Raw genomic sequence first — 57,671 nt, 5'->3', positions numbered from 1 at the left:
AGCAGGTCTGGATGCCGATGGTACCGAAGTCGGTCTTGAAGACGGGCGGGTCGAGCGGGCCGGGCGAAATGCCCTTGTCCATCTCGCCGGTGGTGGGTCGGATCTTGTGGTACTTGCCAACGACCTGTCCCTGGCGGTCGATGACAAAGGCGGAATTGTAGTAGCGGCCGTTTTCCAGGGCGTAGACGCTGCAGATGACGTAGCAGCGGTGCTGTTTGGCAAATGCCTGGAAAGGACCGATGACCTTGCCGCTGCCATCTTCGGCGGTTTGGGTGATGGAGGGCCGTCCGCCCTTGACGCCCGCCACGTGAAACACCTCCGGCAGGCAGATGATGTCGGGCCGGAAGGGCAGGGCGTTTTCCATTTGTTTCAGCGCCGCCTGGATCACCTGCTCGCAGGAAGTACCTTCCATGTTGTGCTGGGTGAGGGTAGCTACCCACACCTGGCGGGCCGGATGAGGTACCTGGGGCTTTGGAAGTACCTCCGCCTGGGCCGAAAGTCCAGTCAAACCCAGCGTGGATACGCCCAGCGTGGTGGCTCCCAGCGTGGATACGCCCAGCGTGGATTTTTTCAGAAAGTCGCGTCGTGAATTTTGTGCCATGTTCAAGAATGCATTAACGTACAGGTACTTAATTGTAAATGACCCACCAGCGCGGTTCCACTTATTTGCCTTCAAGGTACCTCCTCAGTTCAGAAATAAAGGCCCATCATGTCCGGCTTTTTGCCCGAATCCAGCCAGAGCAGGCTCAGCGCCAGAATGCCCGTGCCGTCTACGGCGTCGTAGCGGTCTTCGCCGGGGTGGCTCCGGAACATATCCTGCGCCCAAAGTACCCGCACGGCTTCGTCGGCCACTTGCGTAGCCAGCGCTTTATACGAAGTACCCCCCAACTGCTCGTGGCAGCTCAGCAGAAAGTGGATCACGCGGCCGTACTGCTCGGCGTAGGCACCTTTGCCCTGGCGGGCGGGCATCTCCTCCCGAATCGTCGTCACCCAGCGGTCCACGGCCTGGCGGTACTGCTCTTTTTTGGTGTGTTTGTAAAGCATCAGGCAGCTTTCGGCCAGCGAAATGGGGTAGTTGTGGGTGGGGAACAGCGGCTCCCACACGTCGGCGTAGTTTTGGGGCTTGTAGGGGTAGTTGTCGGTGCGCCACACGGGTTTGCCGTCGGCCAGGTTCAACATGCCGTAGTAGCGTTGTTTCTTTTCGTCGAAGCTGTACTTGAGCCAGGCGGTCATGGCTTCGTCGGCCATACCTACCCACTTGGCGGCGTGGGCTTTGTCGGCCCATTCGGCGGATTTCAGTACGCAGGACGCCCAGAGGCCCGCTTCGGTGGTGGTGACGTCGCGGTCCCAGCGGTTGTGCATGGGGCTGATCGGAATGAGGCCCGTGGTGCGGTCGCGTTTATCAAAACTAAACACCGCGATGCGGTCGGCGGTCTGCTGGTACTTGGGGTCTTTGGTTTTGTCGTACAGCCAAGCCATGGTGTACACCAGAATACCCCCGGCCTCGATGAAGGCGTGGTCGCTTTTGCGGTCGGCGTGGCGGTTAAATTCGCCCGTTTCGGGATCGACGAGGTGGTTTTCGGTACTGACGATGAGCTGCTTTTTGATTACGTCCGGCGAAAGCTTCCAGAACACATCCCAGGCCGGTATGATGGGCCGCGCTTCGTGCAGATTTCCGCTTTCGGTCTTTAGATTAACGGCCACGGGCGTCGAGCCAAACTTCATGGTGCTGTCGCGGTAGGCGTCGTAGTAGTAGTGGTTGCCCCAGAGAAAAGTACCGTTGTCAGCTACGCAATGTTGGATGAATGCGTTGAGGTAGTTGGTGGCGGATTTTCGGTAAAAATCATCCTTCGTCAAGGCCGAGAGGTTCATGGCTGCCACGATGGAGGGCATGTCCCAGTAGAGCGTGGCTCCCTTGGGCGCGTCGACGTAGCGGTCCAGGTAGGCGCGCTGCGGGATGTGCTCCGGGCGGGTGGGGGCGGCGGGGTACTTGCCCGTTTTGGTGTCGAGGCTGGCCATCCAGAAGGCTGTCTTTTTGGGACCGTACTCGTCCAGGCCCTGGGTCAGTTGTTTTTTGTAATGCGCCACAACCTTGTCGGTATAGGTACCTGGCTTGGGAGCTGGAGTAGCGGTGCTGTCGGGATGGGCAGCCAGGGTACCAAAGGTACCCAGCGCCACCAGCAAAAGGGTGGATATAGGTCGGAGAAAGGAGGTACTTAAAAAGCAGTTGGGAAAAAGTAGCATAGCACGAAAGTTAACAACGATGAATTAGGTACCCCTATTTATAGATAGGAGTACCTAAGTGACAAAATCTACCCTACCTAAAATCACCAGCCGGGATTCTGCGGACCAAAGGACGGATTGGAGTTTAACTCGTTGGCCGATACCGGGAAGAGTAAAAACTTGGGGTTCCAGGCGGGCATGGTGGTGGGGTCCATCTGGCCGCCTTCCCACACGTTCAGCAGGGCGTTGTATTTGGGCAAGCCGGGAGGTATGGTTTTCACAAATTCGCCGAGCTGGTACTCCATCATGGTGCGTTTGTTGTCTTTGTAGCGCATCCGCACCAGGTCAAACCAGCGGTGACCTTCACCCACCAGCTCCAGGCCGCGCTCGTGGAAAATCTTCAGCCGGAATTCCTCCTTCGTCAGGCCCGTTTCCAGGTTGCGGGGTACTTGCCGCATCGTACCTTTAGCGTTGCGGGCTCTTTCCCGCAGCTTATTGAACGCCTCGTAGGCCGCGGCCGTGGGGCCATTCAGTTCGTTTTCGGCTTCGGCTTTGATCAGGTAGATCTCGGCCAGGCGCATGAAGAAGAAATCGTTCTCGTGGTTGCGGCTATCGAAGCCCTTGGGGTCGCGGTACTTATACAGGTACGGCTGTGCTTCAACCGACTCGGGAGCATCAATAGCCGATTTGACCAACGGGTACGCCAGCCGGTACACGCCCACCTGGTTTTGGTAGGGCCAGCGGGTCAGGAACGATACCTCGCCCCGGAAGTCGCCGGCAAAATCACCGGAGGTGTAGAAGTTGTAAAACCAGGGCTGCATCCGGTAGTTGGAGGCACCCCCACCCGCCGCGCCGGAGCCGGTCTGGCCGAAGAGCGTTTGAGGCAGCGCGAGGTTGGTAATTTCGGAGCCCTTGGAGCTGGCTCCGGCGGTGAGCGGGTCGCGGGTGAACCGCACACTCCAGATCACTTCCTGGTAGGCGGCGGTTTCTTTTTCTACGTCCCAGAGGTCGGCGTAGTTCGGGATGAGGCTGTACTCGCCCGACTGGATCACGCGGTTGGCCCAGCTGAGTGCTTGCGTGTAGTGCTCACGGGCTTTGGCGTTGTCGCCGCGCAGATCCAGCTGGTTGCCGTAGGTGAGGTGCGCCAGGGCCAGCAGGGCCTGGGCGGCACCTTTGGTCGCGTGGCCGCGCTCCATGGCCGGCATTTGGCTGTACGGAATACACAACTCTTCGGCCTTGGTGAAGTCGGCGAAAATCTGGGCGTACACTTCGTCGACGGTGTTGCGGGGAGCGTTGAAGACGGTGGTACCGCCGTTGGAGCCTTCCAGCCGCAGAGGTACTCCGCCGTGCAGCCGCACCAGCTCAAAGTACATCGCACCGCGCAGGAAAAGCAGCTCGCCCGTGACGCGCGCCTTGTAGGCTTCGTTCATGGGTACGGGCTCCATGTCTTCACGCAGCTTGTTGGCGTTGTTGATGACCTGGAAAAAGCCCGTCCAGGAGCTTACGAAGTTGCTGGTCGAGGACGAATACACCTTTTGCGAAAAAGCCGAGGAGGTAGTACCCGTGCCTACGATGTCGTCGGCTCCGGTGATGTAGAGGTTATTGACGGCGTTTTTGAACAAATTGGTACTGGACAAAAGGCTGTAGGTACCATTGAGTACATAGGGGACGTCTTCCTGGCTCTTGACGAAGGTCTCCGACATGGCCGTGTCGTAGATATTTTCCGTCAAGTCGCAGCTCGACAAAGAAGACAACAGGAGCGCTGCGGTGAGTATTTTAGAGGTTCTTTTCATGATTGCGCGTTAGGTTCTTTTTCGTGACTTAAAATCCTACGTTAAAGCCGGCAGAGTACACTTTCATTTGGGGAATGCTGCCGTAATCTACGCCAGGGGTCATGGCGTTGCCACCCTTGCCACTGATCTCGGGGTCGTAGCCTTTGTAGTTGGTGAACGTGAGCAGGTTGGTACCCGTGGCAAACACCCGGAACGAGCGGACGAACTTGAGCTTCTGCACCGGAATGTTGTAGCCAATGGTGATGTTTTTCAACCGAACGAACGAGCCGTCCTCCACGATAAAATCGGTGAAACGGCCCTGGAAGGGGTACCCGAAGGTGGTGGGCTTGGCGTAGGTATTGCTGGTGCCGGGGCCGGTCCAGCGGTTGTCCCAGGCTTCCTGCCGCACGTTGTTGGACGATACCCGATTCATGGCGTCGAGCTGGTGGCGGTTGAGGTTGATGATGTCCTGCCCCACACTACCCTGGAATAGTACCGAGAGCGTCAGGTTTTTCCAGGAGAAATTGTTGGTTAACCCAAAGATGTAGTCGGGATAAGGATTCCCGATGACGGTGCGGTCGTCGGCCGTAATCTGTCCGTCAGGTACCCCGTTGGGGCCGCCCAGGTCGGCGTACTTGTAGTCGCCGGGGGTAGGACGAGCCGGATCCGAAGGGCCCGCGGTGATCTCCTCCTGGGTTTGGTACACGCCGATGATCCGGTAGCCAAAGTAGGAACCGATGGGGTAGCCGGGCAGGGCAATGTGCAGCGGCTGCGACAGGTTATTAACGCCAAAGGTAGAGCCCGTCATGCGGGGTAGTTCGCCCAGGTGAATGACCTTGTTGCGGTTGAAGGAAATATTACCGGATGCGTCCCAGCGGAACAGACCGCGGAAGATGCGTCCCTCCAGCTCAAACTCCAAACCTTTGTTTTCGATCTCACCCACGTTGGTGGCGTAGGTCGTGAAGCCCGTCGAAGGCGGGATCTGCAGGTTCAGCAGCAGGTCGGTCGTGCGTTTTTTGTAGTAATCAAAACCCAGCCGGAGGCGGTGATCAAAAAGGGAGATGTCGGCCCCGAGGTTGGATTGGGCAGTACGCTCCCAGCCCAGGCTGTTGTTGGCCATGCTGGCCTGCGTATAGCCTACCACGATGCTTTGATCGGCCACGGCCGAAACCGTGTTGAGACGGGCGTTGGTAGAACCTACCCCAATGGATTGGTTGCCGGACATCCCGTAGCTGGCCCGAATCTTGAACTCCGAGATCTGGGTCAGCCCCTTCATGAAGTTTTCGTTGTGGATATTCCAGCCCACCGCTACAGAAGGGAAGAAGCTCCACTTGCTACCGGGAGCCAGGCGCGTCGAGCCGTCGGTCCGGCCGGTGAAGGTGACCAGGTACTTGTTGTCGAAGCTGTAGTTAACCCGGCCCAGCCACGAGGCCAGCGCCCACTGCTGGGTGTTGGTAGCGGGTTTTTCGATGGTGTTGCCGCTCTGGAGGTCGTGGTAGGTGAGGTTATCGTTGGGGAACTGCCGCACCGTGATCCCCAGCCCGCGAGCGGTCCACTCCTGCCAGGTAAAGCCCCCCACGGCGTTGACGCGGTGGCGGTCGGTGATGTCTTTGTTGTAGCTTAGGGTGTACTCGGTCAGGTAATTAAAAGCGCCCGACACGCCCTGGTAGGCCTGGCCACCGTTTTGAGTACCGTAGTAAGTACCCCGCGGGGAGTAGGTTTGGCGCAGGGTCTGGCGGTCGTTGACTCCCGTGTTGAGCCGGAATTTGAGCCCATCCGCGATTTCGTATTCGGCGTACAGGTTGAGCAGCACGGTGCGGTCGCGGTTGTCGTCTTCCGAGAGCGTAATGAGCGTAGCCGGGTTGCCGATCAGCGCCAGGTCCAGCTCTTCGTCGTCGGTGTAGGGCTTGTCGAGCGGACGGCTAAAAATCGCCCCTGCTACCACCGAGCCGGAGATATTTCCGTTGCTGGTCGACTGCGGCACGGAGGTTGTTTTGCTCATGGCCCCGTTGAAGTTGAGCCCTACTTTTAGGCGTTTGTTGACCTGGCGGTCCAGGTTGGCCCGGACCGTTCCGCGGTTGAAGCCCGAATTGGTGATAATGCCTTCCTGCGACAGGTAGTTGGCCGCAATCATGTACCGCAGCCGCTCGTCCCCGCCCGACACCGACACCTGGTGCATCTGGGTTTTGGAAGTACGGTAAATGACATCCTGCCAGTTGAAGTTATCGCCGCGGCTGTTGGCCAGCGCCAGGTAGTTGAAGACCGAGTCGCGGCCGCTGTTGAGGTAGGCCTCGTTGGAGTAGGCCATGTAGTCTTCGGTATTCAGGACGCCGATCTTGCGGGGGAGCTGCGACAGGTCGTAGCGGAAGTTGTACTCAATGCGCTCCTTGCCGGCTTGGCCGCGCTTGGTCGTGATCAGTACCACGCCGTTGGCACCGCGTGAGCCGTAAATGGCCGTGGCCGAGGCGTCCTTCAGGATCTCCACCGACTCGATGTCGTTGGGGTTGAGGTTGGCCAGGGCGTTGTTGCCGGGCGTATCCGAAAACCCGTCCCGGTTGCCCAGGTTAGGCCGGGTCGAGCCACTTTCGACGGGGTACCCGTCAATCACCACCAACGGCTCGTTGGAGCCCGTGACGGAGTTAGCACCCCGTACCAGAAAGGAAATCCCCCCGCCGGGCGCGCCGGTGTTCTGCGTGATCTGCACGCCTGATACCCGTCCTTGCAGCATTTGCTCTACGGACGTAACGGGTAGCTCGTTGGTGCCGTCCATTTTGAGCTGCGCCACCGAGCCGGTGAGGTCGCTTTTCCGCACCGAGCCGTAGCCTACCACCACGACCTCTTCCAGGGCGTTGTCGCTGGGGAGCAGCGAAATAGCCAGGGTTGTTTGGCTACCCACGGTCATCTCTTTGCTTTGGTAGCCCACAAAACTAAACACAAGTACCGAGCTCGAGCCGGGAACGCTCAACTCAAACTCCCCATCGGCGTTGGAGGTGGTGCCGCGCTGGGTACCTTTCACCACCACGCTCACACCCGGCAGGCTTGCTCCGGCTTCATCCGTGATCCGGCCCTTGACGGTTTGTTCCAGCACGGGTTGCGGCGACTCCCTCCGGAGCAAATTACCCAGCGAGTGGCTTTTTTCGGCTTCCTGCCGGGCAAAGTCGTCGGCCGGGCGGTTGCTCAGCGGTTGGGTGTCAATGCTGGAAATTTTCTTGGCTGGCTGGCTCTCAACGATCAGGTAGGTACCGTTTTTTACTTTTTTATACTCCAAGCCCGTGGCCTGAAGTACCCGGTCCAGATTTTTTTCCAGCTTCTCGCTAAAATCCAGCTGCTCGGGGGCTACGGTGATGCGCTCCACGGAGCCACCCTCAAAAAGAATGTCGACGCCGTAGCGGTTTTTCAGGGTCTTGAGCACATCCCGGAGCTGCTGCGGGGCGGTTGCAGCTTTGGCCTTTTCCTGCTGCCGCTGCACCATGGCGTAGGTCTGCGACCAGCAGGGCGGGGCCATCAGGGCCAGCCCCAAGCCCGACAATACCAGGACCGAAGTTTTAAGTAAGGTTTTTTTCATAGAGAAATAAAAAAAGTAGGTTTAGGAATTAAAGCGATGAATGGGTTTTGAGAAGCAGGGAATCTCCGCCCGGAGCGCCGTCGGGTACTACCTTTAAGTTGAATAATTCTGACACAATGGTGAGCAGCTCCTGGGCGTTGTCGGCCCGGAAGGAACCCACCAGGGTGCGGCGCGCCAGGGTTTCGTCTTCGATGCGTACGCGCAGGCCGTAGTTCTCGTAAAGTACCTGGGTGAATTCCTGCAGGCTGGTGTCGTCAAACTCGAAGCGGTGCTCTTTCCAGGCCGAGTGCTTTTGGGGCTGCTCGGTCACTTCCTGTTTGAGTTGGTGACGCTCGTCGATCGTCACCAGGTCGCCGGGTTTCATCATCACCTCCTTGCTGGTGGGGCCTTCCTGGTAGCGCAGTTGTACTTTTCCTTTGTTTAAAACAACCTTGGCTCCGCGCGGACGGGCAAATACCGTAAACTCCGTACCCAGCACCACCACGTCGAACTGCTTGTTGGTTTTGACAATAAACTTTTGGTTATCAGCTGTATGAGTTACTGAGAACTCCGCTTCGCCGTCCAGCACTACCTCCCGGGTACTTTTGCCGAAGCCGAAACGGGGTACGCGCAGCGAGGAGTTGGCGTTCAGTGTGACCCGGCTGCCGTCCGTGAGCTGGAAGCTCCGGGTTTCGCCGTAGGCGGTTTCGTAGGTTTGGTAGAGGAGCTTGGCTTGGTTATGCCAGCCAAAAATTCCCACGAAAACAACGATGGAGGCCGCTACTAACCAGGGTAACCAGCTCCGCCGGAGCTCTGGCACTTCCGGCTCGGTGGCCGGGGTGGAAGTGCCGGACTGCCCCCTCTGCATGTACTCCACGTACTTCTCCACCGGCTCATCCAGCTCGGGCAGGTACTGCGGGTACTGCTGCTCCCACTCGACCAGCCATTGGTAAAAGTGCTCCTGGTTGGTTTCATTCCGTAGCCATTCTTCGATGAGCCTTTTTTGCATCGGGGTACTTTGGCCTGAGAAATGGTTGAAAAGCATATGCTTGGTGACGCTTGGTTCCATGCGGGTAAGGGGTTGTTCTTGATTAGACAAAACAGCGGTATACCGGGCGGGGGTACTTAGAGAGAGAAAAGGATCAGTAATAGCCAGAGCCATTGGTCTTTAAGCCCCAGTTTAAGCACATTGAGCGCTTTCTGGACGTGGGTCTCTACCGTGCGCGGGGAGAGCTGTAGCTCCAGGGCGATGTCCTTGCACTTGCGGCCCTCAAACCGATTCATCAAAAAAACCTTTCGGCATTGCGGCGGCAGGGTTGCCACCAGCTCGTCGATTTTGTGGTAGAGCTCTTCCAGGCCCATCATCTGCTCGGGCGAGTCGGTAAGTGAGCCCTCCTGCTGGTGCGCAAACTCCAGAGGGTCAGCCTTTTTTAAGTCGTTGGCGAGGTAGTTGTACGCTCGGTTGCGGACCGAGCGAAAGAGGTAGGCGCGGTAGGAAGTATGTACGCCGAGGTAGGCCTGCGTATTCCAGAACGTATAGAAAAGGTCGCTCACCAGGTCTTCGGCCACTTCCCGCGAGTACACAAAGCGCACGGCGTGGGTACACATAGCCCGGTAGTACAGCCGGAAGAGGAGCTCGCAGCCTTTTTGGGCGTCGGCTTCAAAGGTTTTTCTTATAAAAAATTCGGGGTCCGTTTCGGAGGTACTTTGGGCTTGCTGGGGCTCGGTTCCGGGCTTTTGGGCCCGAAGTACCTGGGGCGGGAGGGGGGCACCTGGAGTATCCGACGGCTTTGTACTTATCATCCTGCTTCGATTTGGAATACTTGATCTTGAAACTATTCAACCCTTATATTCACCAGACAATTTTCAGGCAGCACCTACGTAGTGTCTTTGTAATTATTTTCAGAAAATTCATGAAAAATCGGCGCGGTGCGCCGTAAGGAGCTGGGCAGGTACTTGAAGGGTACTTGGGTGGGCGCAAAGGAAAGCCGCAAGTACCTGGGTAAAGTACCTGCTGGGCGCATAAAGTGGCCGATGAGAAGACGCCGGAATGGGAAAAGTACCCTGGTTATTTTTGTTCGGAGAAGAAATCATCCGCCGCCTTCCGGACGAAGGTACTTTGGCTCTTTTGTAGCTGACGAGCCGTCTGAAGTACCTGGTCGGACTGGGTAGGCGCGGCCTGAAGTACCTGGAGGATCTTCACGGCCAGCCACTCCTGTTGCGGGTCGAGGTCGTGGGCCAGGGCGCTGTACAGCGCGGGCTCGAAGCGCTGAATGGTTTTCAGGGCGGGAAGGATCTCTATTTTTTCGTTAATCACGGCCGCTTGGTAAATCGGCGCGAGCTGCGCCTGCAACCAGGCGTCGCTGAGGTCAGTGGCGGCCAGGGCTTTCAGGGCCGCGTGGCGGTAGGAAGGGTCGTCGCGGATGGTGAGGCCTTCCAGGATCAGCGCCTGGAGAGGGCGGGTTGGCTGGAGGGTACTTTGTCGGCTGGCATCCAGTAAGAAAGAACGGTACTTTTTTTGGTTACTTTGAATTAATTTATCCACTAAGTCCGACTCGTTGAGGTACTTGATGGTGAGCGGCACGAGCTGCTCCTTTTCGCCCACGTGTACCAGGTGCCAGAGCGTATGGGTGGTATACACGGCGTCGACGACGGCCTCAGCCGCAATTTCCTTTTTGGTCGCGCCCGAGACGCCGTCCACGCCCGCGGGTTTTTCGTCGGTAAGGTCGGCCAGGGCGTACTCCCGCAGGCTGGACCAGTCGTTGCTCAGCACGGCGATGAGCTTGTCGTAGTCTTGCGGGCCAAAGTTGCTGTGGTCGGTTTTGGTGAGGTGTTCGCGGTAGACTTCCAGGCCCAGGAAATCGCCGGTGCAGTACCAGTATAGGCCCACGTCCACGCGCTTGCACTCGCCGGTGAGGCATACCTCGGTGTCGACGCGCCGGTACCAGTACAGTATTCCCTGAGCGTCTTTGAGGGCTACCACGGGTACCTGCTCGTTTTCGTCGTCCCGGATGAAGTACTCGCCGGGCAGCGGCGTGAGCGAGAGGTTTTGCAGGGCATTACTCCGAAAAAAAACGGGGTCAGTACGCAAAAGAAGCGTACTGACAAGCCCGATCAATAGCCGCAGAAAATGGGAGTACATGGTGCAAACCCGCTTAGGGTACTTTCTTTATTCTATAAAATTAAACCTCCACCGCCTTGACGAGCTTCTGGGCCGGACGCGGGTAGGGTAGTTTGGCCACGTGCTTTTTCCAGGCCTCGGCGTCGTAGCCGTGGTTGGCCTGGGTCAGGGTACGTAGCTCGGCCGAAGCAAACTGTTTGAACGTATAATGAATATCGTTGAGGTAGTCGGCCAGCATGGCGTAGCCCGTTTTGGAGCCGCAGCGCGCCATAGCCGCCGCCAGAGCCAGCTCCAGATTGGCCCCGTAGACCCGCCAGCGTACCTGGTCGTAGTCCTGGGTGCGGTAGCCTTGGATGTTTTGGTCGGTCAGGAGCTTTTCAAAGGCCGGGATAAAAGCGGCATCAGGTACCCGCTCGGCGTAGAAGCAAAGGTTGAGGATGCGGTTGTAGAAGGGTACAAACTTGAGGTCGATGCGGCCGTTGTAGTAGTCGTTGGTGCGCTCGACAAACCCGCCGCCCGAGGCCGTATGCTCGATGATGTGCCGGATGGTAGCGTTGGGCTGGGCGCTACCCGCCATGGCCAGCAGCGCGATGTTCTGGTTGATGCGCCAGAAATGGCCCTCCAGCTGGTTTTTCTCCCGGCCCCGGATCGAGTCGTAGTCGTCGATGTAGCCACCGGGGTAGCCTTCGGCTTGCTCTTCGGCAAAAAGTTTGCGCAGCTCGTCCTCGATGAGCGTCACGCCGCGCGCGTCGCCAAACCAGGCCAGGGATTTAGCCAGCAGCAGCTTCCCAACGGGTTGGGTGGTTTTTTCAAATACCTCGGTCAATACCGGCAGGGCTTTTTCTTTCGGAATGCGGCTGCACTCGTAGAGGTACTCTTGCGCACCCTGGGCCAGCTGGTTCACCCGACGCCGGATTTCGGTAGCGTCACTGCGCAGATCACCCGCCTTCTTGTTGGCGTAGCTGGCGGGCAAGTACCCCTGCGCCACCCATTCTTTTTGCAGGCGAGATAAGTCGTACCGGCGGGGTTCGGTTTTGGTCCAGGCCAGGTCGGCGGCGATCTGGCCGGTCAGGTACCCCAGCACGATCAGGTCGGCGGTCATGCGCGTAAACTGCAGGGCGTTGTGGGTTTGGCTGTAGCCGCGGCCGGAGAGCAGCAGGCCGTCGAGGCGCTTGGGTACCAGGCAGCGGTAAGGTACCTCCACGGTGATGTCGTTGGAGTGGGGCAACAGAAAGCCACACTTGGTATACTCCGAACTACCGATGTTGTGCGGGTCGAAGTCGCTGCTGGCCAGGGCAATCACATCGGTGAAGTGGGTACCTTCGGCGCAGTCGATCAGGTCCAGCACGTGCATCCCTTCCACCCGCCGCGACTCCCGCACGGTCAGGAACGGGTGGAAGTCGTAGTGGTGGGCTTCGTAGTGCGAGAGGAACAGGCCCCGCTGCAGCTCGGTGATCTTGGTGATGTCGATGATGTCGTAGTCGCGGTTGGTGGCGGAGGGTAGTTTGCCCGGCGCACCCACGTCCCACTGGCTGTAGTTCTGGGTGTCGCCCAGGCGGGTACTTCCGATGCTGTACTCCGCCCCGGCAAAGGCCGCCACGTCGCCGTCGCCGGTGGCATCGATGGTCACGTGGCTCTGGATGAGCTCCAGCTGCCCGTGGCGACAGATCAGCACGCCGTTGACGCGGTTGCCATCCACGAGCGCGCCGCACAGAATGGCCCCCGCCCGAAACTGCCCGCCCGCCTCGCGCAAGCTCTGGAGGTGGTAGAGCTTCCGGCCGATCTTCTTGTTCATGTTGGCTTCAAACGCCACGCGTTCGGCCTCGTCGTTGTGCTTTTTGAAAAACAGGTTGTCCTTCACGCCGTGGTAGTAGCCCATCACGCCGCCCATGGTTTTGGTGCCGCCCAGGTTATTGAAATAATCCACCACGATGGTATTGGCTCCTTTTTCGGCCGCGCCCAGGGCCGCCATGGCCCCGGCCGTACCGCCACCGGCCACCAGTACCTGGCATTGCTCCTTGGCCTTAACTAGCTTCTCAAAGTCGAAAAGTACCCGCTGGAGCGGAACCGTGAGTCCCGGCTCGTCGAGGCCCGAAAGCTTCAGACTACTGACCGGGATGCTGGCACCGATGGTGAGTAAGGTTTTGGGCTTGGTACTTTTGGTGTATTGGAGCTTACCCACCAGTGCCTTGGCCGCTGCTTCCAGTTGTTGGAGGGCGTCGGGCGTAAGGGTACTTGTAACGCCGGGCAGTAGGTAATGTCCTTTCAGCTTCGTTTGGGGCAAAGATTCGTCGGCCAAGTACAGCGACGTTTCCAGCGCAAACTGGTTGATCTGGGCTTTGGCCAGGCTACGATCCACCTTTTTGAGCTCCCGACCCAGCCGGGCCGAAATCAGTTTGGCTTGGTGCTCGATCTCGTCCAGATTCTGAGACGGAACCGGGAATTCAAACTCCATGAACAGCTGGTCAGCCGAGCGCTTGCCCGGATGGAACAAGAGGCGGTTCTGGTGCAGCCCGAAGTCCTGGCCCACCTTTACCTCCCGCTGCTGCGGGTTGTCGGCCTTCATGACTTCCAGTACAAACCCCGCCCGCGCGATCTGGTAGGGCGCGCCCAGGAGCTGCCGACTAAACAGCAGGTTATCGGAGGCGTCGATGAAGCTGCGGCCCTTGATGCTGTACAAGCCGTGCTTACAAGCCACCAGTACGCCCTGCACGCTGTCGCTGTCGGTAAGGAGTCCGCAGACATCCGTCATGAGCAGCACATCTACTTGGTTGGTAAGTAGGTTGCGGAGCAATCCTTTGCGCACACTACCCGAAAAGAGAAGTACCTCGTCACCAAACTGGCTGGCCCCGTAGCCGCTGCCTCTGGCGTTTTGCAGCTCGGTTTTTTCCTCGGCGGGTAGAAGTACCTCCGCCAGTCCGGCGGGTAGTTTGGCCACGCCTTCGCCCTGCTTTCCGAGGCCCAACCACAGTTTTCCTTTACCGGCCAGGTCGTAGCCGGGGCTGGTGCGTTTATCAACGATAAGTACCTTTTTGCCCTGGCGCACGCCCTCGAGGGCCGCAAAGTACCCCGCCAGGCCCGCGCCGTTGATGATGAGGTCGTAGGTGTCGAAAGTACTTGGGCCCGAAAACTGCCGGTTGATGTCGCGCAGTGCCTGCGGGCTGATGAAGCCCGAGGCGGCCAACACGGCTCCGGTGGCGGGTATACTGAGGTTTAGGAATTCTCTTCGGTTCATGGGAATGTTGGATAGAGTAACTACTTACTAATTAAAATGACTTTGCGTGCTCAAACTACCCTTGGCAGAAAGCAATCGATTGAAGATTGTTCCTTTTATAAATAGCCAGGATTCTGCTCGAATTTCGCCCCCGTGTTGGCGTCTATGACTTTTTGAGGTATCGGCCAGAATCTGTTGAAATCCTGGATCGTACCGCCCGAAGAAGGTCCGTTGGGTACAGAAGGCAACGAGTTATATTTCTTTACCCGATCCACAAGTCTTCCCATCCGGATGAGCGTTCTTAACCGGGGCTCTTCTACAACCAGCTCTCTCGAACGCTCGTCGAGTATAAAGTCCTCCGTAACCTCTGCACTCGTAATTAATTTCGCCTTGGCCCGGCTTCTCACTACGTTGATGTCATCGGCCGCTTTGGCCAGATCTCCTTTTCTTAAATAGGCTTCGGCGCGATACAAATAGGTTTCGGCCACGCGCATCCGGCTGAAATCTTTAACACTGTTTCCGCTTAGAACATTATTGCCGACTGGAGTACCTTCGACTTTTCTGTAATACGGATAGTACATGCGCAGCGTGTCCAGTTCAAAATTGGTGAGGGTTCCGTCATTTCTAACCGTATACAGTTTACCATTAGCGGCTTTTCTGGCTATAATGGGCTTCCTAAAATATTCCGGATCAGCCGGGTTGTTATAATAAAATACCCGTTGAATGTTGTATTGAGAGTTGCGCATATCGTTTGGATCAATCTTCCAAATATCATATTTCAGGTAGTTGGTGGGTGAATTTACCCCGATCCCTCTTCCCAAGCTATCCGAAGGCAGGTTAAGCCTACCATTGGGAGACTGGGTCCGGTCATACTCAGGACCCCAGTACCGGATGCTATTGTTGGCCGATGAGGCCGAAAAGCTACCGCCGATGGTAAAGTTTTCGAACTGCCACGCCCACATTACTTCCTTATTTCCCTGTGACCAGTTGATCTGCCCTTCGGCAAAAATATCAGAAAATACATCGCCGGGTCTTGAAGCTGCCGGTCCAAAGCGTGCAGTCATGATCTGGTAGTCACCCGCTTCCTTGCTGATCACCTTCGTGGCGGCGGCAATGGATTTGTCATAAAAGCTGGGGTCTTTCTTCTCCATACCAAGCGAAATGTAAACCTCGCTCAATAAATGAAAAGCCGCAGCCCTGGGAATTCTGCCATCGGGTACCTGGGTTGGCAACAGTTGGCTCGCCATCTCCAGATCCCCCGCGGCGAAGGCCAGCACGTCGGCCCGGCTATCACGCACAAAATCAAACTTAGGTACCGTGATCCGCTCCTTTACCAGCGGTACGCCGCCATAAATATTGGCTAAAAAATTATAGGTATACCCTCTGAAAAATAAAGCCTGTCCCTTGATATTATTCCTTTCCGCCTCTGAGATCTCCAGCGCAGGACTATCGATATTTTCGAGAATCAGGTTGGCTTTTACGATCATTTCTTTAAACGCCCAGTCCCAGTAAATGATGGTCGCGTCCAGGCTGGAATTGAGCAGACGATAATCCTTGTTACCACGGGCATCGTTCCTTCCCCACTGGGTCTGGTCGGTGCCCACGGTCATGTATTCGAAATTGTTGGAGGCGATGATGTGTTCCCGACGGGCTCCCTCATACAGGGAAACGACCACGGCATCGTAACCGGCCGCACTGGTCAGCAGGTTTTCCGGACTAAACCGATCCAGAGGCACTTCATCAAGGTACGACTCACTACATGCCGACCCAATGAATAAAAGGGAAAGTATCAATAAACTACGGTTGAATATGTTTTTCATTTTTTTTGAAGTATTAGAATGAAATATTGAGACCGGCCACGTAGGTTTTGAGCAAGGGTCCATTGGTTCTCGGCGACCTTCCCCCCTCTCCAAACTCAGGATCCCAGCCCATCCATTTGGTCCAGGTGGCCAGGTTTTTACCACTCACATAGATCTGTACGCTACCCAACCGTGCTCTTCTTGTAATAGTCTCGGGGATGCTGTAAGCAAAGGATACATCCTGAAGTCGCACGAAACTTCTGCTTTGATAAAATCCGTAACCGAGGGGATTCCGGTAATTAATCCGGGCGTAGTCATTGATCGGATTTTCAGGCGTCCAGTAGGGAACATCCAAAAAGTTCATCTGATCGTAAAAATTACTACCTGGATTCAGCATCGAAACGGGGCTATATCCACCCTGTCTCGAGTTCAGGGCAATCGTTAAGCTGAATCCTTTGAAGGTGAGTATGTTGGTAATCCCCATATTGAAATTTGCTTGGTCATTGCTGACAACCGTCCGGTCGTCCGGAGATATTTTGCCATCGGGTACGCCATCGGGGCCGCTTATGTCTTTGAATTTGATGTCACCAGGTTGCGCTCCGGGTATCAGGCTCAGGTCATCTCCTTCCTGAAATATTCCGTCGAAAACATAATCAAAATTGGATCCCAAAGGATGCCCAATGAACCATCGGCTGGCGATATCGTCATCTTCTATCCCGTCATTATTCAAATCCCTGCCGGTAAGCTTCACAATTTTGTTTCGATTGAATGAAAACGCAACCCTGGTATTCCATTCGAAATCACCTCTACGGATATTTACCGTTTTCAGATCTATCTCAAGACCATGGTTTTTCGTTTCACCAATGTTGCGTAGGAATCTTTCAAAACCATTGGTATTGGGAATGATCTGTTGCAGCAGAAGATCAAAGGTATTGCTCTGGTAGAAGTTGATCGATGCTCCGATGCGACTGGAAAACGCCTCTATATCGGTACCAATATTAAAGCTTTCGGTGGTCTCCCAGCCCAGGTTCGGGTTGGCCAGTGTGCTTGGGCTTAGCCCAACCGAGGTCGGACTTCCGTCGCCGAAAACGTAGTTCCCCTGAGTAACCTGGCTTAAAGAGGAATACTCTTCTACGCCCCGGTTTCCATTCCTACCCCAGGAAGCCCGCAGTTTCATGAAGTTAATCTGTCGGATCTCCTTAAAGAAATCCTCGTCACTCATGTTCCAGCTCAATGCCGCCGCGGGAAACACGCCAAACTTATTCCCGGCTCCGAAGGCCGAATATCCATCGCGGCGTATGCTCAGGGTCACAAAATACTTTCCCTTTAAAGTATACCCCAGCCTCGCCATGCTTGAGATTTGCTTATTTTCAGCGGCACCTGCATCAATATTAAAGTTGTCTCCAATCTCCAGCGCATTGTATCCCAGGGCATCGTTGAAAATGTTCTGACTGGAAAGTTGTGAAAACTGATTCTTAAAGTCATACAAACCGTAGAGCATCGTCAGGTCCAGGCGATGATCCTGTCCGATATTCTGTTGGTACTTGACGATGTTTTCCAGGGTGAAATTCTGATTTTCCCCGTGCCTTTTCGAGCCGGAACCCAGTCGGTTCACCGGCTTGTAGGCAGGCGCGTACTGAAAGAGCTTGGAATCCGTCCGGGTATATCCGCCATTAATCTTGTATGAGAGTCCTTTCCAGATGACCATCTCGGCAAATATATTGGTGAAAAGAACATTCGTAATCGAGTGCCTTTTGTTCAATACATTGGACATGATCGGACTGGGCACTCCTCCGATATCCATGGGGAGCGGCTTGGGCGACACCCCATCTTCCAGGTACAACTGAGCGAAGGGACTCAATTGCGTTACAGCTCCCAGATCGACCCGATTACCCGAATCATCCCTTGATGAAAAACCACTGTTGACGCCCAGTTTCAACCAATCCGTTGCCTGTACGCTAAGATTCAGCCGACTGGATATCCGGCCGAAGTTATCCCCACGTACGGGTGATTTCGCAGTGGTGTAGGCTCCGGAGAAAAAGTAATTCAGACGATCGGTTTTGCCTGCCACACTCAGTTCATAATTGGACATCGGCGCGCTCTGCCTGATTTCCTCAAACGGGTTTATCGTACGATTAGCAGCAATATTTGCCAGTTCACTGGGCCAAAACGGAACGGGCCCACCATCCGCTATTTCGGCGTCTTTCCGGGCGGCCAGGTACTGCTCGGGAGTCAGTAAGTCGGGTAAAAAGGCATAGTCCGAAAAGCCCATGTAGGTATTGAGCGCAAATTTCGGCTTGCCCAACTTCCCCTTTTTGGTTGTGATTTCGATCACGCCGTTGGCCGCCAGGGAGCCATAGATGGCCGTTGAACTGGCGTCTTTTAATACATCGATGGACTCAATGTCATTGGGGTTGATATCCGCTAAACTACCTCCCGCGTAGATGATCCCATCCAACACGATCAGGGGAGAATTACTGGCAGATATTGAATTAATTCCCCTGATATTAATGGACCCATTCTGGCCTGGCCTTCCGTTGTCGGTCACCTGTACCCCTGCGGTTGTCCCCCTTAGCATTTGGGTAGCATTCGTATTCGGTTGGAGCCTGGTGTCTTCGATGTTGACACTCGCAACGGCCCCGGTCAGATCTTTCTTCCTTGCTGTCCCGTACCCCACCACTACCACTTCCTCAAGCGATTTGGTGTCGCCTTTTAGGGAAACCGTTAGGGTCGTTTGGTTAAGTACTTCTATTTCCTGCGAGAGGTACCCCACAAACGAGAAGACCAGGACCGCCGCCCCGTCCGGGACCGTGAGCTGGAAGTCGCCTTCGGCGTCGGTGGTGGTGCCGCGCTGGGTCCCTTTCTGGACTACGCTCACGCCGGGCAGGCCCGCGCCGGTTTCGTCGGTTACTTTTCCTCGCAGGGTACGGTCGGCTGTGCGAGTAGAGATAGAGGTAGAGCCAGGAGGAGAGACTTCCCCAATTTCTGATTGCTCAAGGTACCCCGTCGGACTACGATCCGTTTTGGAGGTACTTCTACCGGGTGAAAGGTCGGCTTCGGCGGTTTTTTTTGCCTTTTTTTCTCCCAATACCATGTACGAGCTACTGTTTACTTTTTTGTAGCGCAGCCCAAAAGGCGTCAATACTTTTTCCAGATTCCTTTCCAGGTTTAGGTTTTTGCTCACGGTGGTCGAAGGTACCGTCAGGCCTTCTACGGTTTTAAGCTCAAACAGGATATCCACCTGGTATTGGGTTTTGAGCTGGTTGAGCACATCCTTGAGTTGCAGGGCCGCCGGTTTGCTCGTGACGGGTTGCTCCTGGGGGAGGGCTCGGGCCATCACGATGGTCTGGGCGTAGCCGGGTTGCTTTCCCAAAAGCAAAAGCAGTAGCATGAACCCCAGCAGCGGGGCTTTGTGTAATGGTTTAAACATACAATAAGGGTTTTTAGAAAATGAAATTATTTATCAGCCATTTGAACACGATTCTCCTGCCGGACCACGCTGATATCCAGTAGCTCGGAGATGGTTAGTAATAGTTCATCGAGATTTCTGGCGCGGAAGGAGCCCATCAGGACCCGCTCGGAGAGGTTCTGACCCTTGATTTCCACCCGGAGGCCGTAGTTTTCCTGCAAGAGGTAGGCTACTTCTTCCAGCGAGGTTTCTTCAAACACAAAGCGTTGCTCCTCCCAGGCCGCGTAGCTAGGGGCCTGCTGTGTAGTGCGGAGCTGCACGTTGTTTTGCCGGTCGAAGGTCACCAGGTCGCCGGGCTTCATGGTGACTTCTTTCTGCGTGTTTTCTTCCTGGTAGCGTACCTGCACCTTGCCTTTGTTCAGCACCACCTTGGAGTTATGTTTGCGGGCGTACATCGTAAACTCCGTACCCAGCACCACTACGTCGAATCCCTTGGGCGTTTTGACAATAAAACGCTGGTTGGTGGGCGTGTGGGTGACGGAGAAGTTAGCCTCGCCCGTCAGGAACACCTCCCGGGTTTTGTCGCCGAAGCCCCAGCGAGGTACCCGCAGCGATGAGTTGGTGTTGAGCTTCACGGTACTGCCGTCGGCCAGTTGGAAGCGCTGGATTTCGCCGTAGGCGGTTTGGTAGGTTTTGTACCGGATGGTATCCCGCGAGATCCACCCGCCCAGGCCAAGTACCAGCAGGATGGAGGCCGCCACCAGCCACTGCATTCCCCCGATTCGGGCCGGGTTTCTGCTTTGCTCCCCCAGCGGAGCCTCCTCTGGTGTGCGGAGCGGCAACGGATTGGCTTCCAAAAAGGTAGCATAGCTTTCCAGCGCTACCTCGGTGGGAGCCACGTACTGAAGGTGGGCGTGTTCCCACTCTTCCAGCCAGGCGTAGTACTGCTCCTCGTTGCTTTCCAGCTGAAGCCACTCCTCGATCCGCTTCCGTTGCAGCGGGGAGGTTTTGCGGGCAAAGTGGTCGAATATCAAGGCTTTGGATATATCTGTTTTCATGCGAAAGATCAAGGCTGGTTATTAACTAAGACACAAGTTTTGGAAAACCCCCTTAGTGTACAGATAAGAAAATTCCTTTTAAGCAAAAAGTACCTTGGGTAGTAGATAGAAAAGCGTCAGCAAGGGAGCCATGCCCCAGATCCAGTGGTCTTTCAACCCTTTACGCAGGATCGCCAGCGCCTTGCCGATATGTACCTCTACCGTCTTGATGGAGGTACCTGTTTCGTCGGCAATTTCCTGGTACTTTTTCCCCTCAAACCGGTTCATCAGAAAAATCTTACGGCACTGCGGAGGCAGCGACTCAATAAGTACCTCCACCTGCGCAAATACCTCTTCAAACTGGGTGATGTGGTCGGGCCGCTGGCTGCGCGACGACTCCTGCAGCTCGGCTACTTCCATGCTCTCGGTTTTTCGGAATTCCAGCCGCAGGTAGTTGTAGGCCTCGTTGCGGACGCAACGGAACAAGTAGAACCGGTAGGAAGACGTAATGCCTTCGTAGGCCTTGGTTTTCCAGAGCCGACAGAATACATCACTGACCAGGTCCTCGGCGATTTCTCTGGAATATACGAAGCGCACGGCGTGGCTGCACAAGACCTTGTGATACCGCCGGAAAAGTAGCTCGCAGCCCTGCCGGGGATTTTCTTCAAACGCCTTTCGAATGAATAGCTCCGAGTCATGAACGGGTACCTTCTTCTCCATAGGCTCGGCCGCCGATACCCTGGGGTTGAGTGGATGCCGGTCCGAAGCAGGCCTTTCGTGGGGAGAATCTGCGGGTAGGGGTACTTGCATAGCCTGAAATTGACCTATTTATTCATTGAACAATTCAATCGTACTACTTACAAGACAACTCCCAGAAATTTTCCCCTTACTCCGTTTTGACTATTTTTGGAATAAATAGAAAATAAAAAAGTACCTACCCAGTGAAGGTAGGTACTTGAAGAAGGTACCTTGGAAGCAGGCGGGCCTACTCCGGCGCTAACAGGGCGCTTTCGCGCACGTTTTTACCGGTTCGGTTGGTGAGGTCATCGCCCAGATCCTCGCGGGCGGCTTCGGCCAGTTTCTGAAGGTCGGCCACGATGTCGGGGTATAGCGCCTGCACGTCGTAGCGCTCGCTGGGGTCGCGGCGGAGGTCGTAGAGCGCCAGCGGGTAGGGGTGGTTTTCAGGGGCTTTGCCGGGATAGCCGTCGTTGCCGGGTACCTGGCCCTCGTAGCTACGCCCTTGGTGCGGAAGTACCAGCTTCCAGTTGTCGCGCCGAACGGCCTCGAGGTTGTTTTTGCGGTAGTAGTACAGAAACGTCTGGCGCGGTACGGCCTGCGCGTCGCCTTTGAGGAGCGGCAGGATATTGATGCCGTCGATCTTATGGGCGGGTAGTGGGGCCCCGGTGATAGCCGCGAAGGTAGGGAGCAGGTCGATGGTGGACGAGAGGCGGTTGCAGACGGTACCCGCGGGTGCTACGCCTTTCCAGCGCACCAGACAAGGTACCCGGTGGCCGCCTTCGGTACTCACGCCCTTGCCCTCACGGAAGCCCCCGGCCGAGCCGGCGTGGTTGCCGTAGTTGAGCCAGGGGCCGTTGTCGCTGGTAAAGATCACCAGGGTGTTATCGTCGAGGCCGTTGTCTTTAAGGGCCTTAAGTACCTCGCCCACCGACCAGTCGATCTCCATGATTACGTCGCCGTAGGTACCTTGCGGGCTTTTGCCCTTGAAGCGCGGCGAGGCCGCAATGGGTACGTGGGGCATCGAGTGCGGGATGTACAGGAAGAAGGGCTCTTTCCGGTGTTTTTTTATGAAGCGGATGGCCTTCTCGGTGTAGAGGCCGGTGAGTTCGGCCTGGTCGTCGAAGGTCTTGATGATCTTGATGGTATCGTTGCCGTTGAGCAGGGGCAGGGCGGGAAAGGCCGTCTTCCGCCGGTCGGAGTCGGCCACGGGCTGGCCGTCGTAGTCGACGGGCCACATGTCGTTGGAGTAGGGTAGGCCCACGTATTCATCGAAGCCGTGCGCCAGCGGCAGGTAGCCTGGCTGGTCGCCCAGGTGCCATTTGCCAAACATCCCCGTCTTGTAGCCTTTCCCTTTCAGAAGTTCGGCGATGGTCGTTTCGTTGGGGTGGAGGGCGCGGGTAGCGTTGGGGAAGAGCGCCCCCCAGATCCCGATGCGGTTGGGATAGCAGCCCGTCAGCAGCGCCGCCCGGGAAGCGCTGCACACGGCCTGGGCCGAGAGGAAGTTGGTAAACCGAATGCCCTCGCTGGCCATGCGGTCCAGGTGGGGCGTTTGGTACTGGCTGGCCCCGTAGCAGCTCAGGTCGCCATAGCCCATGTCGTCGACGAAGAAAACGACGATGTTGGGAGGGGATTTTTGGGGCATGGCCACCGGCCGGGCCAAGAAGGCGGTGAGCGCCACGGCTGGCAGTAAAAGCAGCAAATAATAAAATCTTTTTTTCATAGAAAATTAAAAAGTAAAACCAATACGTACCTAGGTACCTGAAGTAAAAAAGGGTACTTGTGGGTGAACATACTGCATTCAGGATTTTTCCGTATAAAGTTAGTAAACTGTTTTTATAGTCAGGAAAGCCTAATAAAAGCAGGGTACATTGAGAAAGCGTTTAGCTTCTCAAAGTACCCTGTTGGTTTATTTTAAATACGGATATTTACAAGTACCCTACCAGCCCGGATTTTGCTTGATGGCCGGATTTTGGGCCAGAACATTGAGCGGAATGGGCCACAGGTAATCTTTGGCTTCGTTAAACACCGGGTTGGCCCAGTCGGTACCTTTGTACACGTCGATGTACGTTTTGCCGGATACAGGGTCCACGCTGCTCTGCACCACGGCACCGGGGTAGCGGGCCTTGGCGGCATCGTCCCAGCGCATGCCCATGGTGGGGATCAGCAGCTTTTTGCCTTGCTTCCAGCGGCGCAGGTCAATGTACCGCTGGCCTTCCATAAACAGCTCGATCCGGCGCTCCCGGCGGATCTCCACGATGAGCGGCGACACGCCGTCACTGGTGTAGCGGGGATCTACCGGCACGGCCGAGAGGTTCAGGTGAGGCATGCCCACGCGGTCGCGCAGGAGGTTGATACTCACGTTGAGGTCGGCCTGGGTGAGGGTACCTAGCTCGGCTTTGGCCTCGGCGTAGTTGAGGAGGGCTTCGCCAAAGCGCAGGATAATGGCGGGCGACTCGGCCGTATCAAAGGCTTTCCCGATCATGTCGTCGGCGTTGTAGTGCTTGATGATATGGTAGCCCGTTTCGGATATGTAGCCACCGGCCATGCCCGTTACGCGGGGGTAGGCTCGGCCGTCGCCGAGGTGGTACTTGTACTTGGCGGCGTCGGCGGGGTGCAGCACGGTTTGCCGCAGCCGGGGGTCACGGTTTTCAAATACATCCTCAATCTTGCCGTCTCCTTTGTAAAGTGGGGAAATCGAAATGGGCAGCCCGTCGGTGCAGAGGTAGTCTTCCACCAGGCTTTTGGTAGCGCCGCCCGCGTACTCAAAGTACGACTGCACGTGGTTGGTAAAAACGCCCAGCTGGTACTTGCGCCAGTACATCACTTCCTTGTTGCCGGCCAGGTTAAGGATGCGGTGGTAGGAGTTGTAGTCGTTGTTGACGTCGCCGGTGCGGTGCAGGGAGTAGGGGCCTTTGTCCATGAGTTCCTTGGCGGCTTTGGCGGCTTCTTCCAGCCACAGGTTGGCGTCGGTGCCGCCGTGGTACTTGCGCCAGGTACCTTCGATCAGGCATACCCTTGACTTCACCAGCAGCGCACACCAGCGGTTGAGGCGGCCCGGCGCGTTGCCGTCGTTCCAGCTATCGGGTAGTTTTTCGCTGGCGAAGTTCAGGTCGTCCAGTACGTTTTTCATGGCTACTTCCCGGGCGGTACGCGGTGCAAAGAGCTCTTCGGAATCCACGTTCAATTCGCGGTCTACCCAGGGTACATCGCCGTACTTGCTTACCTTCTCGGCGTAGAACCAGCCCCGGAACAGCCGGGCTTCCCCGATGTAGCGGTCTTTGATGTTCTGGGCTACGTTGGCTTTGTTGTAGTTGGCCAGGCCCACGTTGATGGCCCGCACGAAGTTCCAGCCCTTGTAGCCAAACCAATCGGCGTTGGCCGGTACGTTGTACTTGCCCGAGCGTACCTGCTGAAAAAACGTGTGCCGCGCGTGCTTGGGAGCCATGTTGTCGGCGAGCTCGTCCAGAAACCACATGCTACCCCAGTGGCTTTCAAAGCCCTGGTAGTGCCCGTGCAGAATGGGCACGTTGTCGTCGTTGCGGGCCAGGTCGTAGAGGCTGTTGTTGTACACGCGGAGGTCATTCTCGGTGTTCCAGAAGGTATCGTTGGTAATTCTATCCAGCGGATAGCGTTCCAGAAAATCGTCATTGCAGCCATTGAGGACAAACATGGCAAACAAGAGCAACCCGTATTTTCTTAGTTTATTTTTCATCTTAAGATCTCTGTTTATAAGGTACTTAGAAGGATATATTGGCTCCTACACTCAGGATGCGCTGCATGGGGTACTCGATGGCCGCCGACTGGATGGTCTCCGGATCGAGGGGCTTCCGCATCTTGGTAAATTCCCAGAGGTTCATGCCGGTCGTGTAGAGTTGGGCGCGTCCTAAGCCTACTTTTTTGGTCAGACTTTGGGGAAGATCGTAGCTGAACATGATGTTCTTGGCGCGGATGTACCCGGCGTTTTGCAGGAAGCGCGATTGTACCTGGATGTTTTTCTTGTCGTTGGTCGAAATGTGCGGGGCGGCAAAGTAGGCATCGCGGTTGTCTTCGCTCCACGAATCCCGGATGTAGTATTTCTCCACGTGCCCGGCGTTGAAGGGGAAGAACCACGTCCAGTTGTCGGAAGTTGGCCAGTGGTCTTTTCGCCAGATACCCTGGAAGAATGCCGTAAGCCGGAAATTCTTGTAGCTCACGCCGGTGTTGATCCCGAAGCTGAGCTTGGGGGTGGTGTTGCCGATGATTTTCCGGTCGCCGGGGTTGCTGAGGGTGTTATTGCCCAGGCTAATGATTCCGTCGCCGTTAAGGTCTTTGTATTGGATGTCGCCGGGGCGCCAGTTGGCTCCAATGTTGTTTTGCCTGGGGGCGTTGGCTACGTCATCGGCGGTTTGGAAAATCCCCACCGTTTCAAATCCCCAGATCTCCCCGATCTTCTGCCCTTCGTAGAAGGTGTTGTTGATAGCGCCCGTCGGGTTGTTAAACTTCGTGATCGTGGCCGTCCAGTCCGACAGCGCCAGCGTAACGTCGTAGCTCCAGTCCCGCTTGATCTTGTCGCGCCAGGTCAGGGCCAGCTCCCAGCCTTTGGTACGCAGGTCGGCGGCGTTTTCTTTGGGAGCGGTGGTGCCCAGAATCACCGGGTACGTCACGTCCATCAGCATGTCTTTGGTGTCGCGGGTGTAGGCGTCAAACGACAGGTCCAGGCGGCCTTTGAGCATGGTTACGTCCAGGCCGATGTTCTGAGAAATCACCGTTTCCCAGGTAAGGGTGGGGCTCACGAGGCCCGCCGCCGATACAAAGGGAATCATACCCGACCCAAACATGTACGGCGACTGGCCGGTACCCATGGAAGCAATGTAGGGATAGAAAATGGGGTTACGGTTATTATCCAGCAGGATTTGATTCCCCAAGGTACCGTACGAAGCCCGAATCTTCAGGTTGTCCAGCCAGGCGTTGGTACTGGTCATGAAGTTTTCGTTGTTGATCCTCCACCCGGCCGACACCGACGGGAAGAACCCGAACCGACTATCCTGAGGAAAACGCGAAGTACCGTCGTAGCGACCGTTGAATTCAATCAGGTACTTTTCTTTGTAGTTATAATTCAGGCGGTAAAAGGCCCCACGCAGCGCCGTGTGCGACTTGCCCCCAAACGTTTGCTGCACGCCCGTGGTGGCATTGATGTCCGTAACGAGGGGCGTGATGAGCGCCCGGGCCTGCGCCCCGACGTACCTATTGAGGCCTCGCTCCTGGTTGAAACCCACCATGGCCGTCAGGTTGTGGTTTCGGAACTGGTGAAAGGTGTACTCGGCGTAGGCGTTAAAAACGTAGTACTGGTTGTAATTGTTTTCGTTCCTGATCCAGTCGTCACCGCTAAATCCGTTACTGATCAGGTTAGCAGCCAGTAGGTTGGCATCCACGATGTCCACCTTGCTCTGGACGTCCTGGTAGTTGCGGTGGAAGAGGTTGTAGGAGAAGTCAGAGCGGATCTTCAGGCCCCGAACCGGCGTGAGCGTCACACCCTGTGTAAACCAGATATCGTTGTTGGTGAAGGTAGTCCGGCCGCCGTCCAGCAGGTAGGGGAAGAAGTTAGTACCTCCAAAGTACTTCCCGATGTAGGGTGCGTACTTGTCCCGATCGCCGGGCGTGATGTAGTGGTCGAGGTCCGGAAACTGGATGGGCATGATCGGGTTCACCCGGGCCAGGGAGTTGATGTTTACGTCCCAGTTGTAGAAGTGGGGCTTGTCGCTATTCTGCGAATTAAAAATCACTTTTTCGTCCAGACTCAACCAGTCGTTCACCTTAAAATCGGCCTTCATCAGGATGTTGTACCGCTTAAATTTCTCGTTGTTGTAGCGTAGGTACCCGTCTTTGCTAAAATGCCCCAACGACACAAAGTACCTCGACTTGTCCGAGCCTCCCGAAATGGAGAGGTCGTGCTGGTGCGTAGGTGCGTAGTTGGTCATGATGTCTTTCTGGTAGTTGTTGAAGCCATAGTACCGCAACGCTCCGTTGACCACGCCCCACTGCGGAGCCGTGGCCGGGTTTTCGGAGTAGGCCTTGGTACCGGCTACCATGTCAGCGTCGTAGGAAGGTACCCCGCTGGTGCGCATGTTGGCAATGTTACGGGCCGTCACAAACTCGTAGGGGTCTGTCACCACGTCCATGTTGAAGATGGGCTTGGCCATGGATACCTGCGAGTTCAGCGATACGCTCACCTTTCCGCTCGATCCGCTCTTGGTCGTCACCAGCACTACCCCAAAGGCCGCCCGGGCACCGTACACGGCCGCCGCCGAGGCGTCTTTAAGCACGCTGATGCTCTCGATGTCATTGGGGTTGATCCGGTTCAAGTCCATGGGTACGTTATCCACCAGGATCAGCGGTGCCCCGCCGTTGATGGACTCGTAGCCCCGGATGTTGAAGGTAATGGCCGCCGACGGGTCCCCGTTGCGCACGTTGACGTTCAGGTTCGGGATCACGCCCTGCAAGCCCTCACCCGCCGAAGCGATGGGGCGGTTTTCGAGCCGCTTGCTATCGGCCACGCCCACGGCGCCGGTCAGGTTTACTTTTTCCTGGGTACCGTAGCCAATCACCACCACTTCCTGCAGCGCCTTGGTGTCGATCACCAGCGAAATATTCAGGCTGCTTCGGGTACCGATCACCACTTTCTGGGTTTCGTAGCCCACAAACGAAAACACCAGCGTGCTGTTGTCCGTCGGGACGTCCAGCTGGTAGTCGCCCTGGGAGTTGGTGGTGGTGCCGCGCTGGGTACCTTCCAGTACCACGCTCACGCCCGGCAGGCCCTGACCGCTTTCGTCGGTCACCTTACCGTTTACTTCCCGCTTGGGCGAGGTACCTGAGGCCTGCGCAGCCACCATAACCCCCAGTAAAACAAGTAGCTGTAAGGCCATGAGTCGCACAATCCGGCCGGATTGTGCGGAATGAAATACATGTTTTTTCATGAATAAAAAGTTGAGAATAAGAAACGACAGAGGCGCGCGGTAATCAGAAGCCGGGAAACAAAGCGGCTTTACGAAGGCAATAATAGAAGTACCTGAGACGGGTAGAAGAGTAGATGGGGAAGTAGCTATTTTAGCATAGGCAATGATGATTTTTCATACATGTTATCCGTTGAAACTTTATACTTAGTGCAACAAAAATTAGTACTTGCCGCACTAAGCGTTGAGCACCCAAAGTACCCTCATTGCGGTGGCTGATGACCTTGATTCAATCAATCAAATGACGGGGCCTTTTAACGAGAAAGACACCCTCAAGTGACAAATAATGATCCTTTCTGAAATATTTTTATGTTTTTTTGAAATATTTTGTTTTTACGAATTGTATATCACTGACATTGAGTAGGTTGTATAATAAAAGTTAAATGAAAATTTTTTATTTGCCTAAGCGCAAATACAGGCGGGACGGCTAGCCAGAAAAGCTATAAGTGGTACTTGTAACTGGCTGTAAACCAAAAAAGAATAGGAAAATGCTACCGGCTCAGCACCACAAACTCCACCCGGCGGTTTTGCGCCCGGTTTTCTTCGGAATCGTTGGGGGCTACGGGCCGGGTGGAGCCGTAGCCTTTGATCAGCAGGCGCTCGCTGGCGATGCCCTGGCTCCGGAGGTAGTTGGCAATGACCCGCGCGCGGTTTTCGGAAAGGGACTGGTTGAGCCGGGCGTCGCCGACGTTGTCGGTATGGCCCGCCAGCTCTATTTTCAGCGTAAGGTTTTGCTTCAGGGTACGGGCGAGCTGGTCGAGCTGGGGAAACGACTCGCGCCGCAGCTCGTAGCTGCTCTGGTTGAAATACACACGGTCGAGCCGAACTACCTCGCCCACCGCCAGGCCGCTAAATACTTCCTGGGTGGGTACCTGCGCCGGAGCGGCGGCGGTGGGGGCCGGACGCGCCGGTACCTTCCCGGCCGGATTGAGCAAAACGAATTTCTTCAGGTCGTCGGGCAGGGATGGTTTCTTAAAAAGTTGCGTTTGCTCAAAATCGTCATAGCCGGGTAGCGAGGCCCGGATCTCGTAGGGCTCGTCGGCGGGAAGCCGAACCAAAAAAACGCCCTGGCTCACCTGGCGCGCCGGCATAACCCTACCCGCGTGAACCACGCTGAAGGCCGGCTGAGGCAGCCGCTGCTGGCTATTGGCGTCCAGCACCAGAAACATGACCTCGTAGTGGAGCGGACTCATGAGCACCAGCTGCGGTAAGGTACCGGCGCTGAATTTTTCGAGCGTAAAAGTACCCTTGGTGGGCTGGTACCCGCTGGCCTGGGCCGCGACGGTATAAGGTTGGCGGAGCGAGAGCGTCACGGGTGCAGCCGTAGGTACCTTCGCCGTGGTAGCCAGCCGCAGCGAGTCGGCTCCCGGCCCGTGCACCACAAACGTAGCCGGAATGGGCTTGCGCGTAAAGTCATCCACGGCCACCAGCGAAACAGACTGCGTAGTGGTGGAGTCCAGGAAAGCCCAGTAGGTATGAAAGCGGTCGGTGGTGGCGTCAGCCACCACGCCGATGATCTCGCGCAGGGGCAGGTACCCCAAGGCCGTGGTGACGATCTCGAGGGAGTCGGAGCGGGTGAGGGTCAGGACAAACTCGGGCTCGGCGGCGGTAGTGGTACGCCGGGTGATACGACCCGACGCCCGTTCCCTTACTTCAAAGGAAGCGGGCAGGGTACGCTGGGTACTTTTGTCAAAAGCTTGGAGCGTGAGCAGTACCCGGACAGAGGTACTTGGACCGGCCGCAGGTACCTCTTGGTGAGCGTGGCCTGGGGCCGGAAGTACCCGGCTCAGTGCCCAAACGCTGAGAAACAGCAGGTGAAAAAGTCCGGACATGCGTTGCGTCGTCGGGGGTAGTTGGCTGAAAACGTCCTTCAAAGAAAGGCAATCGCGCCCTTAAAAGCACCAAAGGGGCCGTACAAAACTTCGCCAGGTACCTTTCTCCGCTTAGAGCGCCTGCACGCCCATCTTGCCAAAATGGGTACTTAAGGTAATGATGGTGCAGGCCACGATTACGCCCAGGCTAATGGCCAGGAAGGCTTCCCGCTTCCGGATCTTGAAGATGTAAGCAGCGATGGTACCCATGTAGGCACCGGTGAAGGGCAGGGGGATCATGACAAAAATCATCAACCCCCAAAAACCATATTTCTGAATGCTGGCTCCGGCCCCTTTCTGCGCCCGGCGTACCAGCTTGATCGACTGGATTTTGTAGGGACGGTACTTCCAGAGCCGGGCGTTGAAGGTATTGATCAGCAGCATCAGCAGCGGGTACACCAGCAGATTGGCCGCCAGACCTACCGACAGCGCCAACGCGGGATTTATATCGTTCAGAATGCCGTAGGGAATCCCTACGCGGCCCTCACCAAAGGGCGATATACTGAATAAAAACGTGTAAAGCAGGTGTATGTTCATGGCTTATGGCTAAACTATAGCTGCAAAGGTAACGAGACGCCCGTTGACTTATTGCAGCTATTTCCGGCTTTTGTTTGAAAGGAAAATGGAGACGCTGAACGGTAAGTACCCAACGCCTCCACCCACCCGTCAGTGCGCCTCGAGCCAGTTGGCCCCGACGCCGATGCCCGTTTCCATGTGTACCGCCAGCGGAATGGCGTTGCGCATGAGCTCATCGACCTTTTCCTTTAAAAAGTCCAATTCTTCGCGGTGCGCGTCGAACACAAGCTCATCGTGTACCTGCAGGATCATGCGGGAGCGGAGTTTTTCTTTTTGGATAAAATCGTGGATGTTGATCATGGCGAGCTTGATCATGTCGGCGGCCGAGCCCTGGATGGGCGCATTGATGGCGTTGCGCTCGGCAAAGCCACGGTTGGTCTGGTTGCGGGAGTTGATGTCGGCCAGGTACCGGCGGCGGCCCAGGATGGTCTCGACGTACTCGCGCTCCCGCGCTTCCTGGATCACCCGGTCCATGTAGGCTTTCACGGCCGGAAATTCTTCAAAGTAGGCCCGGATGATCTCCGACGCCTCGCCGCGCGGAATGCCCAGGCGCTGGCCCAGCCCGAAGGACGAGATGCCGTAGATGATCCCGAAGTTGACCATCTTGGCGCGGCGGCGCATTTCTGACGTCACTTCGTCCAGGGGTACTTTAAATACCTTGCTGGCGGTGGTGGCGTGGATGTCGCGGCCCTGGTTGAAGGCCCCGATCATGCTGTCGTCGCCGCTGAAGGCCGCCATGATGCGCAGCTCGATCTGGGAGTAGTCGGCGGAGAGGATCTGGAAGTCGTCGTTGTGCGGAATGAACGCCTTCCGGATCTCGCGACCCCGGACCGTCCGGATGGGGATATTCTGCAAGTTTGGGTTCGTGGAGCTCAGCCTTCCCGTGGCCGTAACGGCCTGGTTGAACGACGTATGGATGCGGCCCGTGCGCGGGTTGATCAGCGTGGGGAGCGCGTCTACGTAGGTCGATTTTAGTTTTTGTAACTCGCGGTAATCCAAGATCTTGCGCGCTATTTCGTGCTCATTTTCCAGGTCCGAAAGAATGTCTTCACCCGTGGCATACTGGCCGGTTTTGGTTTTTTTAGGATTCTTGACCAGCTGCATTTTGTCAAAAAGTACCTCGCCGAGCTGCTTGGGCGAGTTGAGGTTAAATTCCTGCCCCGCTATTTGGAATATGTTGGTTTCCAGAAGCTTGGCGTCATTCTCCAGGGTGACGGACATGTCGGCCAGGGCGGCCATGTCTACCTTCACGCCAGCACTTTCCATCGACACCAGCACCTTCACCAGGGGCATTTCTACGCCTTCAAAGAGCTTCTGGGCCTGGTTTTTGGCCAGTTCGGGCAGCAGAACCTGGTGCAGCTGCAGGGTAATGTCGGCGTCCTCGGCGGCGTATTCGGCTATTTCGGGCACGGCTACGTCGCGCATGTTGCCCTGTTTAAGCCCTTTTTTGCCAATGAGGGTTTCGATACTCACGGGATCGTAATTCAGGTAGGTATTGGCCAGCAGGTCCATGCCGTGCCGCTTTTCGGGCTCGATGAGGTAGTGCGCCAGCATGGTGTCGTAGAGCGGCCCCTTTACTTCCAGGCCGTAGTTGCAAAGTACCAGCAGGTCGTACTTCAGGTTTTGGCCAATTTTGCCAATACTTTCGCTCTCAAGTACCCCCCGGAAGGAGTCCACGATGGATTGCGCCTCGGCGCGGTCGGCCGGGACGGGCACGTAAAAGGCCTCGCCCGGCAGGTAGGCAAAGGACATCCCCACCAGCTCGGCTTCCAGGGCGTTGACGGAGGTGGTTTCGGTGTCGAAGGCAAAGGCTTCCTGTAGGCTCAGGTAGTAGGCCAGGCTCTGGCGGAGCTCGGGGGTATCGACCACCTGGTAGCGGTGGTAGGTCGTGGCCAGGGTTCGTTTTTGGGGAAGGACAAAGTCGCTTTCCAGCACCGCTACGTCGTCGGCGGAGGTACTTTCGGTTTTGGCGGAACCGCTGCCAAACAGGTCGAGCTGGCCCTGGGAAGTACCTGAGGTACTTTTGGCCGCAGGTACCCGCGCGGGTTCGTCGCCCAGCACGCGGTTGCGCAGCGTCCGGAACTCCAGCTCCTCGAAGAGGTCGATGATCTCCTGGCGGGCGGGCGGGCAGCACGACAGATCCTCCGGATCGAAGGTCACCGGCACGTTGATGTCGATGGTCGCCAGGTGCTTGCAGAGCAAAGCCTGCTCGGCGTGTTCCTTTATTTTTTCGCCCACCTTACCTTTGATCTGATCGGCCTGGGCGATCATGTTTTCAATGCTGCCGTACTCGGCGATGAGTTTCTGGGCGGTTTTTTCGCCAATGCCCGGCACACCCGGAATGTTATCCACGGCGTCGCCCATGAGGCCGAGCATGTCCACCACCTGCTCGATCCGCTCGATTTGCCAGCGGTCCAGTACTTCGGGTACCCCCAGCTTTTCGGCGCCTTTGCCCATGAAGGCGGGTTTATAAATGTACACGTGCTCCTCCACGAGCTGCCCAAAATCCTTATCGGGCGTCATCATGAATACTTCAAAACCCTGGCGCGCCGCCTGCTTGGCGATGGTCCCGATGACGTCGTCGGCCTCGTAGCCGTCGAGCATCAACAGCGGAATGTTCATGGCCTTCACCAGCTTCTTGACGTACGGAATCGCCAGGCTGATGTCCTCGGGCTGGGCTTCGCGCTGGGCTTTGTAGGGCGCGTACTGCTCGTGCCGGAAGGTAGGCTTGGGCGTGTCCATGGCCACGCCGATGTGCGTGGGTTTTTCTTTTTGAAGTACCTCCAGCAGGGTATTCGTAAAGCCAAACACGGCGCTGGTATTGAGCCCTCTCGACGTAATGCGGGGCGTTTTCATGAAGGCAAAATGGGCGCGGTAAATGAGCGCCATGGCGTCGAGCAGGAAAAGCTTCTGGGTAGGCTGAGGCATGAGCGGGTTGGTTGGAATCGGTTATTCAAAGATACTACCTCCGGGGAAATTAACAGAAGCGGGGCCGAATATTGTCGGGATTACGATAGCGAAGTACCCGCTCGAAAATGGAACATTTTTTGCTTATGTCTGGTCAAATCAGGATATTCGGGGCGTTTTTATACATATCTACAACGGAAAGAAACAAATGAAGAAAAGAAATCTACTGGCAAGCTGTCTGGTATTAGCAAGTTTAGTCATAGGAATTGCCGCCTGTGAAGGTCCGGCGGGGCCAGCGGGCCCGGCGGGTACACCGGGGCCAACGGGCCCACAGGGGCCTGCGGGCTCGCAAGGGGCCACGGGCACGGCCAACGTGATTTATTCGAGCTGGCGGGCGGCAAGTACCCTGGGTACCTGGACCCGCACGACCCTCAACGGAAAGGAAAAATTCTACCTGGATATGAGTGCGGCACCCTTGTCCCAGCAGATCATGGACCAAGGCGTGGTGATGGTGTACCTTAAGCACCCCACGGAAAATAACCAGATCCGCCAGCTGCCGGTGTCCATCGTGGCGCAGTTTACCGAAGAGCTGGTGGACTATTCGCTGGCTTCGGTGGGGTCCATCCGGCTGTGGTCCACGCCCATGAACGGCCCCGTGGTACCTACCAGCAACTACCAGTTCCGGTACGTGCTCATTCCGGGCGCGCAGGCGGGCCGCCTCAACTACGAAAAACTCACCTACCAGGAAGTAAAGGAGCTTTTTAATCTTCCTGACTAAAGGTACCTACCTACCACCAGCGGCAGTGCGCTTAGCCGTTGGTGGTAGGCTTTTCGCCGCCTTCGGGGCCGTAGAAAAGTACCCAGGTTGAAAAATCGCCGCTAAAATCTTCAAAGCGATGCTCCACGCCCGCGGGCACGAACAAAAAATCACCCGGCTGGAAAAGGTACCTTTGACCGGCCAAATTAAAAGTACCTTTTCCCGACATAATCACGTAGACCTCGTCACGCGGATGCGGCTGTTGAAGATCTACGTCTTTCGGTTTGTAAACTTCCACCGAAAGGCTGCCGTGCCGGAATACTTCCAGAAAAAGGCTTCCGGCTTGTTGAAGTTGCTGGGTTGCTTGCTGAACGGATAAATGCATAGGATGGCGCTGGTTGAGGAGCTGCAAGGTACTTTGGCCATAAGGTTTTTTCAAAACTACCTTCCTCCCGTACTATCAATAAAAGTACCCGTACAAAACGACGACTCCTCCGAGAGTAGCCACAAAATAGCGCTGGCTACCTCAGCGGGCTGCCCACCGCGCTTCATCGGCAGCAATTCAGAATAAAGTGAAAATGGTAACTTAGCTACTGGCCGGTACCACTGAGTAAATGGGCCAGCCCATGTGCGCCAGGTACCCGACCTTTGTACGGCAGATCCGGCGGCAGGAGACGAAGGCGTACTTTTTTTTCTTGCCTTTCAAACCATTAGGTACCGGGCGGGGTCATGGGTTCTAAGTTTGCCATGAAAGTATAAAGAAAATTTACGTGCGTATGGATTTTTTTGACGCGTATCCACCCAGTGAAGCGTTGCGCCCCTACATCGAAAGCTACGCGATCATTAAGTTCACCGAGCCGATGTCGTACAACGTCCTGCCCAACCAGGTGCTGGTGATGGGCATCTACCCGGACGGGCTCCTTACGTCCACCCAGGGTACCTCTGCCGTGGAAGTTCGCGCCGAGCTTTTCGGGCTGCACGACCACTGGCGTAGTTTTCACATGCAGCCCTCCGAATTCGTCACCATTCATTTCACGGCTTTGGGCGCGGGTACTTTTTTCAAAGTACCACTGCACGAGCTCTTCAACGGCAGCAGCGCGCTGGAGGCTTTTGTGTCGGCCAGTACGCTGGAGGAACTGACCGAGCGCTTTGTGCTGGCCCCGACCCAGGCCGAAAAAGTGCGGGTGCTCGACCATTTTTTTACCACCCGCCTGCTCCATACCTCGCCCGACCCCCTGGTGCAGGGAGCGCTTTGTTTTATCTACGAAAGCCAGGGCGTGTTGCCCATGAGTGAGCTCGCCAGCCAGCTGCACATCAGCCAGAGCCGACTGGAAAAGCGCTTTCGGAGTCAGGTAGGTACTTCGCCCAAAAAGTACGCTTCGCTGGTGCGCCTGCACACCCTGCTGCACCACCACCAGCCCGACGTGCCCCTGACGCAGTACGCCTACGAGCTGGGGTACTTTGACCAGGCTCATTTTGCCCGCGACCTGAAGGCTTTCTCGGGGGTTTCGCCCAAGGCACTTTTCCGGAGCATGAAATCCATCAGTGCCTTTAGGGTTTATCCAAACGGGGTTTATCCAAACGAGTAGCGGGAACGGGGTACTTTGGGTGGTAGTGAGGAAACATGCCGTTGCGTAAAACGCCGAATTTTTACAATTTTTTAGCGGATACACGCCCCAATTTTGCAGAATAATATTTAGCCATAAAAGCCATGAAACGTTTACTTTCTTATCTTTGCCGGGAGTGATCAAAAGCTCACTTCTCATATCCCAAAATCCCTTCGTTCAAGTACCCCCGTCAGGGGCAGGCGTGGCTTAGCCAGGCCGCAGTCGTCGTTCGGTTTTCGAGCGGGCGTAGCCTTTTGCGCTACCAGGTACCTTATGTGCTTTGGATAAAGCAGCTGGGTACTTTATGGCCCGCAAGTACCTCCGGGCGGCGGAAGTATTGCTGATTTTTTTATTGAAAATAGAGCCATGAAATTAAAGATCAAGTACCTTTTGGGGGTACTTTGGCTGGCCTTTGCGTGCCCTCCGAAAGGCCACGCGGCAGACCCGCCAAGTACCCCGTCGAAGGAAAATTCACAACCGCAGGATAGCACCCGAGCGAACGCCTACGGGCTGTACCTGGATTTTCCGCTGGTGGACTTCCCCTTTCTGCGCCAGGCCGCGCACATGCGGGTAGCCAAGCGGGGAGGTACTTCGGGCGAGGTACCTGCCTTTCGGGATTATGTAGCGGCTTACGAAAGCCCCTCGATGCCGCAGGCGCTGGCGTTTACGAAAAATTTCCACAGTACCAACTACTACCTCAACAACCAGCTCTGGGGCCGCCTGCTCCCGCCCGATACCCGGCGGCGGGCGTTCTACAACCGCGTGCTGGCCAACCTCTCCTCGGGCCTGGTGGATCTGCTTTTTACCTATCAGGGGGTACTTTTTTCGCCGCAGTGGCTGCACGAAGAGTTTCATCGCAACGCCCTGACGATCCACCGGGTACCTTCGTACGACGAAACATACAACCGCCTGAACGGTGGCTACGCCAACGGCTCGGTGAGTAGGGTACTTGACGAAGACTTGGTCCGCCTCAAGCAGCAGGTACCTCAGGAGCTGGTGCGTAGCTTTGCGGCGGGGATCGAAAGTGAGTTTTTACTGATGCGCGGTTTGCAAAAGGATAACTTTTACCGCGCGGCCCGCTATCCCAACGTGCTCCTGAACGTACTCCTAACCAAGCACGCCGTCGACTACGTCAACCAGTTTAAGCGGCCCGACTTCAACGCCAGCATCGACAGCATGAACCACTACGGTACCCAGATCGCCGACCGCGACTTCGTGGGCTGGGACTTTACGGCCTGGGTGTATGATCTGTTCCGGCCCGATGAACCCTACGCCGCGCGGGGTATACACCCGAGCGGGGTGGGGATCGACCGAGCCCGCAAAACCACCACGCTCACCCAGGAGGAGTACGACTACCTCGCCAAAATGGGTAAGCTGCAGTACCTCAATTTTTTGTCGCCCTTCATGCTGGGAGTCAACCGGATACGGCTTAATCAACACACGGCCTTCAACTTTGCCGTGCGGCACTACCTCACGGGTTTTGGCTACGATCTCAGCACCGATTTGCTGCTGGAGCACAAGGGAAGGCCGTACCTGCTGAGCTTCCACGGCTACCAGAATAAGCACCGCTTCTACCCCGGCCTGGAGCTGGAAAGTACCTTTCTGCTGCCGCTGCCGTCCGGAAAAGAACTACGGCTCCAGCCCCTGCTGATGCTGTGGCAACAGCCCGTCCGCCAGCGCTTCGACGACCAAAAAGGCCAGCTCGGCGGACTGCTGCACCTGAAAGCGGCCTACCGCCTCAACCCGACCTGGAGCCTGTACGCGGCCGTTGAGACCAAAACCAGCGGCTGGGTGGCGGGCCATCCGTACCTGCGGCCCAATACTGGCGGGCGGCTGGGCTTCCTGGGGTACTTTGGAAAAAAATACAATGACGTATATCTATAATCGTTACGAAATTTCCCATGCCCTCGACGAATTTTTTTGAACCCTGAATACCCATTTTTAATCAATAACCAATAAGCCATGAGATCCTTTTTAAGTACCTGCCAATGCTATTTTTTGCTCCTCATCCTGGCTACGGCCTGTAGTCCAAACGACGCTGCTCCCGACGGCGCCCCCCAGAAGGGCTACGCCACGGGGCGCGTCACCGACACCAACGGAAAGCCCATGCCGGGCGTGAAGGTGGTGATCGACAACACCATGTTTTATAATTCGTACGCCGTCGGGACCACCAACGAGCAGGGTTTTTACAAAATACAACTACCCCCAACCGGTACTTTCCTGGCCACGGCCACCCTCACCCGTACCTATAATGGCAAGCAGTATACCCTGGACCTGCACCCCGACAAGTACGAGGAGTTCAGTATCGACGGGGCCGTAACGAACTTTGAGTGGAAGCTGAGCGGGCGGCGGCATCTGGATTCGCAGGGGTACTACGGGGCCACGATCAGTGTCAATAAAGACGTGATGAGTCAGATCTACGATTCCGAAAACATCGAGTTTACGCTCGTGCCCGTGGGAAAACTCATCGACGGCTCCGACGGAAAAACCCTCAAGCTGCGGCACGGCCAGCCCCACACCAACGACTACGGCAACCTGGTGGATATTCCGCTGGGCCGCTACACGATGACCGCCGAGTACGTCAGAGGAGGCGTCCGCCACCCGCTGATGCTGGTGAAGCACTTCTCGAACGACAACTACCAAAGTACCCTCCAGGTCGACTTCGAGCCGGATAACATCTGGGGCCCCAACAGCGCCTTCATCAGGTACCTCGAGTAGTCTGGTTCAAGGTACCTTGCCCGTAGTTTAATCCATTCTATACCTGATTCAAAAAATGAAACAAACAGCCCTGCGCTCTTTCCTGATGTTCCTGTTTGGCGTGTGCCTGGTGGTGGGGATTGACGTCAGTAAAAGCAAACGGACCCTCACCCTGCCGACCACCCTGAGCCAGTGCGCCGAAAAATCAGTCGTCGGTGCCAGTACTTTACCGCCCGGTGGCCGGAACGAGCGCTGCGCCCCGAGTACCCAGCCCAAGCCCTTGGAGCAAGCCCGTGCCCAAGTACCCCCGCCACTGCGCGACCAATACCTGAACTTGCCGCGGACGAAGGCGGTTCACTACGCCGAGCTCAGCCCGCAAACGTTGAAAACGGACTCGGCGAGTAGCTACCCCGTGGCTGAGCCGCCGCCGGTGGGCCGTGGGTATTTCCCCCAGCCCGCCGCTGGCCAACGAGGTACCTGACGTATATCCACACCTACTTTTTTTCTTATCATTCATTGATGTTAAAACCAAATTGCCATGAAAACAAACCAACTCCTAGGCCTCTGTTTTGCCCTGTCTGTGTGGCTGGTAGGTTGTAAAGAAAAGAATGTCCCCCCCGTAGACGAGATTGTGGAGCCCCTGGTACTGGGGACGGAAATTGCCGCCAAAACGGTACTGGAAGACCGCGTCGCGGACCCTAACCTGCCGGACTATATCGTGAACGGTACCCTGTTCGTCAAGGCCGAGCTTACCATCCGGCCCGGCGTGGTGATCGCCTTTGCCCGCGATGGCCGGCTCGAGATCAACGATAACGGTGGCATCCTGATCGCCCAGGGACAAGCCGACAAGAAGATTCGGTTTACGGGAATCGAAAAAAGCAAAGGTACCTGGGCCGGGATCATCATCTACTCAGCCAGCAGTGCCAACGCACTGGACCACGTGGAGGTACTTTACGCGGGGAGCCGCCCGCTGACGAGCAACATCAAAGCGGGAGTAGCGCTGGTGGGTAATTCCAAGGCGCAGCTGGCCCTGAAAAACAGCCTGCTGGCGCACCACGACGGCTACGGCCTGTTGGTGCAGGACGGCGCGGTGCTGCGTAGCTTCGCAGCCAATACGTTCGGGAACAATACGTTGGCGGGCATTACCCTGGATGCCAACAACGTCAAGTACCTCGACAAGAGCTCGGTATTTACCCAAAGCAACGGCCGCAACGTGGTCGAGATCGCTGCGTCGGAGCTGTCGCGCGGTACGGCCGGGGAGGTACTTTGGGAAGGCTTTACGGACCAAACGCCCTACCGCCTGGTGGGCAACCTCAGCGTAAAGGCCGACTGGAAACTAGCACCCGGCGTGACGCTCGAACTGGGCCGTGACGTGCAGCTGAGCGTGAATGCGGAAGCCTACCTGGACGCCCGCGGCACGGCGGCCGCGCCCATTACCATCAAAGGGGCTGAAGCCGGAGCGGGGTACTGGCGGGGGCTGATCTGCTACTCGCCCAGCGTTCGCAACGTGCTGGAGCACGTCCACCTCAGCGGCGGCGGGAGCATTGCGCTGGTATCGGCCAAAAAGACCACCGTTGCCGTTTACGGTAGCCAGGCCGCCATGACCATCCGCAATTCCAGGATCAGCCAGAGCGGCGGCCACGGTATTTTTGTCAACTACCAGGCCCGCATCAACGACGACGTCCTGACGGCCAATGCCTTTGAAAATAACGGGCAAGCGAATCTTTTGAAAGAGTAGTTCTGGCTAGAGTAGTAAGCAAAGTACCTTCCAGGTACCCTTTCGCGGGTCGTTTGGAAGGTACTTTTGTATTTGAGCTTCTCCCTAAAACTCCCCAAACTGCGTATACATTTCTTTGAGCTTGGGGTCGCGCTCGCTGTTGCGGATGTCCTTGCGCAGGGACGCTACGCCCTGGATGTCGGTGAGTAGCCCCAGTACCTGGTAGGAGCCGAAGCGCACGAAGTACGCCTGGTTTAATATTCCAAATGACCCGTTTGTTCAATATGTAAGTACCCTTCTACTGAAATAGCTTTAACCGCTCCCACTTCTTGAAGTGTGACGGTATGTCCTGGCAAGATTCGAACCAAATCATTTTTAGTTGGAATACGTCCACATTTCCAGGTTATACGTGCATGCCAGTCGCCGGAGGCCTGGCTTTCAACAACTGTATCGCAAGTTTCTCTAAGTTTAAGTAATGGATCTCCCAGAATTAATTCTGCTTGGTTATGCCCTTCAGAAAATCTAAATGCATCACTCATTGTATATCCTTTTGCCATCAAGTTAAATGCACCATCTGGATCAAATGCGTTAGCAAGGACAGTATTTCTTCCTCTAGTTGTCCAAAAGCCCATAACCTGGCTAAAGGCATGAACTCCAAGTACATTACCAGCTTCTAGGTATTTATTTGCTAAATACCCCCGATCCCAAAACTTCCCAACTTCGCATGATAGAAAATTAATAATTTGCGTATTTAATGCATTCATTTGATCAATGTCATTCCCGCTAATGCCAAAGCTATGGTAAGTACTTGAGCCGTGAGCACTATAAGAAAATATTTCGTAAGAATTATTTTGTATTTTATGGAGATAATCTTCTTTCCAGATGGGATCATAGCCAGCAAAATAAGGATCTTTTATCCGTCCAAATTTTATTGTATCGGCAGCATGCCATCGTTCATGCTGATGGATTAAGTCAATGGCTTCCATCTCAGATGCAAAGCCATCTGATAGTAATATACTCTTGTCAAAGTTAAACTCATAATGCTTGTACCGATGTAGTTTATCAAAGTACTTTAGAATAGCATTTGTTTTGGTCGTGGAATTATAAGCAGGGTCGGGCAATAACATTCCAACCGAAAGATTTGGGTTATTTTGTTGTAAAATCGGATTCCTTATGTCGATTTCAGGTCGATGGCAAGCATCTTGATATGTTACAGAAATAAACTCATTCGAGTTATCATTATACCGGAAGGAGTTATACAGTGAATGAGTATAGTATGAAAAGGTAATTCCTGGGTACTTAGTAATAATCTCACCATTGTTGTTTAATAATCCTATAGAATAGGGTAATGCTGCATTTTGACCAATAAAGAATAAATAAGAGAGATTACTTTCTATATATTCCTTTTGAATAAATTCAAATAAGGTGGCTTTAGCAATAGGGATAGTGTCAATATAGTATTTATCAAAAGTAAGGCTAGAGTCAGTCAGAGTAACATCCTGTATGTATTGTGAGAGAGCCTGATCAATAGCCTCGTTGTCTTTCCATTCCTGATTAATCACAAATAAGAGTTTTTTCTTTAAATGAGGTGGAGCCAATGCCGTTGATAACGGAATTGTATATACATGATCTGAACCACATGGTGATCCGCCCAGCCCCCAAATGATCACTCTGAATTGATACGATGAACCTGGAAGGAGTCCGTTCATAGTATGAGTGATGGTTCTGGTATTTAGATCAATGGCATTGGAAGTTAACCAAGAGTGGGCAATTCCTTTGAAAGGGTAGTGCTCATCAGGGAAAATGTCAAACGTGACAGCATGAACCAAATGTATATCTATATCTTCCGAAAATTGGATTTTAATATCAATAGCAGCATGAGGTCTAGCTGTATTTCTGGTGACATTTATAGAGATACCATCTGTGGCTAAACGGAGACGGTTCTGTGATGAAGAATGGCCAGAGGTTGCTATGACTTTATATTGGTAGCTAAGCGTATCCAATTCCATCCGATACAGGGCTTCTTGGGCATGAGCATCCGTATTTGTCAGAAGAGTGAAGCAGGCATAGACGAGTAGGTAGAGATATTTTTTCATGGTTGGATACAGGTAAAATAGTAGTGAGTGATTCTACATAATTGCTTTAAGCCTGTAGAAGACAAATTCTCCCTAAAACTCCCCAAACTGCGTATACATTTCTTTGAGCTTGGGGTCGCGCTCGCTGTTGCGGATGTCCTTGCGCAGGGACGCTACGCCCTGGATGTCGGTGAGTAGCCCCAGTACCTGGTAAGAGCCGAAGCGCACGAAGTACGCCTGGTTGTTGCGGGCCAGCCCCTCGAGGATCGGGATGCTGCGGCGCTGGATGTCGGGTGTCGATTTGATGAGGTACTTGCCAAAAACCTGCAGAAAATTGTACTTGTCGGTGGGCTTCATGCGCTTCATTTTTTCCAGAAACCAATCGAAATGCTCGGGTTTGGCCAGGTTGGCGTAGTAGTTGCCTACCGAGGCCACGATCGCGTCGTTGGGGGAATTCTCAAAACGAGCGGTAACTTCCCCGGCGTCGTCAGGCTTGTTCATCAGGTAGGAGTCCAGGGCCACCGAAACCACAAAGTAGGAGCTATCGCTGAGGGCGTCGCGAAACAGGTTGTCGTTGGCGTTGTCGCCGTAAGAGGCCAGCGTCAGGATGGCCTCGGCCCGTACCTGCGGGTGGGCGTCGATCCGGGCCCGGCTGCGGATCACGCGCTCGATGGCCGCAAAAGCCGGTCCGTCGTACTCCACAAAGTTAGAAACCGCCATCTGCCGGATTTTCCAGAAGGGGTCGGTCATGGCCTTCACCATGAGGTTTCGCACGGTGGTGTCGGCCAGCTTGCCCTCCAACTGCGTGAGGGCGTCATACTTGGGCTGAAACTTATCGGCGTGGTAGTATTGGTACACCCATTCGCGCTGGTTTTTGTCCTGCTCAATGGTACCCAGGAGCTGAGCCTCGGCGTCGAAGAGGATGAGGTCGGGGCGCTGCGTCGCGGGGAATTCAAGTACCTGGCGCGATTTGTCGATCACGACCTCGTAGGTTTTCTTTTCGTTCGCCACCCATACGTCCACCTTGAGTGGCAGGCGGTAGACGGTCGTGGCTACGGTATCCTGTACCTGCGATACCTTCAGGCGTACCTTTTGGGCCGAGGCCATAAACTCCTGCTCTACTTTGAGCTGGGGATGGCCGGGCCGCATGAACCACTGGTCAAAAAACCAGTTAAGGTCCTGGCCGGTTACTTTTTCAAAAGCCAGGCGAAGGTCGTTGATCTCGGCGGTGTCGAAGCGGTGAGATCGGAGGTAGTTTTTTAAAGCCAGAAAGAAGGCGTCGTCGCCCACGTAGCGGCGTAGCATGTGCAGGATGCGGCCGCCTTTGGCGTAGGAGTGGCTATCGAACATTCCTTCGCGATCCTTGTAAAAGTACCTAATCAGAGGTACTTGTTTTTGCTCGGCTTCGGCCAGGTACTGCCGGGTTTCCTGGAGGTTGAGCCAGTCGGCTTCGTCGTCGCCGTTGTGGTATTCGCTCCAGAGGTATTCGGCGTAGTTGGCAAAAGATTCGTTGAGGGGTAGTTGCCCCCATTCTTCACAGGTCACCAGGTTCCCGAACCAGTGGTGGGCCAGCTCGTGGGCAATCACGCCGTCGGAGTTGCCGTCGATGAGCGAGCGGCTGTCGGCCTGCACGCCCTCCTCGTGCACGGTAGCGGTGGTATTTTCCATGGCCCCGGCCGTAAAGTCACGCACGGCGATCTGCGCGTACTTTTCCCAGGGGTAATCCACTCCGAAGGTATTGGAGAAAAAGGCGATCATCTCGGGCGTGCGGCCAAAAATGGCCTTGGCGTGCTGGGCGTATTCGGGCTCTACGTAGTAGCTCAGTTCGAGGCCGTTGGGCATCATTTCTTTCACAACCGCAAAATCACCCGCCGCCAGCATGGCCAGGTAGGGAGCGTGCGGGCGCGACTGCCGCCAGTGGTCGGTGCGGGTACCGTCGCCGTTGGGAATGGACGAAATCAGCAGCCCGTTCGATAAAGTCCGGAAGGTACTATCGACGGTTATAAAAAAATCGTGGATGAACTTTTCGTTGGGGGCATCCACGGTCGGGAACCAGGCGGAATTGGCCTCGGTTTCGCCCTGGGTCCAGATCTGCCGGGGCTTGCCCTCCTCGAGGCCGTCGGCATTGATAAAGTACAGGCCCTTGTCGGTGGGGTGGTCGTCGGCTCCCCCGCGGGGCTGCTCGTTGGGCTTGGCGGTGTAGTCTATTTGTACGTAAAGCGTCTCTTGCCGGGTGTAGGGGCGGCGCAGCTGTATGGTCAGCTTGCGGCTGTCGTAGGTGTATTCGAGGGGCTCACGGCTAGGCTGGCCCGCGGCCGACGCGCCGTTGCGAAGGGTATCCAGCTGGTACACGGCGTGGATGTCAAAACCCTTAGCGTCCAGCTCGAGGGTAGACTGGGGGTAGAAGTAAGGTCGGAAGGTAATCGTGGCCATGCCCTGTACCTGCTGCCGGAGCCAGTCGAACTGCACGTGCAATTTGGTATGAATGATGTCGTTTTTGAGGGTACGGGAGGGGCGGTAGGGGCCCTGCGCGCTCACCAGACCAGGTGCCCGCCGGGTGGTATCCGGGTAGGAAGCCCGGTCTTTGGCTTCGGCCGCCAGAGCCAAATAGCTGATCAGGAATAAAAGGCTGAGGATTGGTTTGAACCCAGTACGCATCGTATCGCTCATTCGATTGGTTCGTTTATAGATCATTGCCATCGTTGCACAAAAGTACAAACTAAATAAACGTTTTAATAAGTAGGGTTTGTATACGGTTCGCTGACGACTTCCGGCTTTAACCCAGGTGGGCCAGCCTACCCGCTTCGGCCGCGCGCCGGGCGGGCAGAAACGACACCGTCAGGGTGATCAGCACAATGATGATTCCGGTCACGGCTACGTCCGTCCATACCAACTTAACGGGATAGGCATCCACGAGCGAACTCACCATGCCCATCGACACCAGGCCGTACTCCTGCTGCAGCCAGCAAATCCCTACGCCTGCGGCCAGCCCTACCAGCGCACCCGTGAGGGCTACGATGGCTCCTTCGGCCAGAAAAACGCTCCGGATCAGGCGGGAGGTAGCGCCCATGGCGTAAAGCATGGCTACGTCGCTTTTCTTTTCGATGGCCAGCATACTCAGCGAAAAAAAGATATTGATGGCCGCTACCAGAATGATAAATGACAGCGTAATGGTGACGAAAAGCTTCTCCACCCGAATGGCACGCAGCAGATCGGCGTTAAGTTCATCGCGGTTTTTTACCGTGAAAACGTCCGTCAATACTTTTCGGAGTCGGCGCTGGACGGCCTCCGGCTCGGCACCCGGAGCGAGCTGTACTTCGAGGGAAGTACGTTGCGTACCGAATTGCAGCAGCTCCGCCACGGCAGGAAGCGGAGCCAGGATGTAGTCGTCGTAGCGGCTTTCGATGAAGAAAGTACCCCCCGGCCGCAGAGCGATCTGGTTGAAGGCATCGGGGTTGTTAAAGTTGAGCGTACGGCGGTCGCTGCGCGGGTACCACAGCTCAATGGGCGTCAGGTAGTCGCTCATCGATACGAGCAGGGCATTGCGTACGCCTTCGGAAAGCACAGCAAAGGCCGTACCCTGAGGGCCGTACAGTTGCAGTGATCCTTCGATTAGAGCCGTGTTGAGCTGGCCCCGCTGCTGGTAGGTACTATCTACCCCTTTGAGCCGCACGATGGTCTGGTGGTCGCCGTAGCGGGCCAGGGCGTTGTCTTCAATCACCTGCGTCACGAGCCCCACGCCCGGTGTAGTCTGGATCTGGCGCAGCAGCGAGTCGGGTACTTCAAAGCGCCGCCCTTCGGTGGGGGTAATCTTGATGTCGGCGTCAAAGGTTTTAAAGATTTGCCGGTTCAGGTCCTCCATGCCGTTAAACACCGACAGCACCACCACCATGGCCATGGTACCTACGGCCACGCCGATCATGGCGATGAGGGCAATGATGCTGATAAAGCTGCGCTTGTTTCGGGAAAAAAAGTACCGACGGGCAATCCGGAAGGGTAGATTCATAGCCAATGGACCCGCTTCAGGGCGTGTGGTTGTCCTCTTCGTCTTCTTCGGGGGCAGGCGGAATGACGAGGTCGGCGAAGAGCGCCTCCATCTTGGCGGCATATTCGGCGGTATCGTCCAGGTAAAATTGCAGCTCCGGTACGATCCGAAGCTGGTGACGCACCCGTTCGCCTAGCTTGGTCCGGATAAAGCGGGTATTTTCCTGAACGGCTTCAATTAAAAATTTTCGGTTTTTGTCGGGCAAAAAACTCAGGTACACGCGGGCGATGCCCAGGTCGGGCGTCATGCGCACGGCCGTGACCGTCACGAAGGCACCGTTGATGACATGCCGCGCCTCCCGCTGGAAAAGTTCTCCCAGATCTTTCTGTATTTGGCGACCTACTTTTTGTTGTCTTTTTGATTCCATTTTTCTATATCTTTCAAAACTGCCCTGGCGGGCGGCTCACCTATTTCCGTTTTGGGAAACCGGGCCGTCTCAGGCGCTTTATCGTTTCCATCAGCACCATTCTTTCTATCCCCTAACTACAAATATCCGTACTTATTTTGTTTTTGTGGGGGTTCGGCGCGTAATTTCGTGAAACTATTCGGCCTATCAACTTATAACCCCCTAATGTCTTGCTGAGTTTCTTTAGAGTCAATGCCGCCTACCAAACCCTCAGCCTGATCCTGTTCTTTCTGTTGCTGCGGGTACCCTTTTCCTGGGCACAGGTACCTTTGCTGGTGCCGGAGCTGAGCTGGATGCTCGTCGGCGAGCAAATGGGGCGGGGCTTTATGCTCTACCGCGACATCTGGGATAACGTAAGTCCGCTTTCGGGGCTGGTGTATTGGTCCATTGACGCGCTCTTTGGCCGGTCTCAGATAGCCTTTCAGGTGGCCGCAGCCGGGATTTCTATTTTTCAGATCCTGTACTTCAACTACCTGATGCGCGCGCGCGACGTCTTCCCTGAGCGCAACTTCATACCGGGAGCCATATACGCCCTGCTACTCAATATTTCTTTTGATTTATCCACCCTCTCGCCCATGCTCATGGCCACGACTTTCCTGCTGCTGGCTTTTGGTACGCTGGTAAAGATGCTGAGCCGCCGCCAGATCACCAACGAGGTTTTTGAGATGGGCTTTTACATAGGAATGGCTACGCTTTTCTACCTGCCGGCGTCCCTTTTTATGATTTGGGGTTTTTTGTCGCTGCTTTTTTACAGCGGAGCTACCTTCCGGCACCACCTGCTGGGCTTCTTTGGCTCGGTATTTCCGCTGCTGATGGTGGTACTTTACTTCTACCTGAACGAAGGCATCGATAGCCTCAACCGCAACTTGCTCACGTCGGTGTTTCAGGTCAAGCAGTACAACCTCAACGACTTTTCGTCCCTGCTGGTATCGCTGCTGCTGCCGCTGGTGGTGGGGGTACTTGGGTTCATGCGGATGTTCACCCACGCACGCTTCGTCAACTACCAGTCGCGCATCCAGCAGATCATGGCCATCTGGTTTATCGTGGCCGTACTCACCATTCCTCTCATGCAGTACCTGGCACCCATGCAGTTTGTGGTGTTTATCCCGGCGGCGGCTTTTTTTATTTCCTGGTACTTTCAGAGCTTCAAACAGCAGTGGCGCGCCGAGTTGCTTTTTCTGGGCGTAGCCGGAGGTATTCTGCTGATTCAGTACCAGGGGCTCATGGGCTGGCTACCGGGCGTGACGCTGGGGCGGCTGGAGAACCTGCGGGCTAAGTCGGCCCTGCTGCCCCAAGAAATTCAGGGGAAGCGCATTTTGGTACTGGGAGAAGATGAGGGAGAGTACATCAATAACATCACAGCTACGCCCTACCTCAACTGGGACCTGGCCCGCTACGACCTCGAAAACCTCGATAACTTCGACAGCGTGATCCACATCTACGATAATTTTCGGCAAGATCCGCCCGACTACGTCATTGACAAACAAAACATCATGCCCACGCTCTTCGAGCGGGTACCTATCCTCAAAAAGCGCTACCATTCCAGCCCCTGGAAGGGGATCTACGAAAATAAGTACAAGGAATAACCCAAAGTACCCTTGCTTTTCCGAGCGCCAAGGTACCTTCGGCTTCGGCCAAGCAGGCAGGGCCCAGGTACTTTGGCGCCAAAGTACCTGGGCTTATGCCCGCGGCCCAAGTACCCTTCAGCAAGCAATCTTGCTCACGCGCGTTTGGTGGCGGCCGCCCTCAAACTCCGTATTCAGGAAAAGCTCCACGCTGGCCAGGGCCTTTTCCAGCTCAATAAACCGCACCGGCAGGCAGATGATGTTGGCGTTGTTGTGCTGGCGCGTCAGGGCCGCCAAGGGTACATCCCACACCAACGCCGCCCGGATGCCCTGGTGCTTGTTGGCCGTAATACACACGCCCTGGCCGCTGCCACACAGCAGTATCGCGTTTTCAAATTCGCCGTTCTCTACGGCACTCGCTACCGGATGCGCAAAGTCGGGGTAGTCGGCGGAGTCGGTACTGTGGGTACCGTAGTCGGTCACTTCGTAGCCGTTTTGTTCCAGCCACTCGGTAATGGGTTGTTTATAGGGGTAGCCAGCATGATCGGCACCGATGGCAATCTTTTTCATTGCTTTTTTGTTAAATTAAACCGTAGTTGTAACAACATAGGGGCCGGGAGCGTTAGTAATATCCTACTTTCGGTGACCTGGCTTCACAAAGGTAACAGCTCGGGAGTTAGTACTAAAAACCATTTTTTTAAATATGAACGAAGAATTAGAAAAAACAGGTCCCGAAACGATAGATGTATCTCTCCTTAACCCCGCCATTCCCGAAGACGAAGAGCGGATCAAAGAGGCATTCCAGGATCGGAACTGGAGTGAAATCAAGAGCTCCGACTCCTGGGTTATTTTCAAGGTCATGGCCGAATTCGTGGAAGGCTTCGATAAGCTGGCCAAGATCGGCCCCTGCGTATCCATTTTTGGCTCGGCCCGTACCTTGCCCGACAACCCCTACTACGTTGTGGCCGAAGAGATAGCGGCCAAGCTGGTGCGCCACGGCTACGGCGTCATTACGGGCGGCGGGCCGGGGATCATGGAAGCCGGTAACAAAGGTGCCTACGAGCAGGGCGGCCGGTCGGTGGGGCTGAACATTCAACTACCCTTTGAGCAGCACAGCAACATTTACATTGATCCGGACAAAAACATCAACTTCGATTTCTTTTTTGTGCGAAAAGTGATGTTCGTGAAGTACTCGCAGGGTTTTATCGTACTGCCGGGCGGCTTCGGTACCCTCGATGAGCTTTTTGAAGCCCTCACGCTGATCCAGACCAAAAAGATCGGACGCTTTCCGATCATACTCGTGGGAAAAACCTACTGGGCGGGGCTCATCGACTGGATCAAAAACACCATGCTGAGCGAAGAGCGGAACATCAATCCCGAAGACCTGAAGCTATTCAGCGTGGTCGACACGCCCGACGAGGCCGTGCGGGTCATCGATGAGTTTTATTCCAAGTACCTCCTCAAGCCCAACTTCTAGGCGGCGCTTCCGGAAAGGTACTTGATGCTGGTTAAGAGCGGATCGGACGATAGGGTATTGTCCGATTTTCTTTTTTAGTCGTAAGTCAGGTAGGGTGCTATCTTCTGGAGCGTGTTTTCGTCCAATATTTTTATTTTCTTCAAATCTTCCGCCGACTGGTACCGTCCGTGCTGCTCGCGGTAGCGCACCAGAATCTCGTTGAGGCGACGGTTGCGCAGGTAGGGGTGGCGCGCCAACTCCTGGGCCGTGGCGGTATTGATGTTTAGTTGCTGAGGGGTACTTTGCACCAGCGCGTAGCGGTGCAGCTCGGCGAGCGCCAGCGAGTCCAGGCCGTATACCTCGGCGTACTGGGCAGGCGAGTAAAAACCACCAAGCGCGTCCCGAAACCGCACGATACGCAGCGAAAGGGTACTTCCGATGCCCCGCAGCCGGATGAGCTGGGTGGTGTCGGCGGTATTGATGTCAAAAGGTACCAGGGCCGGGCGGCCAGGTACCCTGGAGGCGGGTGGTGTGGCAGGGGTACTTTCTTCGCGGGAGTAGGAGGGCGGAGGTACTTGGCGGGCAGGTACTTCGTTCAGGACCATGTACGGCTCCAGGCGCTTATAGAGCTCAGCGGGGAAATCATAGATGCGAAGTAAGTCTTCCTTTTTCCGAAACCGGCCGCCTTTTTGCCGGTAGTTGTCGATGCGCAGCGCCAGAAAGCGCGGAATTCCCAGCTCCTGCAGCTGATCGGGCGTGGCGTGGTTGGGGTCAAAGGCAAACAGCCGTACCGGCCGCGCTGTGGCGCTGGCTCGGGAAGTACCTTCCGGGGCGGAGGTACCCGCCGGGGCACTGGCTGCCTGGGCTTCCAGCTCGGCCACGAGGCTGTCGAGGCGCTGCGGACTTACGGACGGGCCGGAGGTACCTAGCCGCGGAAGTACCCACTGCCGAAAAAGCGAAGGTGTCACGATCAGAGCCAGGCTCAGCACCATGAGTATCAGAGCACTGCGCGCTTCCTTGGGCGAAAGGCCGAAGAAATCCTGGAGGCGGTATAGGAGGTGGCGCAGCATTCAGCTCGTGGGTTTCCAGATGCGTAGCTGCGTGTGGGCGGCCATGAGCTCGAAGTCGCTGTCGTTATGGCAAAGCTCCACGCCGAAGTGCAAAGCGTAGTAGGCAATGAGGCAGTCGTTGGGCTTGCGGATGGTCAGGCCTTTTTTGCGCAGGCTTCGGTACAGTTGGGCGGCCTCGGCATAGGTTTCTACGGTGGGGTCAGGCAGGGCCGGTAAATGCAGTAGATTGTCTTTGATAAGCTCGTATTGGGTATCATTTTTAACCCCCTGTAGTACTTCCTGTACTATCACACCCAGCATCGCGACAGAATTCTGATCAATGCAGAAAGCCAGGTGATCCGTTTTGTCATTCTGGATGCCACGGAAGTAGTCAATCCAGATCGTGCTATCAAATATCTTTAACATCTTGTGTCCTCCAGGCATTAATATCTCCCTCCCATTCTACTTTGCCACGCAGCGAAAGCAGGCTCTGCCGGTGCATGGAAGCGATGAATTCATCCAAGGCTTTATTAATGATATCTTTCTTCGTTTTAAGATTACGATTCATCCGGCGGATCTTCTCAATCTTTTCTTCGTCTATATCTACGTTCGTTCGCATGGGCTTTTGCTTTATTTACACACAAATTTATAAAATTTATACACATGCCTCCGGGTTGCGGGCAAATTGTCTAATTTTGCGCCCGTTCGCTACCCCTAGGGGTAGTACACTGAGACTAAGACCAATTGCCTGTTGACTATTAACTGATCATCCATGAGCCAAGTACCTGATAACCGCCTCGACGGCCCCTCCCTGCAAGACATCATCGGCCACGCCAAAGAGTACGGTTTTGTATTCCCTTCTTCCGAAATTTACGACGGCCTCCAAGCCGTATACGACTACGGCCAAAACGGCGTAGAGCTCAAAAATAACCTGAAAGCGGCCTGGTGGAAAGCCATGACGCAGCTCCACGACAACATCGTGGGCATCGACGCGGCCATATTCATGCACCCGCTCACCTGGAAGGCCTCGGGGCACGTCGACGGCTTCAACGACCCGATGATCGACAACAAAGATTCCAAAAAACGCTACCGCGCCGACCAGTTGCTGGAAGGCAAAGCCGAGCAGTACGCCGCCGCCGGGGAGGCCGAGAAAGCCCAGAACCTGCTGCTGGAAATGGGCCGCCTGCTGAGCAGCGAAGACCTGGTGGGCGTGCGGGAACTGATCATTGCCGAGAACATCACCTGCCCGGTGTCGGGTACTTCCAACTGGACCGAAGTACGGCAGTTCAACCTCATGTTTAGCACCCAGGTGGGCTCCGTAGCCGAGGACTCCAGCCTGATCTACCTGCGGCCCGAGACGGCGCAGGGGATTTTTGTCAATTTCCTCAATGTACAAAAGAGCGGCCGCATGAAGGTACCTTTCGGCATTGCGCAGATCGGCAAAGCCTTCCGCAACGAGATCGTGGCGCGGCAGTTTACGTTCCGGATGCGGGAGTTCGAGCAAATGGAGATGCAGTTTTTTGTACGGCCCGGTACCGAAATGACCTGGTACGAAAGCTGGAAAGAGCAGCGCATGAAGTTTCACCAGGCCATTGGTTTGCCCGCGGCCAAGCTCCAGTACCACGACCACGAAAAGCTGGCCCACTACGCCAACGCCGCCGTGGATATTGAGTTTGCGTTTCCGTTTGGGTTTCGCGAAATCGAGGGTATCCACTCCCGGACCGACTTCGACCTGCGCAACCACCAGGAGCTCTCCAAAAAGAAACAGCAGTACTTCGACGCCGACCTCGACGAAAACGGCAAGCCCTTCGGCAACTACATCCCGTACGTGGTGGAAACTTCCGTCGGGGCCGACCGGCTCTTCCTGGCTACCTTCTGCCACGCCTATACCCGTGAGCTAACGGGCGAAGGCGAGACCGCCAAAGAACGTACCTACCTGAAGCTGCACCCGGCGCTGGCTCCTATCAAAGCCGCCGTACTACCCCTGGTGAAAAAGGACGGACTGGCCGAAAAAGCCCAGGCGATTGTCGGCTCGCTGAAGTCGTCGTTCCGGACGGTCTACGACGACAACGCGGCCATTGGCAAGCGCTACACCCGCCAGGACCTGATCGGGACGCCCTACTGCATTGCCGTAGACTACCAAACCATGGAAGACGACACCGTGACGATCCGTCACCGCGACACCATGGAGCAGGAGCGCGTGGCCATAAGTGCGCTGAAAGAGAAGATTGGTTACGAGGTCGCCATCGAGCGGATTCTGGAGGCCATCTAGGTACCTACCGAACAACATACATAGTGCGGAAGCGGGGGGGGGGGGGGGGGCCCCGGGGGGGGGGGGTTGTGACCCCGGCGAAAGGACACCCCCCCCCCCCCCGCGGGGCTTTTATCAGCGCCCCGGCCGGGGGGTTTTGGGGGGGTTCGCCGGGGCGTCCCACCCCCCCCCCGCCGCGGCCCGCCCCCCCCCCCCCGCTTCCTGGTTTTAGACCCGGCTCAAGTACCCCAGCATCACGCCGTTGGAAGGTACCTTGAATCGGGCCCGGCGGAGGCTTTGCCCGTGCTGAATCGTGGAGAGTTGCACCCGCTTAGCTACTATTCCAAAGTAAGCGTATAGTTATTTTTAACTATGCTCAATTCCGAGTAATATTTTACTAATTGGATCAAATGTGGTATGATATAATGTATTAATATAATTAATTAGCTATTTATATTGATTTTATAACTAATTGCAATAGATAATTTTGTTGGAATTATTATTTGTACTTTTTTAGGGGTTAAATCGTCAGTTCACCAGAACGACCTAGTTATTTTTGGGTCGTATCGGGCCTGACGAAGCATCACTAAAACCTAACTAAACTAAATCCCTCTTGCAGTATGAAAAGAGTAGAAGCAATTATTAGGAAAACCAAATTTACCGAGATGCAGGCGGCCTTACACGACGCCGGGATCGACTTTCTCAGCTACTGGGAAGTACGCGGAGTAGGCAAAGCGGTAGAGGAGAGATCGTACCGGGGCATTGTGTACGACACCAGCGTTATTGAGCGGATCATGGTGGTGTTCTATTGCCAGGATCAGTTTGTGGAGCCCGCCATCAAAGCCATCATGGCCTCGGCCAAAACGGGCGAGATCGGCGATGGTAAAATATTCATCTCGGACATCGAGAAGGCCATCAAGATCCGAACGTCGGAAGAAGGCTCGGCCGCCCTGAATTGATGATGATCTGATCCAATCCCTATACAACACCTAACTCTAGATTTACAACGAATTCTAAATATGGAAGATATTTCTACAACCGTAAGTGACATCGCTATGTCCATCGATAACATGTGGGTACTGATCGCTACGTGTTTGGTTATGTTCATGCAGGCGGGCTTCGCCCTGGTGGAGGTCGGATTTACCCGCTCCAAAAACGCCGCCAATATTCTCATGAAAAACATGATGGACTTTGCCGTAGGGTCGCTGGCTTTCTGGGCGCTGGGTTACAGCATCATGTTTGGAGAAGACATCGCGGGCTTCATTGGCAGTATCAACCTTTTTTATGGTCCCGAAACCATAGACGGCATTCCGGAGGTCACGAAGCTGATGTTCCAGACGGTATTTGCCGCCACGGCGGCCACCATTGTATCAGGAGCGATGGCCGAGCGGACCCGCTTCGGGGCTTACCTGATCTACAGCCTTGTGATCACGCTGGTGATTTATCCCATCTCGGGCCACTGGACCTGGGGCGGGGGCTGGCTGTCAGAAATGGGCTTCATCGACTTCGCCGGTTCAACGGTAGTACACTCCGTAGGCGGCTGGGCGGCCCTGGTAGGAGCGGCGCTGCTGGGCCCTCGTATAGGCAAGTACGTCAACGGCAAGCCCAAGGCTATTCCGGGCCACAACCTGGTACTGGGGGCGCTGGGGGTATTCATTCTGTGGCTGGGCTGGTTTGGGTTCAACCCCGGCTCACAGCTGGCGGCTTCCGGCAAGGACAACGCCCTGGCGATTTCGCACATCTTTGCCACCACCAACCTGGCCGCCGCGGCGGGAGCGCTGGCTTCTATGATCATTTCCTGGATGCGCTACAAGCGTCCTTCACTGAGCATTACGCTCAACGGTGCCCTGGGCGGACTGGTAGGCATCACGGCGGGTTGTGCGGCGGTTTCGCTGGGAAGTGCGGCCATCATCGGAGCCATCTCTGGCGTGGTGCTGGTATTTGCCCTGGAATTTGTGGAGCGTACGCTGAAAGTCGATGATCCCGTCGGAGCAGTTTCGGTACACGGCATCTGCGGAGCCGTAGGTACCTTGCTGGTGGGGGTATTTGCTACCGAAGGCGGACTGCTCAATGGTGGCGGCTTTGCGCAGCTGGGCGTGCAGGCCATTGGGGTATTTGCCACCATGGCGTGGGTACTAGCCGCTTCGTTCCTGCTGTTCGGTGCCATCAAAATGACCGTCGGCCTGCGCGAGTCGCAGCGCGTGGAAGAGGAAGGTCTCGACATCTACGAGCACGGCGAAACGGTTTACAATACGATTTAGTCTTAAAATAAAAACCATACGCCAAGTACCTCCGAACGACCTTCGGAGGTACTTGGCGTTATAAGGGGTACTTTATTATTTATTTCAATAGGTACCTTACTTCTGGTGAAAGCTGTCGCTTACAAACGAAAGTACCTCGGGCAGGGCCGTGCGCCAGTAGGTCCAGGTGTGGCCGCCGTCGCGAACGCGAAATTCGTGCGGGATTTTCTGGTCGATCAGGGCGGCGTGCAGCGCCATGTTGCCTTTGATGAGGAAGTCGTCGTCGCCGCAGTCGATGTAGTAGCGTACCTTCTTAAGGTCTTCTACGTTGGCAGTGGCCACCATTTTGAGCGGAGAGTTGCGGTAGTAGTGCTCCGAAAGCCGGTCTTTTCCTTTCAGGTCTTTGCCGTAGGGAAGCGCGAAAACCCGGTTCCAGTTGTCGTCGGGCGAGGCCACCAGTTCGTCGTCGGTAAGTACCCCCGCGCTCAGCGGGGCGGCGGCGGCAAAGAGGTCGGGGTGCTTGAGGGCCATGACGAGGGTACCGTAGCCACCCATCGAAAGCCCCGCAATGGCCCGGTAGCGTTTCTGGGCCCGCACGCGGTAGGTTTTTTCAATGTGGGGTATGAATTCGTTGATGAAAAAATCCTCGTACTTCTGCTTGCCGTCGGCGCTGTTGATGTACCAGCTCACGCCGCCGTCGGGCATGGCGATGATCATCGGCGCGGCCTTCCCGCTCCCGATGGCTTCGTCGGCCAGGCGGTCGGCCTCGCCAAACTGCGTCCAGCCGGTTTCGTCGTCGGAGTAGCCGTGGAGCAGGTACAAGATCGGGTAGCCTCGGTTGGACTGCTCGTAGCCCGCGGGCAGGTAGATGCTGTACTTCACGTCCTTGCCCAGGGTGGTACTTTTAATCGTCAGGCTTTCTTTGAGCTGGCTGGGCTGGGCGTAGGCGCAGAGCCCTAGCAAGCAGAGAAACAGGGTAGTTGTTTTTTTCATCGTAGGTAGTTGCTAAAACGAAAGTGGATCAGAAAAAAAACGGAGGCTTACCTTGCGATAAACCTCCGGGATAAAAAAAGGCTGATTTACAAATTCTTCTTATTGAGCTCTTTCACGGCGAAGTCGGCGGCGCGGGCCGTCAGGGCCATGTAGGTCAGTGAAGGGTTCACGCAGGAGGCAGAGGTCATGCAGGCCCCGTCGGTCACGAATACGTTCTTGACGGCATGTACCTGGTTGTTGCCGTTGAGCACCGACGTTTTGGGATCGCGGCCCATGCGGGCGGTACCCATCTCGTGGATGGCCATGCCCAGGTACGAGCCCCGGTCGTTGGTCCGAACATTTTTGAGGCCCGCAGCTTCGAGCATTTCGGCGGCGTCGTTCTTCATATCCACCCGCATCTTATGTTCGTTTTCGCGCAGGTCGGCGTCGAATACCACCAGCGGCATGCCCCATTTGTCTTTCTCGGTTTTGTCGAGGTACATGCGGTTTTCGTAGTAGGGCAGGGTTTCGCCGAAGCCACCCAGGCCCATTTGCCAGCCGCCGGGCGTGGTCATTTCCTCCTTGAAGTCTACTCCAAAGCTGAGCTCGGCGATGCCGCGCTGCCAGTTTTCGCGGCTGCCGCGGCCCTGGTAGCCAAAGCCCCGCAGGTAGTCACGCTTGTCGTTGCCGATGTTGCGGTAGCGCGGTACGTAGATCCCGTTGGCGCGGCGGCCGTAGTAGTACTTGTCGAGGTCGCCTTCCCACTCGCCGCTGGCTCCCGTGCGGAAGTGGTGGTCCATGAGGTTGTGGCCGAGCTGCCCCGAGTCGTTGCCCAGCCCGTTGGGGAAGCGGTCGGAGGTGGAGTTCAGCAGCAGGGCGGTCGAGCCCAGCGTACTGGCACACACAAAAATCAGTGAGGCCAGGTACTCGCGCGTTTCGAGCGTGACGGCGTCCACCACGCGCACGCCGGTGGCTTTTTGTTTGTCTTTGTCGTAGAGCACGTTGGTCACCATCGAGTCGGGACGGAGCGTCAGACGGCCCGTCTTGGCGGCGGGCGGCAAGGTACACGACTGCGTGCTGAAGTACGCGCCGTAGGGGCAACCCAGCGAGCACTGGTTGCGGTACTGGCAGGCGGCCCGCCCGATGCCCGTCTGGGCTTTTCCGGCGGCCGAGAGGTTGGCCACGCGCCCGATGGTCATCACCCGGCCGGGAAAGTTTTTCTCGATGCGTTTCCGTACTTCTTTCTCCACGCAAAACATCTCCATCGGCGGCAAAAACTCGCTGTCGGGTAGTTGGGGCAGGCCCAGCTTCTCGCCCGAAATCCCCACGTGTTTTTCTACGTAGCTGTACCAGGGCGCAATGTCTTTGTACCGAATGGGCCAGTCCACCGCAATGCCTTCCTTGGCGTTGGCCTCAAAGTCGATGTCGCTCCAGCGGTACGTTTGCCGCCCCCACATGATCGACTTGCCGCCCACGATGTTGGGCCGGAACCAGTCGAAGCGTTTTTCTTCCTTGTAGAGGGAGTCCGAGTCGTTCATCCAGTACTTCTCGGTCATTTCGTTGTAGGGGTAGTCGCGCGAGAGCTTGGGGTGCGTTTCCTTTTGCACTTCGGTGAGGCGGCCATTGTACTGCAT

General features: G+C 55.7%; 43 protein-coding genes (2 of these 43 cut by a window edge). 11 read left to right on the top strand and 32 right to left on the bottom strand.

All coding sequences use genetic code 11. The features are described from left to right. The 19 genes from HNQ92_RS22260 to polA all read right to left on the bottom strand — a co-directional run. Positions 1–601, bottom strand: partial view of a nitrilase-related carbon-nitrogen hydrolase gene (locus tag HNQ92_RS22260; protein WP_184177478.1) — the 5' portion only. Its footprint begins 464 nt before the window's first position; 601 of the gene's 1,065 nt are visible here — the first part of the coding sequence; its start codon is at positions 599–601; its stop codon lies off the left edge, out of view. A gap of 89 nt (positions 602–690) precedes the next feature. Further along, on the bottom strand, positions 691–2,244 hold the full coding sequence (locus HNQ92_RS22255) for a hypothetical protein (protein ID WP_184177476.1): 1,554 nt from the start codon (positions 2,242–2,244) through the stop codon (positions 691–693). Between the two features lie 83 nt (positions 2,245–2,327). Then, positions 2,328–4,016, bottom strand: coding sequence for a RagB/SusD family nutrient uptake outer membrane protein (locus HNQ92_RS22250; protein WP_184177474.1), 1,689 nt, complete (start codon positions 4,014–4,016; stop codon positions 2,328–2,330). Between the two features lie 28 nt (positions 4,017–4,044). Next, positions 4,045–7,560, bottom strand: coding sequence for a SusC/RagA family TonB-linked outer membrane protein (locus tag HNQ92_RS22245; protein WP_184177472.1), 3,516 nt, complete (start codon positions 7,558–7,560; stop codon positions 4,045–4,047). A 28-nt stretch (positions 7,561–7,588) separates the two neighbouring features. Continuing rightward, the gene (locus HNQ92_RS22240) at positions 7,589–8,608 is read right to left on the bottom strand and encodes a FecR family protein (RefSeq protein WP_184177470.1); all 1,020 of its coding nucleotides are present in this window, start codon (positions 8,606–8,608) and stop codon (positions 7,589–7,591) included. Positions 8,609–8,664: 56 nt separating this feature from the next. Further along, positions 8,665–9,342 carry an RNA polymerase sigma-70 factor gene (locus HNQ92_RS22235; RefSeq protein ID WP_184177468.1) on the bottom strand — a complete coding sequence of 226 codons (678 nt, stop codon included), beginning with the start codon at positions 9,340–9,342 and terminating at the stop codon, positions 8,665–8,667. Positions 9,343–9,450: 108 nt separating this feature from the next. Continuing rightward, complete coding sequence (locus HNQ92_RS22230) at positions 9,451–9,633, bottom strand: hypothetical protein (protein ID WP_184177465.1); 183 nt, start codon at positions 9,631–9,633, stop codon at positions 9,451–9,453. Continuing rightward, positions 9,608–10,681, bottom strand: a complete 1,074-nt coding sequence (locus tag HNQ92_RS22225; RefSeq protein ID WP_184177463.1) for a hypothetical protein — start codon at positions 10,679–10,681, stop codon at positions 9,608–9,610. The genes HNQ92_RS22230 and HNQ92_RS22225 overlap by 26 nt, the downstream gene beginning before the upstream one ends. A gap of 40 nt (positions 10,682–10,721) precedes the next feature. Beyond that, a complete protein-coding gene (locus HNQ92_RS22220; protein ID WP_184177461.1) occupies positions 10,722–13,895 on the bottom strand; it encodes an FAD-dependent oxidoreductase in 3,174 nt (1,057 codons plus the stop codon). Positions 13,896–13,990: 95 nt separating this feature from the next. Continuing rightward, on the bottom strand, positions 13,991–15,694 hold the full coding sequence (locus HNQ92_RS22215; protein WP_184177459.1) for a RagB/SusD family nutrient uptake outer membrane protein: 1,704 nt from the start codon (positions 15,692–15,694) through the stop codon (positions 13,991–13,993). A 13-nt stretch (positions 15,695–15,707) separates the two neighbouring features. Further along, entirely contained in the window at positions 15,708–19,103 is a 3,396-nt protein-coding gene (locus HNQ92_RS22210) for a SusC/RagA family TonB-linked outer membrane protein (protein WP_246440636.1), read from the bottom strand. Between the two features lie 26 nt (positions 19,104–19,129). Next, the gene (locus HNQ92_RS22205; protein WP_184177457.1) at positions 19,130–20,140 is read right to left on the bottom strand and encodes a FecR family protein; all 1,011 of its coding nucleotides are present in this window, start codon (positions 20,138–20,140) and stop codon (positions 19,130–19,132) included. A gap of 78 nt (positions 20,141–20,218) precedes the next feature. Further along, on the bottom strand, positions 20,219–20,929 hold the full coding sequence (locus tag HNQ92_RS22200) for an RNA polymerase sigma-70 factor (protein WP_246440634.1): 711 nt from the start codon (positions 20,927–20,929) through the stop codon (positions 20,219–20,221). Positions 20,930–21,104: 175 nt separating this feature from the next. Continuing rightward, positions 21,105–22,577, bottom strand: coding sequence for a sulfatase family protein (locus HNQ92_RS22195; protein ID WP_184177455.1), 1,473 nt, complete (start codon positions 22,575–22,577; stop codon positions 21,105–21,107). A 216-nt stretch (positions 22,578–22,793) separates the two neighbouring features. After that, the gene (locus HNQ92_RS22190; protein ID WP_184177453.1) at positions 22,794–24,569 is read right to left on the bottom strand and encodes a RagB/SusD family nutrient uptake outer membrane protein; all 1,776 of its coding nucleotides are present in this window, start codon (positions 24,567–24,569) and stop codon (positions 22,794–22,796) included. Positions 24,570–24,594: 25 nt separating this feature from the next. Then, the gene (locus HNQ92_RS22185; RefSeq protein ID WP_246440632.1) at positions 24,595–27,810 is read right to left on the bottom strand and encodes a SusC/RagA family TonB-linked outer membrane protein; all 3,216 of its coding nucleotides are present in this window, start codon (positions 27,808–27,810) and stop codon (positions 24,595–24,597) included. Between the two features lie 527 nt (positions 27,811–28,337). Further along, positions 28,338–29,678 (bottom strand): OmpA family protein, encoded by a 1,341-nt coding sequence (locus HNQ92_RS28745; RefSeq protein WP_246440629.1) that lies wholly within the window; start codon positions 29,676–29,678, stop codon positions 28,338–28,340. A 111-nt stretch (positions 29,679–29,789) separates the two neighbouring features. Continuing rightward, the gene (locus HNQ92_RS22175) at positions 29,790–30,254 is read right to left on the bottom strand and encodes a COG2426 family protein (RefSeq protein ID WP_184177451.1); all 465 of its coding nucleotides are present in this window, start codon (positions 30,252–30,254) and stop codon (positions 29,790–29,792) included. Positions 30,255–30,383: 129 nt separating this feature from the next. Further along, positions 30,384–33,221, bottom strand: coding sequence for a DNA polymerase I (polA, locus tag HNQ92_RS22170; protein ID WP_184177449.1), 2,838 nt, complete (start codon positions 33,219–33,221; stop codon positions 30,384–30,386). 187 nt (positions 33,222–33,408) lie between these two features. Between polA and HNQ92_RS28985 the strand changes: the two genes are divergently transcribed. Further along, entirely contained in the window at positions 33,409–33,978 is a 570-nt protein-coding gene (locus tag HNQ92_RS28985; protein WP_184177637.1) for a hypothetical protein, read from the top strand. Positions 33,979–34,009: 31 nt separating this feature from the next. On the opposite strand, the gene HNQ92_RS22160 is transcribed toward HNQ92_RS28985, so the two are convergent. Next, positions 34,010–34,396, bottom strand: a complete 387-nt coding sequence (locus tag HNQ92_RS22160) for a cupin domain-containing protein (protein ID WP_246440627.1) — start codon at positions 34,394–34,396, stop codon at positions 34,010–34,012. Between the two features lie 2 nt (positions 34,397–34,398). Beyond that, positions 34,399–34,509, bottom strand: coding sequence for an SDR family oxidoreductase (locus HNQ92_RS22155; protein ID WP_221307520.1), 111 nt, complete (start codon positions 34,507–34,509; stop codon positions 34,399–34,401). Positions 34,510–34,733: 224 nt separating this feature from the next. On the opposite strand from HNQ92_RS22155, the gene HNQ92_RS22150 reads away from it, so the two are divergent. The 5 genes from HNQ92_RS22150 to HNQ92_RS22130 all read left to right on the top strand — a co-directional run bounded on the left by HNQ92_RS22150 (position 34,734) and on the right by HNQ92_RS22130 (position 39,999). Next, positions 34,734–35,546, top strand: a complete 813-nt coding sequence (locus tag HNQ92_RS22150) for an AraC family transcriptional regulator (RefSeq protein WP_184177447.1) — start codon at positions 34,734–34,736, stop codon at positions 35,544–35,546. 384 nt (positions 35,547–35,930) lie between these two features. Further along, on the top strand, positions 35,931–37,448 hold the full coding sequence (locus HNQ92_RS22145) for a hypothetical protein (protein ID WP_184177445.1): 1,518 nt from the start codon (positions 35,931–35,933) through the stop codon (positions 37,446–37,448). 78 nt (positions 37,449–37,526) lie between these two features. Continuing rightward, positions 37,527–38,282 carry a carboxypeptidase-like regulatory domain-containing protein gene (locus tag HNQ92_RS22140; protein WP_184177443.1) on the top strand — a complete coding sequence of 252 codons (756 nt, stop codon included), beginning with the start codon at positions 37,527–37,529 and terminating at the stop codon, positions 38,280–38,282. A 55-nt stretch (positions 38,283–38,337) separates the two neighbouring features. Beyond that, the gene (locus HNQ92_RS22135; protein WP_184177441.1) at positions 38,338–38,742 is read left to right on the top strand and encodes a hypothetical protein; all 405 of its coding nucleotides are present in this window, start codon (positions 38,338–38,340) and stop codon (positions 38,740–38,742) included. A 57-nt stretch (positions 38,743–38,799) separates the two neighbouring features. Further along, on the top strand, positions 38,800–39,999 hold the full coding sequence (locus HNQ92_RS22130; RefSeq protein WP_184177439.1) for a hypothetical protein: 1,200 nt from the start codon (positions 38,800–38,802) through the stop codon (positions 39,997–39,999). An 84-nt stretch (positions 40,000–40,083) separates the two neighbouring features. On the opposite strand, the gene HNQ92_RS28980 is transcribed toward HNQ92_RS22130, so the two are convergent. The 5 genes from HNQ92_RS28980 to rbfA form a co-directional block, all read right to left on the bottom strand. After that, positions 40,084–40,218: a hypothetical protein gene (locus tag HNQ92_RS28980; RefSeq protein WP_281380777.1), complete on the bottom strand. Its 135-nt coding sequence runs from the start codon at positions 40,216–40,218 to the stop codon at positions 40,084–40,086. A 14-nt stretch (positions 40,219–40,232) separates the two neighbouring features. Further along, a complete protein-coding gene (locus HNQ92_RS22125; RefSeq protein ID WP_184177437.1) occupies positions 40,233–42,074 on the bottom strand; it encodes a C25 family cysteine peptidase in 1,842 nt (613 codons plus the stop codon). A 72-nt stretch (positions 42,075–42,146) separates the two neighbouring features. Next, on the bottom strand, positions 42,147–44,723 hold the full coding sequence (locus HNQ92_RS22120) for a M1 family metallopeptidase (RefSeq protein WP_184177434.1): 2,577 nt from the start codon (positions 44,721–44,723) through the stop codon (positions 42,147–42,149). A gap of 106 nt (positions 44,724–44,829) precedes the next feature. Next, a complete protein-coding gene (locus HNQ92_RS22115) occupies positions 44,830–46,059 on the bottom strand; it encodes an ABC transporter permease (RefSeq protein ID WP_184177432.1) in 1,230 nt (409 codons plus the stop codon). A 16-nt stretch (positions 46,060–46,075) separates the two neighbouring features. Continuing rightward, positions 46,076–46,465, bottom strand: coding sequence for a 30S ribosome-binding factor RbfA (gene rbfA / locus HNQ92_RS22110; RefSeq protein WP_184177430.1), 390 nt, complete (start codon positions 46,463–46,465; stop codon positions 46,076–46,078). 209 nt (positions 46,466–46,674) lie between these two features. On the opposite strand from rbfA, the gene HNQ92_RS22105 reads away from it, so the two are divergent. Next, complete coding sequence (locus HNQ92_RS22105; RefSeq protein WP_184177428.1) at positions 46,675–48,090, top strand: hypothetical protein; 1,416 nt, start codon at positions 46,675–46,677, stop codon at positions 48,088–48,090. Between the two features lie 117 nt (positions 48,091–48,207). On the opposite strand, the gene rpiB is transcribed toward HNQ92_RS22105, so the two are convergent. Further along, entirely contained in the window at positions 48,208–48,639 is a 432-nt protein-coding gene (rpiB, locus tag HNQ92_RS22100) for a ribose 5-phosphate isomerase B (protein WP_184177426.1), read from the bottom strand. 133 nt (positions 48,640–48,772) lie between these two features. Here rpiB and HNQ92_RS22095 point away from each other — a divergent pair, with 133 nt between their 5' ends. Beyond that, a complete protein-coding gene (locus HNQ92_RS22095; protein WP_184177424.1) occupies positions 48,773–49,546 on the top strand; it encodes an LOG family protein in 774 nt (257 codons plus the stop codon). A 74-nt stretch (positions 49,547–49,620) separates the two neighbouring features. Here the strand turns inward: HNQ92_RS22095 and HNQ92_RS22090 are convergent, their stop codons facing one another. The 3 genes from HNQ92_RS22090 to HNQ92_RS22080 are packed head-to-tail and all read right to left on the bottom strand — an operon-like array spanning position 49,621 to position 51,193. After that, on the bottom strand, positions 49,621–50,595 hold the full coding sequence (locus HNQ92_RS22090; RefSeq protein ID WP_184177422.1) for a ComEA family DNA-binding protein: 975 nt from the start codon (positions 50,593–50,595) through the stop codon (positions 49,621–49,623). Beyond that, positions 50,596–51,000 carry a type II toxin-antitoxin system VapC family toxin gene (gene vapC / locus HNQ92_RS22085; RefSeq protein WP_184177420.1) on the bottom strand — a complete coding sequence of 135 codons (405 nt, stop codon included), beginning with the start codon at positions 50,998–51,000 and terminating at the stop codon, positions 50,596–50,598. Next, positions 50,984–51,193, bottom strand: coding sequence for a type II toxin-antitoxin system VapB family antitoxin (locus tag HNQ92_RS22080; RefSeq protein ID WP_184177418.1), 210 nt, complete (start codon positions 51,191–51,193; stop codon positions 50,984–50,986). Before HNQ92_RS22080 ends, vapC begins: the two co-directional genes overlap by 17 nt. 153 nt (positions 51,194–51,346) lie before the next feature. Here HNQ92_RS22080 and HNQ92_RS22075 point away from each other — a divergent pair, with 153 nt between their 5' ends. From HNQ92_RS22075 to HNQ92_RS22065, 3 genes are all read left to right on the top strand, one after another. Beyond that, positions 51,347–52,846 carry a glycine--tRNA ligase gene (locus HNQ92_RS22075; RefSeq protein ID WP_184177416.1) on the top strand — a complete coding sequence of 500 codons (1,500 nt, stop codon included), beginning with the start codon at positions 51,347–51,349 and terminating at the stop codon, positions 52,844–52,846. A 599-nt stretch (positions 52,847–53,445) separates the two neighbouring features. After that, the gene (locus tag HNQ92_RS22070) at positions 53,446–53,784 is read left to right on the top strand and encodes a P-II family nitrogen regulator (protein ID WP_184177414.1); all 339 of its coding nucleotides are present in this window, start codon (positions 53,446–53,448) and stop codon (positions 53,782–53,784) included. 60 nt (positions 53,785–53,844) lie between these two features. Next, positions 53,845–55,086 (top strand): ammonium transporter, encoded by a 1,242-nt coding sequence (locus HNQ92_RS22065; RefSeq protein WP_184177412.1) that lies wholly within the window; start codon positions 53,845–53,847, stop codon positions 55,084–55,086. Between the two features lie 96 nt (positions 55,087–55,182). Here the strand turns inward: HNQ92_RS22065 and HNQ92_RS22060 are convergent, their stop codons facing one another. Continuing rightward, positions 55,183–56,058: an alpha/beta hydrolase gene (locus HNQ92_RS22060; RefSeq protein WP_184177410.1), complete on the bottom strand. Its 876-nt coding sequence runs from the start codon at positions 56,056–56,058 to the stop codon at positions 55,183–55,185. Positions 56,059–56,144: 86 nt separating this feature from the next. Further along, on the bottom strand, positions 56,145–57,671 hold the 3' portion of the coding sequence (locus tag HNQ92_RS22055; RefSeq protein WP_184177408.1) for a GMC oxidoreductase. It continues 189 nt past the right edge of the window; the window shows 1,527 of its 1,716 coding nt (coding positions 190–1,716); the start codon falls outside the window, past its right edge — the gene reads right to left on this strand; it ends in the stop codon at positions 56,145–56,147.

The sequence above is a fragment of the Rhabdobacter roseus genome (assembly GCF_014202275.1).
GTDB classification, from domain to species: Bacteria; Bacteroidota; Bacteroidia; order Cytophagales; family Spirosomataceae; genus Rhabdobacter; species Rhabdobacter roseus.
This window is presented reverse-complemented; position numbering and strand designations above follow the sequence as displayed.

Bases quoted from the DNA above. Each gene is read 5' to 3' on its own strand.
- HNQ92_RS22255 (WP_184177476.1), bottom strand. From the start codon at position 2,244: ATGCTACTTTTTCCCAACTGCTTTTTAAGTACCTCCTTTCTCCGACCT.
- HNQ92_RS22250 (WP_184177474.1), bottom strand. From the start codon at position 4,016: ATGAAAAGAACCTCTAAAATACTCACCGCAGCGCTCCTGTTGTCTTCT.
- HNQ92_RS22245 (WP_184177472.1), bottom strand. From the start codon at position 7,560: ATGAAAAAAACCTTACTTAAAACTTCGGTCCTGGTATTGTCGGGCTTG.
- HNQ92_RS22240 (WP_184177470.1), bottom strand. From the start codon at position 8,608: ATGGAACCAAGCGTCACCAAGCATATGCTTTTCAACCATTTCTCAGGC.
- HNQ92_RS22235 (WP_184177468.1), bottom strand. From the start codon at position 9,342: ATGATAAGTACAAAGCCGTCGGATACTCCAGGTGCCCCCCTCCCGCCC.
- HNQ92_RS22230 (WP_184177465.1), bottom strand. From the start codon at position 9,633: ATGATTTCTTCTCCGAACAAAAATAACCAGGGTACTTTTCCCATTCCG.
- HNQ92_RS22225 (WP_184177463.1), bottom strand. From the start codon at position 10,681: ATGTACTCCCATTTTCTGCGGCTATTGATCGGGCTTGTCAGTACGCTT.
- HNQ92_RS22220 (WP_184177461.1), bottom strand. From the start codon at position 13,895: ATGAACCGAAGAGAATTCCTAAACCTCAGTATACCCGCCACCGGAGCC.
- HNQ92_RS22215 (WP_184177459.1), bottom strand. From the start codon at position 15,694: ATGAAAAACATATTCAACCGTAGTTTATTGATACTTTCCCTTTTATTC.
- HNQ92_RS22210 (WP_246440636.1), bottom strand. From the start codon at position 19,103: ATGTTTAAACCATTACACAAAGCCCCGCTGCTGGGGTTCATGCTACTG.
- HNQ92_RS22205 (WP_184177457.1), bottom strand. From the start codon at position 20,140: ATGAAAACAGATATATCCAAAGCCTTGATATTCGACCACTTTGCCCGC.
- HNQ92_RS22200 (WP_246440634.1), bottom strand. From the start codon at position 20,929: ATGCAAGTACCCCTACCCGCAGATTCTCCCCACGAAAGGCCTGCTTCG.
- HNQ92_RS22195 (WP_184177455.1), bottom strand. From the start codon at position 22,577: ATGAAAAAAAGATTTTATTATTTGCTGCTTTTACTGCCAGCCGTGGCG.
- HNQ92_RS22190 (WP_184177453.1), bottom strand. From the start codon at position 24,569: ATGAAAAATAAACTAAGAAAATACGGGTTGCTCTTGTTTGCCATGTTT.
- HNQ92_RS22185 (WP_246440632.1), bottom strand. From the start codon at position 27,810: ATGAAAAAACATGTATTTCATTCCGCACAATCCGGCCGGATTGTGCGA.
- HNQ92_RS28745 (WP_246440629.1), bottom strand. From the start codon at position 29,678: ATGTCCGGACTTTTTCACCTGCTGTTTCTCAGCGTTTGGGCACTGAGC.
- HNQ92_RS22175 (WP_184177451.1), bottom strand. From the start codon at position 30,254: ATGAACATACACCTGCTTTACACGTTTTTATTCAGTATATCGCCCTTT.
- polA (WP_184177449.1), bottom strand. From the start codon at position 33,221: ATGCCTCAGCCTACCCAGAAGCTTTTCCTGCTCGACGCCATGGCGCTC.
- HNQ92_RS28985 (WP_184177637.1), top strand. From the start codon at position 33,409: ATGAAGAAAAGAAATCTACTGGCAAGCTGTCTGGTATTAGCAAGTTTA.
- HNQ92_RS22155 (WP_221307520.1), bottom strand. From the start codon at position 34,509: ATGAAGCGCGGTGGGCAGCCCGCTGAGGTAGCCAGCGCTATTTTGTGG.
- HNQ92_RS22150 (WP_184177447.1), top strand. From the start codon at position 34,734: ATGGATTTTTTTGACGCGTATCCACCCAGTGAAGCGTTGCGCCCCTAC.
- HNQ92_RS22145 (WP_184177445.1), top strand. From the start codon at position 35,931: ATGAAATTAAAGATCAAGTACCTTTTGGGGGTACTTTGGCTGGCCTTT.
- HNQ92_RS22140 (WP_184177443.1), top strand. From the start codon at position 37,527: ATGAGATCCTTTTTAAGTACCTGCCAATGCTATTTTTTGCTCCTCATC.
- HNQ92_RS22135 (WP_184177441.1), top strand. From the start codon at position 38,338: ATGAAACAAACAGCCCTGCGCTCTTTCCTGATGTTCCTGTTTGGCGTG.
- HNQ92_RS22130 (WP_184177439.1), top strand. From the start codon at position 38,800: ATGAAAACAAACCAACTCCTAGGCCTCTGTTTTGCCCTGTCTGTGTGG.
- HNQ92_RS22125 (WP_184177437.1), bottom strand. From the start codon at position 42,074: ATGAAAAAATATCTCTACCTACTCGTCTATGCCTGCTTCACTCTTCTG.
- HNQ92_RS22120 (WP_184177434.1), bottom strand. From the start codon at position 44,723: ATGAGCGATACGATGCGTACTGGGTTCAAACCAATCCTCAGCCTTTTA.
- HNQ92_RS22115 (WP_184177432.1), bottom strand. From the start codon at position 46,059: ATGAATCTACCCTTCCGGATTGCCCGTCGGTACTTTTTTTCCCGAAAC.
- rbfA (WP_184177430.1), bottom strand. From the start codon at position 46,465: ATGGAATCAAAAAGACAACAAAAAGTAGGTCGCCAAATACAGAAAGAT.
- rpiB (WP_184177426.1), bottom strand. From the start codon at position 48,639: ATGAAAAAGATTGCCATCGGTGCCGATCATGCTGGCTACCCCTATAAA.
- HNQ92_RS22095 (WP_184177424.1), top strand. From the start codon at position 48,773: ATGAACGAAGAATTAGAAAAAACAGGTCCCGAAACGATAGATGTATCT.
- HNQ92_RS22090 (WP_184177422.1), bottom strand. From the start codon at position 50,595: ATGCTGCGCCACCTCCTATACCGCCTCCAGGATTTCTTCGGCCTTTCG.
- vapC (WP_184177420.1), bottom strand. From the start codon at position 51,000: ATGTTAAAGATATTTGATAGCACGATCTGGATTGACTACTTCCGTGGC.
- HNQ92_RS22080 (WP_184177418.1), bottom strand. From the start codon at position 51,193: ATGCGAACGAACGTAGATATAGACGAAGAAAAGATTGAGAAGATCCGC.
- HNQ92_RS22075 (WP_184177416.1), top strand. From the start codon at position 51,347: ATGAGCCAAGTACCTGATAACCGCCTCGACGGCCCCTCCCTGCAAGAC.
- HNQ92_RS22070 (WP_184177414.1), top strand. From the start codon at position 53,446: ATGAAAAGAGTAGAAGCAATTATTAGGAAAACCAAATTTACCGAGATG.
- HNQ92_RS22065 (WP_184177412.1), top strand. From the start codon at position 53,845: ATGGAAGATATTTCTACAACCGTAAGTGACATCGCTATGTCCATCGAT.
- HNQ92_RS22060 (WP_184177410.1), bottom strand. From the start codon at position 56,058: ATGAAAAAAACAACTACCCTGTTTCTCTGCTTGCTAGGGCTCTGCGCC.